The sequence below is a fragment of the Cupriavidus sp. 207A1 genome (assembly GCF_057798955.1).
Map to the genome: position 1 here is coordinate 1 of NZ_JBYOJO010000001.1, position 55,052 is coordinate 55,052.

At 69.4% G+C, this 55,052-nt stretch carries 53 protein-coding genes and 1 rRNA gene (1 of these 54 running past the window's edge); 34 read left to right on the forward strand and 20 right to left on the reverse strand.

All coding sequences use genetic code 11. The annotated features are described in order from the left end of the window. Window positions 1–24: 24 nt before the first annotated feature. Together rrf and AC3FMM_RS00010 are read left to right on the forward strand one after the other, a co-directional pair. Window positions 25–137 (forward strand): 5S ribosomal RNA (gene rrf, locus AC3FMM_RS00005). Window positions 138–264: 127 nt separating this feature from the next. Further along, a complete protein-coding gene (locus tag AC3FMM_RS00010; protein ID WP_116313307.1) occupies window positions 265–552 on the forward strand; it encodes a GIY-YIG nuclease family protein in 288 nt (95 codons plus the stop codon). A gap of 61 nt (window positions 553–613) precedes the next feature. Here the strand turns inward: AC3FMM_RS00010 and AC3FMM_RS00015 are convergent, their stop codons facing one another. Then, window positions 614–1,036, reverse strand: a complete 423-nt coding sequence (locus tag AC3FMM_RS00015) for an organic hydroperoxide resistance protein (RefSeq protein WP_018004795.1) — start codon at window positions 1,034–1,036, stop codon at window positions 614–616. Between the two features lie 48 nt (window positions 1,037–1,084). After that, window positions 1,085–1,561, reverse strand: a complete 477-nt coding sequence (locus AC3FMM_RS00020; RefSeq protein WP_115711930.1) for a MarR family winged helix-turn-helix transcriptional regulator — start codon at window positions 1,559–1,561, stop codon at window positions 1,085–1,087. Window positions 1,562–1,740: 179 nt separating this feature from the next. Here AC3FMM_RS00020 and AC3FMM_RS00025 point away from each other — a divergent pair, with 179 nt between their 5' ends. Together AC3FMM_RS00025 and AC3FMM_RS00030 are read left to right on the forward strand one after the other, a co-directional pair. Next, complete coding sequence (locus AC3FMM_RS00025; RefSeq protein ID WP_488685918.1) at window positions 1,741–3,207, forward strand: DegQ family serine endoprotease; 1,467 nt, start codon at window positions 1,741–1,743, stop codon at window positions 3,205–3,207. A 271-nt stretch (window positions 3,208–3,478) separates the two neighbouring features. Continuing rightward, the gene (locus AC3FMM_RS00030) at window positions 3,479–3,811 is read left to right on the forward strand and encodes a hypothetical protein (RefSeq protein ID WP_018004792.1); all 333 of its coding nucleotides are present in this window, start codon (window positions 3,479–3,481) and stop codon (window positions 3,809–3,811) included. A gap of 227 nt (window positions 3,812–4,038) precedes the next feature. On the opposite strand, the gene AC3FMM_RS00035 is transcribed toward AC3FMM_RS00030, so the two are convergent. Genes AC3FMM_RS00035 through AC3FMM_RS00045 form a run of 3 tightly spaced genes read right to left on the reverse strand, consistent with a single transcriptional unit; the run spans window position 4,039 to window position 7,969 of the window. After that, window positions 4,039–6,009, reverse strand: a complete 1,971-nt coding sequence (locus AC3FMM_RS00035) for a transglutaminase TgpA family protein (RefSeq protein WP_488685919.1) — start codon at window positions 6,007–6,009, stop codon at window positions 4,039–4,041. Then, a complete protein-coding gene (locus tag AC3FMM_RS00040) occupies window positions 6,006–7,037 on the reverse strand; it encodes a DUF58 domain-containing protein (RefSeq protein WP_115711936.1) in 1,032 nt (343 codons plus the stop codon). The genes AC3FMM_RS00035 and AC3FMM_RS00040 overlap by 4 nt, the downstream gene beginning before the upstream one ends. A gap of 5 nt (window positions 7,038–7,042) precedes the next feature. Beyond that, window positions 7,043–7,969, reverse strand: coding sequence for an AAA family ATPase (locus tag AC3FMM_RS00045; protein ID WP_116313310.1), 927 nt, complete (start codon window positions 7,967–7,969; stop codon window positions 7,043–7,045). A gap of 264 nt (window positions 7,970–8,233) precedes the next feature. On the opposite strand from AC3FMM_RS00045, the gene AC3FMM_RS00050 reads away from it, so the two are divergent. After that, the gene (locus tag AC3FMM_RS00050) at window positions 8,234–9,052 is read left to right on the forward strand and encodes a phytanoyl-CoA dioxygenase family protein (protein WP_116313311.1); all 819 of its coding nucleotides are present in this window, start codon (window positions 8,234–8,236) and stop codon (window positions 9,050–9,052) included. A gap of 17 nt (window positions 9,053–9,069) precedes the next feature. Here AC3FMM_RS00050 and AC3FMM_RS00055 read toward each other — a convergent pair whose 3' ends face one another. Together AC3FMM_RS00055 and AC3FMM_RS00060 are read right to left on the reverse strand one after the other, a co-directional pair. Continuing rightward, window positions 9,070–9,909, reverse strand: a complete 840-nt coding sequence (locus AC3FMM_RS00055; protein ID WP_115682188.1) for an IclR family transcriptional regulator — start codon at window positions 9,907–9,909, stop codon at window positions 9,070–9,072. A 125-nt stretch (window positions 9,910–10,034) separates the two neighbouring features. Beyond that, complete coding sequence (locus AC3FMM_RS00060) at window positions 10,035–11,645, reverse strand: MFS transporter (RefSeq protein WP_115711942.1); 1,611 nt, start codon at window positions 11,643–11,645, stop codon at window positions 10,035–10,037. 61 nt (window positions 11,646–11,706) lie between these two features. Between AC3FMM_RS00060 and AC3FMM_RS00065 the strand changes: the two genes are divergently transcribed. Then, window positions 11,707–12,693, forward strand: coding sequence for a LysR family transcriptional regulator (locus AC3FMM_RS00065; protein WP_473704706.1), 987 nt, complete (start codon window positions 11,707–11,709; stop codon window positions 12,691–12,693). 48 nt (window positions 12,694–12,741) lie between these two features. On the opposite strand, the gene AC3FMM_RS00070 is transcribed toward AC3FMM_RS00065, so the two are convergent. Next, a complete protein-coding gene (locus AC3FMM_RS00070) occupies window positions 12,742–13,302 on the reverse strand; it encodes a YggT family protein (protein WP_115711946.1) in 561 nt (186 codons plus the stop codon). A gap of 187 nt (window positions 13,303–13,489) precedes the next feature. Here AC3FMM_RS00070 and AC3FMM_RS00075 point away from each other — a divergent pair, with 187 nt between their 5' ends. Then, entirely contained in the window at window positions 13,490–13,948 is a 459-nt protein-coding gene (locus tag AC3FMM_RS00075; RefSeq protein ID WP_115711948.1) for a MarR family winged helix-turn-helix transcriptional regulator, read from the forward strand. Between the two features lie 131 nt (window positions 13,949–14,079). Beyond that, the gene (locus tag AC3FMM_RS00080; protein WP_326347739.1) at window positions 14,080–14,748 is read left to right on the forward strand and encodes a glycine zipper 2TM domain-containing protein; all 669 of its coding nucleotides are present in this window, start codon (window positions 14,080–14,082) and stop codon (window positions 14,746–14,748) included. 5 nt (window positions 14,749–14,753) lie between these two features. Here the strand turns inward: AC3FMM_RS00080 and AC3FMM_RS00085 are convergent, their stop codons facing one another. The 3 genes from AC3FMM_RS00085 to AC3FMM_RS00095 all read right to left on the reverse strand — a co-directional run bounded on the left by AC3FMM_RS00085 (window position 14,754) and on the right by AC3FMM_RS00095 (window position 17,935). Continuing rightward, window positions 14,754–16,301, reverse strand: coding sequence for an acyl-CoA synthetase (locus tag AC3FMM_RS00085; protein ID WP_488685920.1), 1,548 nt, complete (start codon window positions 16,299–16,301; stop codon window positions 14,754–14,756). A 104-nt stretch (window positions 16,302–16,405) separates the two neighbouring features. Further along, the gene (locus tag AC3FMM_RS00090) at window positions 16,406–17,116 is read right to left on the reverse strand and encodes a dienelactone hydrolase family protein (RefSeq protein ID WP_115711953.1); all 711 of its coding nucleotides are present in this window, start codon (window positions 17,114–17,116) and stop codon (window positions 16,406–16,408) included. Between the two features lie 102 nt (window positions 17,117–17,218). Further along, on the reverse strand, window positions 17,219–17,935 hold the full coding sequence (locus AC3FMM_RS00095; protein ID WP_240987718.1) for a phospholipase D family nuclease: 717 nt from the start codon (window positions 17,933–17,935) through the stop codon (window positions 17,219–17,221). A 231-nt stretch (window positions 17,936–18,166) separates the two neighbouring features. On the opposite strand from AC3FMM_RS00095, the gene AC3FMM_RS00100 reads away from it, so the two are divergent. Continuing rightward, window positions 18,167–18,373: a dodecin gene (locus AC3FMM_RS00100; protein WP_018004776.1), complete on the forward strand. Its 207-nt coding sequence runs from the start codon at window positions 18,167–18,169 to the stop codon at window positions 18,371–18,373. A 13-nt stretch (window positions 18,374–18,386) separates the two neighbouring features. Here AC3FMM_RS00100 and AC3FMM_RS00105 read toward each other — a convergent pair whose 3' ends face one another. The 3 genes from AC3FMM_RS00105 to AC3FMM_RS00115 form a co-directional block, all read right to left on the reverse strand. Beyond that, on the reverse strand, window positions 18,387–18,578 hold the full coding sequence (locus AC3FMM_RS00105; protein WP_488685921.1) for a hypothetical protein: 192 nt from the start codon (window positions 18,576–18,578) through the stop codon (window positions 18,387–18,389). Between the two features lie 144 nt (window positions 18,579–18,722). After that, window positions 18,723–20,390: a ShlB/FhaC/HecB family hemolysin secretion/activation protein gene (locus tag AC3FMM_RS00110; RefSeq protein ID WP_115711957.1), complete on the reverse strand. Its 1,668-nt coding sequence runs from the start codon at window positions 20,388–20,390 to the stop codon at window positions 18,723–18,725. 182 nt (window positions 20,391–20,572) lie between these two features. After that, a complete protein-coding gene (locus tag AC3FMM_RS00115) occupies window positions 20,573–22,138 on the reverse strand; it encodes a collagen-like triple helix repeat-containing protein (RefSeq protein WP_488685922.1) in 1,566 nt (521 codons plus the stop codon). A 691-nt stretch (window positions 22,139–22,829) separates the two neighbouring features. Here AC3FMM_RS00115 and AC3FMM_RS00120 point away from each other — a divergent pair. The 14 genes from AC3FMM_RS00120 (at window position 22,830) to AC3FMM_RS00185 (ending at window position 36,982) form a co-directional block, all read left to right on the forward strand. Further along, on the forward strand, window positions 22,830–24,026 hold the full coding sequence (locus tag AC3FMM_RS00120) for a collagen-like triple helix repeat-containing protein (protein ID WP_488685923.1): 1,197 nt from the start codon (window positions 22,830–22,832) through the stop codon (window positions 24,024–24,026). A 362-nt stretch (window positions 24,027–24,388) separates the two neighbouring features. Beyond that, a complete protein-coding gene (locus AC3FMM_RS00125; protein WP_115682200.1) occupies window positions 24,389–24,568 on the forward strand; it encodes a Flp family type IVb pilin in 180 nt (59 codons plus the stop codon). Between the two features lie 30 nt (window positions 24,569–24,598). Continuing rightward, on the forward strand, window positions 24,599–25,072 hold the full coding sequence (locus tag AC3FMM_RS00130) for an A24 family peptidase (protein WP_115711961.1): 474 nt from the start codon (window positions 24,599–24,601) through the stop codon (window positions 25,070–25,072). 72 nt (window positions 25,073–25,144) lie between these two features. Beyond that, entirely contained in the window at window positions 25,145–25,621 is a 477-nt protein-coding gene (locus AC3FMM_RS00135; protein WP_115711963.1) for a TadE/TadG family type IV pilus assembly protein, read from the forward strand. Window positions 25,622–25,664: 43 nt separating this feature from the next. Further along, the gene (gene cpaB, locus AC3FMM_RS00140; protein ID WP_115711964.1) at window positions 25,665–26,615 is read left to right on the forward strand and encodes a Flp pilus assembly protein CpaB; all 951 of its coding nucleotides are present in this window, start codon (window positions 25,665–25,667) and stop codon (window positions 26,613–26,615) included. A 19-nt stretch (window positions 26,616–26,634) separates the two neighbouring features. Beyond that, on the forward strand, window positions 26,635–28,047 hold the full coding sequence (locus AC3FMM_RS00145; RefSeq protein ID WP_115711966.1) for a type II and III secretion system protein family protein: 1,413 nt from the start codon (window positions 26,635–26,637) through the stop codon (window positions 28,045–28,047). A 47-nt stretch (window positions 28,048–28,094) separates the two neighbouring features. Further along, window positions 28,095–29,354 (forward strand): CpaE/TadZ family protein, encoded by a 1,260-nt coding sequence (locus AC3FMM_RS00150; RefSeq protein WP_488685924.1) that lies wholly within the window; start codon window positions 28,095–28,097, stop codon window positions 29,352–29,354. 1 nt (window position 29,355) lies between these two features. Further along, window positions 29,356–30,672, forward strand: a complete 1,317-nt coding sequence (locus AC3FMM_RS00155) for a TadA family conjugal transfer-associated ATPase (protein WP_115682206.1) — start codon at window positions 29,356–29,358, stop codon at window positions 30,670–30,672. Further along, window positions 30,665–31,591 carry a type II secretion system F family protein gene (locus AC3FMM_RS00160; protein WP_488685925.1) on the forward strand — a complete coding sequence of 309 codons (927 nt, stop codon included), beginning with the start codon at window positions 30,665–30,667 and terminating at the stop codon, window positions 31,589–31,591. Before AC3FMM_RS00155 ends, AC3FMM_RS00160 begins: the two co-directional genes overlap by 8 nt. 22 nt (window positions 31,592–31,613) lie before the next feature. Then, window positions 31,614–32,690, forward strand: a complete 1,077-nt coding sequence (locus AC3FMM_RS00165) for a type II secretion system F family protein (protein ID WP_488685926.1) — start codon at window positions 31,614–31,616, stop codon at window positions 32,688–32,690. Beyond that, window positions 32,687–33,532: a tetratricopeptide repeat protein gene (locus tag AC3FMM_RS00170; RefSeq protein ID WP_115711971.1), complete on the forward strand. Its 846-nt coding sequence runs from the start codon at window positions 32,687–32,689 to the stop codon at window positions 33,530–33,532. Before AC3FMM_RS00165 ends, AC3FMM_RS00170 begins: the two co-directional genes overlap by 4 nt. Next, window positions 33,529–33,894 carry a DUF3613 domain-containing protein gene (locus AC3FMM_RS00175; protein ID WP_488685927.1) on the forward strand — a complete coding sequence of 122 codons (366 nt, stop codon included), beginning with the start codon at window positions 33,529–33,531 and terminating at the stop codon, window positions 33,892–33,894. Before AC3FMM_RS00170 ends, AC3FMM_RS00175 begins: the two co-directional genes overlap by 4 nt. Next, entirely contained in the window at window positions 33,891–35,579 is a 1,689-nt protein-coding gene (locus AC3FMM_RS00180) for a TadG family pilus assembly protein (RefSeq protein WP_488685928.1), read from the forward strand. Before AC3FMM_RS00175 ends, AC3FMM_RS00180 begins: the two co-directional genes overlap by 4 nt. Before the next feature lie 38 nt (window positions 35,580–35,617). Beyond that, window positions 35,618–36,982: a sigma 54-interacting transcriptional regulator gene (locus tag AC3FMM_RS00185; RefSeq protein ID WP_025582903.1), complete on the forward strand. Its 1,365-nt coding sequence runs from the start codon at window positions 35,618–35,620 to the stop codon at window positions 36,980–36,982. A gap of 12 nt (window positions 36,983–36,994) precedes the next feature. On the opposite strand, the gene AC3FMM_RS00190 is transcribed toward AC3FMM_RS00185, so the two are convergent. Then, complete coding sequence (locus AC3FMM_RS00190) at window positions 36,995–37,351, reverse strand: YgiW/YdeI family stress tolerance OB fold protein (RefSeq protein WP_111521495.1); 357 nt, start codon at window positions 37,349–37,351, stop codon at window positions 36,995–36,997. Window positions 37,352–37,486: 135 nt separating this feature from the next. Between AC3FMM_RS00190 and AC3FMM_RS00195 the strand changes: the two genes are divergently transcribed. Together AC3FMM_RS00195 and AC3FMM_RS00200 are read left to right on the forward strand one after the other, a co-directional pair. Continuing rightward, window positions 37,487–38,635, forward strand: coding sequence for an exonuclease SbcCD subunit D (locus AC3FMM_RS00195; protein WP_116313325.1), 1,149 nt, complete (start codon window positions 37,487–37,489; stop codon window positions 38,633–38,635). Next, window positions 38,632–41,694, forward strand: a complete 3,063-nt coding sequence (locus AC3FMM_RS00200; RefSeq protein WP_488685929.1) for an AAA family ATPase — start codon at window positions 38,632–38,634, stop codon at window positions 41,692–41,694. Before AC3FMM_RS00195 ends, AC3FMM_RS00200 begins: the two co-directional genes overlap by 4 nt. 16 nt (window positions 41,695–41,710) lie before the next feature. On the opposite strand, the gene AC3FMM_RS00205 is transcribed toward AC3FMM_RS00200, so the two are convergent. Next, window positions 41,711–41,953: a hypothetical protein gene (locus AC3FMM_RS00205; RefSeq protein WP_116313327.1), complete on the reverse strand. Its 243-nt coding sequence runs from the start codon at window positions 41,951–41,953 to the stop codon at window positions 41,711–41,713. A 525-nt stretch (window positions 41,954–42,478) separates the two neighbouring features. On the opposite strand from AC3FMM_RS00205, the gene AC3FMM_RS00210 reads away from it, so the two are divergent. The 8 genes from AC3FMM_RS00210 to AC3FMM_RS00245 all read left to right on the forward strand — a co-directional run bounded on the left by AC3FMM_RS00210 (window position 42,479) and on the right by AC3FMM_RS00245 (window position 49,270). Continuing rightward, window positions 42,479–43,141, forward strand: coding sequence for a 3-oxoacid CoA-transferase subunit A (locus AC3FMM_RS00210; RefSeq protein WP_092316195.1), 663 nt, complete (start codon window positions 42,479–42,481; stop codon window positions 43,139–43,141). Window positions 43,142–43,163: 22 nt separating this feature from the next. Then, complete coding sequence (locus AC3FMM_RS00215) at window positions 43,164–43,802, forward strand: 3-oxoacid CoA-transferase subunit B (protein WP_115682217.1); 639 nt, start codon at window positions 43,164–43,166, stop codon at window positions 43,800–43,802. Between the two features lie 42 nt (window positions 43,803–43,844). After that, complete coding sequence (gene pcaF / locus AC3FMM_RS00220) at window positions 43,845–45,047, forward strand: 3-oxoadipyl-CoA thiolase (RefSeq protein WP_115682218.1); 1,203 nt, start codon at window positions 43,845–43,847, stop codon at window positions 45,045–45,047. Window positions 45,048–45,239: 192 nt separating this feature from the next. Next, window positions 45,240–45,971: an SDR family NAD(P)-dependent oxidoreductase gene (locus AC3FMM_RS00225; protein WP_326347727.1), complete on the forward strand. Its 732-nt coding sequence runs from the start codon at window positions 45,240–45,242 to the stop codon at window positions 45,969–45,971. A 198-nt stretch (window positions 45,972–46,169) separates the two neighbouring features. Beyond that, window positions 46,170–47,177 carry a Bug family tripartite tricarboxylate transporter substrate binding protein gene (locus tag AC3FMM_RS00230; RefSeq protein WP_116313330.1) on the forward strand — a complete coding sequence of 336 codons (1,008 nt, stop codon included), beginning with the start codon at window positions 46,170–46,172 and terminating at the stop codon, window positions 47,175–47,177. A gap of 267 nt (window positions 47,178–47,444) precedes the next feature. Continuing rightward, window positions 47,445–48,116, forward strand: coding sequence for a CsgG/HfaB family protein (locus AC3FMM_RS00235; protein ID WP_414248477.1), 672 nt, complete (start codon window positions 47,445–47,447; stop codon window positions 48,114–48,116). A gap of 42 nt (window positions 48,117–48,158) precedes the next feature. Next, a complete protein-coding gene (locus AC3FMM_RS00240) occupies window positions 48,159–48,617 on the forward strand; it encodes a DUF4810 domain-containing protein (RefSeq protein ID WP_115711989.1) in 459 nt (152 codons plus the stop codon). Further along, window positions 48,614–49,270, forward strand: a complete 657-nt coding sequence (locus tag AC3FMM_RS00245) for a DUF799 domain-containing protein (protein ID WP_115682221.1) — start codon at window positions 48,614–48,616, stop codon at window positions 49,268–49,270. The genes AC3FMM_RS00240 and AC3FMM_RS00245 overlap by 4 nt, the downstream gene beginning before the upstream one ends. A gap of 36 nt (window positions 49,271–49,306) precedes the next feature. Here AC3FMM_RS00245 and AC3FMM_RS00250 read toward each other — a convergent pair whose 3' ends face one another. Next, on the reverse strand, window positions 49,307–50,353 hold the full coding sequence (locus AC3FMM_RS00250; RefSeq protein WP_488685930.1) for a phytoene/squalene synthase family protein: 1,047 nt from the start codon (window positions 50,351–50,353) through the stop codon (window positions 49,307–49,309). Between the two features lie 296 nt (window positions 50,354–50,649). After that, a complete protein-coding gene (locus AC3FMM_RS00255) occupies window positions 50,650–51,306 on the reverse strand; it encodes a dienelactone hydrolase family protein (RefSeq protein WP_115682227.1) in 657 nt (218 codons plus the stop codon). Between the two features lie 210 nt (window positions 51,307–51,516). On the opposite strand from AC3FMM_RS00255, the gene AC3FMM_RS00260 reads away from it, so the two are divergent. After that, complete coding sequence (locus AC3FMM_RS00260) at window positions 51,517–52,443, forward strand: LysR family transcriptional regulator (protein WP_115711996.1); 927 nt, start codon at window positions 51,517–51,519, stop codon at window positions 52,441–52,443. An 11-nt stretch (window positions 52,444–52,454) separates the two neighbouring features. On the opposite strand, the gene AC3FMM_RS00265 is transcribed toward AC3FMM_RS00260, so the two are convergent. Both AC3FMM_RS00265 and AC3FMM_RS00270 read right to left on the reverse strand, forming a co-directional pair. Then, window positions 52,455–54,038, reverse strand: a complete 1,584-nt coding sequence (locus AC3FMM_RS00265; protein ID WP_488685931.1) for an aldehyde dehydrogenase (NADP(+)) — start codon at window positions 54,036–54,038, stop codon at window positions 52,455–52,457. A gap of 243 nt (window positions 54,039–54,281) precedes the next feature. Then, window positions 54,282–55,052, reverse strand: partial view of a dihydrodipicolinate synthase family protein gene (locus AC3FMM_RS00270; RefSeq protein WP_115712000.1) — the 3' portion only. It continues 162 nt past the right edge of the window; only the last 771 of its 933 coding nucleotides appear in the window; the start codon falls outside the window, past its right edge; its stop codon occupies window positions 54,282–54,284.

Here is a 55,052-nt window from a genome sequence, read left to right on the forward strand (position 1 = left end):
CCGACAGCGCCACAACCCCTCATGCCTGGTGACCATAGCGAGCTGGAACCACCCCTTCCCATCCCGAACAGGACCGTGAAACAGCTCCGCGCCGATGATAGTGCGGATTCCCGTGTGAAAGTAGGTCATCGCCAGGCTCTTATTGTGCAAAACCCCTCGACAGCGTGTGCTGCGAGGGGTTTTGTCTTTGGCGCGGCGGAAAAACGCTGCGCTCGCCGTCGTCGCGAAGCCGTAATACCATTACCGCAGTCCTCCATTTCCATCATGTCTGCTGACTGCGCCTGGTATCTCTATCTGCTCGAATGCACCGGCGATTCGATTTACACCGGCATTACCACGGATGTGGCGCGCCGCTTCGCCGAACACCAGTCCGGAAAAGGCGCCAAATATACGCGCTCGCGCAAGCCCATCCGCGTGCTCGGCCAGTTGCGCTTCGCCACTAAATCTGAGGCGTTGAAGGCGGAAATCGAAATCAAACGCATGAGTTCCGCGCAGAAGCGGTCATTTTGCGCGCAGCTGCCGACCCTCGACGTGGACCAGCAGACAGCGTGAGATCAAGCAAAAAAGGCCCGCATCGCAAGCGCGATGCGGGCCTTTTTCTTCGTGGCTTGCTTCAGACCACGGTCAGCGTGACGTCGATATTGCCGCGCGTTGCGTTCGAGTATGGGCACACCTGGTGCGCCTGCTCGACCAGCTTCTCGGCCGCTTCGCGCTCGAAGCCCGGCAGGGAGATCTTCAGCTCGACCTGGATACCGAAGCCCTGGGGGATCGGGCCAATGCCGACCGCGCCCTGGATCGATGCATCGGCAGGCACGTTGATCTTCTGCTGGCTGGCGACATAGCGCATCGCACCGAGGAAGCAAGCCGAATAGCCGGCTGCAAACAGCTGCTCGGGATTCAGGCCGTTACCCGCGCCACCCATCTCCTTGGGCACGGCGAGCTTGGCGTCGAGCTGGCCGTCGGACGTGGTGGCACGGCCATCGCGGCCGCCGGTGGCAGTGGCATGGGCGGTATATACGACTTTCTCGAGTTTCATCTAAGGCTCCGGTTTGGTTGCCCGCAGGGGCGGTATCAATACCTGCCGTCAGTCCGGCAGGCTGGAATCGGTCCGCGCTTGTTCGAGCGTCGACCGCAGTGCATGCAAGCGCCGCGTCAGCGCCTGGATCTCTTCGACCGGGCATTGCGTGGCACATAACATCTGTTCAGGAATTTTCTCGGCGCGCTGACGCAGTGCCCGGCCGGTGTCGGTCAGGCTGACCAGGACCCGGCGTTCGTCCGCTGCGTCCCGCGTGCGCTCGACCAGCCCCGTTGCGGCGAGCCGCTTCAGCAGTGGCGTCAGCGTGCCCGAATCCAGCGCCAGGCGGTTGCCGAGTTCCGAGACCGACAACGTTTCCGTCTCCCACAAGACCAGCATGACGAGATACTGCGGATAAGTAAGCCCAAGCTCACTTAGCAATGGTTTGTACAGCTTGGTCATCGCCAGCGAGCTCGAATACAGCGCAAAGCATAGTTGGTGATCCAGCAAAAGCCAGTCGGTGACGGGTTCGTTGTCGCGTTCCATACCGATATATTAGACACAATTAGATTGTGTGCAAGATAAATTTTCGGGACATGAGCCGGATGGGAGGGGCACGCTGGATGACGGCCTTGGCCTTAAGTCTGTTTTAAGTCTTGGTCGCTAGCATGACGGTGTTGCGTCGCATCGTGCCGACGCCAGATGCTAAAAGGAAAGGAACACCTATGATGCGCCAGACCATTGCTCGCACCGCCGTTGGTATCGCAGCCCTGGCCGCGCTCGGCGGCGGCTATGCCTATCTGCAGCGAGAAGTCATCCCCCCGGGGTACGCGGCTCCCGCGCCCGTGGTGGCAGCCGCCCAGCCGGCGGATGCCGTGGCCAGGCCGATGGACTTTTCCGGCATCGTCGCCCAGTACGGACCCGCCGTGGTCAATATCAGCGTGACAGCGCGCGCCCAGCGCACGGCGGTGCAGATGCCGCCCGGCATCGATCCGGACGATCCGCTGTTCCAGTTCTTCAAGCGCTTCGGGCCGCAGTTCCAGGGGCCGCAGGGCGGCCCGCAGCAACTGGTGCGCGGGCAGGGCTCCGGCTTTATCGTCAGCCCGGACGGCCTGATCCTGACCAATGCGCACGTCGTCGACGGGGCGCAGGAAGTGACCGTCAAGCTGACCGACCGCCGCGAGTTCAAGGCCAAGGTGCTCGGGACCGATCCGCAGACCGACGTGGCGGTGATCCGCATCGATGCGAAGGATCTGCCGACCGTGCGCCTGGGCGACCCGTCGCAGGTGCGGGTAGGCGAGCCGGTGCTGGCGATCGGCTCGCCTTACGGCTTCGAGAACACGGTGACCGCGGGTATCGTCAGCGCGAAGTCGCGCTCGCTGCCTGACGACACCTACGTGCCGTTCATCCAGACCGACGTGGCCGTCAATCCCGGCAACTCGGGCGGTCCGCTGTTCAACCAGCGCGGCGAGGTGGTCGGCATCAACTCGCAGATCTACAGCCAGACCGGCGGCTACCAGGGCCTCTCGTTCGCGATCCCGATCGACGTGGCGACCAAGGTGCAGCAGCAACTGGTGGCGCACGGCAAGGTCACGCGCGGGCGCCTCGGCATCAGCGTGCAGGAGGTCAACCAGGCGCTGGCGCAGTCGTTCGGCCTGCCCAAGCCGACCGGGGCGCTGGTCAACTCGGTCGAGCCTGACAGTCCCGCCGCGCGCGCGGGACTGAAGCCCGGCGACGTCATCGTGCAGCTGGACAACGACGTGATCGATCATTCGGGCGACCTGCCTGAGCATGTGGCCGACATCAAGCCGGGCACGCAGAGCTCGCTGAAGATCATCCGCAAGGGGCAGCCGTTGACATTGTCGGTGACGGTCGGCACCGCGCGTGACCAGGCGGTGGCGCAAAAAGCGGGCGGCAAGGAGGCCAATGGCCGGCTCGGGCTGGCGGTGCGCCCGTTGTCGCCGGCGGAGAAGCGCGAAAGCGGTATCGAAGGCGGCCTGGTGGTCGAGGACGTGACCGGTCCCGCCGCGCGCGTGGGCATCCAGCCCGGCGACGTGATCCTGTCGCTCAACGGCACGCCGATTGCATCGGTCGATCAACTGCGGGCGCTGGTGGGCAAATCGGGCAAGCAGGTGGCGCTGCTGGTGCAGCGCGATGATGCGCGCATTTTCATTCCGCTCGATCTGGGTTGATCCTTGCGGGCACCGCTGCGTGCCCGCAAGTCGTTAACCAGCAAGGCTTTGACGTCCTCGCGGGCCGTATACCCGCACGTATACCAGCACGTTTACGAGTGGGTATACGTGCGGGTATACGGCCCGCTAAGCCTTACCGGAGGCGGGATTCAGCGCAACGAACTGCTTACAGAAAGCGCGCCAGCAGGTATCATCTCGACTGCGATGCACGAAGCATGCGGCGGCAGCCCCCGCCGGCCCTGGTTCTGCTGAATCGACAAAGAGGAAGTCTATGCAGTTGGATTTCACCCGTGCCCCGATGCCGGGTACCGATAGAGCGCGGCGGCTGACGTCCACGACGTCTGCCACCGGCTCCGCGCCGAAGCCCCGGCGGCGCAAGAAAGAGGTCGCCCCGCACTGGGAGCGCGGCTACCGTTCGCACTTCTACCGCAACGAGCGTGGCGACAAGCTTGGCGAAGTGCGCCTGTCCGAGCGCGGCGAGCTGCCGGTGGTCTACCACTGGGCCGCCGGCAACTACTCCGGCGCGGAAGGCTCGCTGGCCCACGCCCGTGCGCGCGTGGAAGAGACCATCGGTTTCGGCATGCGCCAGCTGTCGCTGTTCTGAGCAGGATCTTCGCCGGTGCCGCGTTCGCCGGCACTGCGACCCGTCCGCGCCCACCCTTCGCGCGCGGCGCCTTCGCTTCTCCCTGATCTTCCCGGTAGTTTCTGTAGTCCCCTGGCGTAGCCTGCGGCCGGCGCAGTTCTGGCAAGCGGCAAGCAGCCGATAGATATCCTCGCCAGCGATCGGTGTGGCCTGTTGCGTGATCGGCGCGCCCAACATGCACGCGCCCGCTACCGACGCAATGCCGCAGAGATCCCGCGGATGCCCGCCCGCATCGACGCCAGAACCTGCGCCTGCGTTTCGGCCGGCAGGTTGCCGTAGCGCAGGCTGACATAGGCGGCGCTGACTGCGGCGATCGCCGCGCGGGCGCGCGGCAGCTGCTCGCTGGCCCGCGCCGCAAAATCCTGCGGGCCTTCGGCCGGCGCGCGCGTGCAGCCATGGCGGGCGAGCACGGCGCAGAAGCGCGCATAGGCCGCGCCGACCGGATCCGCGGGCGCGCGACGCCGCCACAGCGGCACCAGCGCCAGCAGGCACAGCATGCCGAGCACGGCGGCTAGCAGCGGTCCGGCACCGGCACTGGTGCCGAGCGCCTGCAGCAGCCGCTGCTGTCGCGCATGGTCGTACTGCAGCACCCAGCGCTGCCAGGTGTAGACCATGCCCTCATAGGCCCAGCGCAAATCCTTGAGCCATCCCGGTTGCCGCGACGGACGCCAGTCGGCGGCTTCGTTGCCGACCACCGCATCCAGCCCCTGCTCGATGCGGCTGGGCGCGACCGCGCTGGTCGGGTCCACGCGTATCCAGCCGCGGCCATCCAGCCAGACCTCGGCCCACGCATGCGCGTCGGACTGGCGCACCACGTAGTGGTTGGCCATGGGGTTGTACTCGCCGCCCTGGTAGCCCGTGACCACGCGCGCCGGCACGCCGGCGGCGCGCATCAGGAACACGAAGCTGCTGGCGTAGTGCTCGCAGAAGCCGCGCCGGGTGTCGAACACAAAGCTGTCGATCTGTTCGGCTCCCAGCGGCGGCGGGGCGAGCGTATAAGCGAACGGCGCCGCCGCGAACAGCCGCAGCGCGGCCTGCACGCGCGCCGCAGGATCGGCATGGCGCTGTGCCCATTGCGCGCCCAGAGCGCGGGCGCGCGGATTGCCGGCGGGCAGGCTCAGCGCCAGCCGCAGCGTGGCCGGCGGCAGCGCTTCCGCCGGCGGCGACAACGTGGAATGCGTGCGATAGCGGACGCGCTGGTCCACGGCCCGGCGTGCCATGAACTCGCCGTCTGGCGTGATCGCGGCATCCGCGCCGGCGGACAGCGCCTGGCCGCGGTCGAGCACGAACAGCCAGCGTTGCCGGCTGGGTTCCAGCGTGATGCTGATGTCGATGTCGGCCGTGCCGCCGGTACTGGCCGCCGGCGCCAGTTGCTGCCGCCGCAGCCGCGACGGATGCCAGGTGGTGCCGTCGTATTCCCACAGCACCAGCGCGCGCCAGTACAGCGCCGACACGGGCAATGGCGGGCCGGCAATTTCCGCACGCAGGGCGATTTCGGACGAACGGATCAGTTGCCCCACGCTGCCCGGGCGCATGGTGTCGCTGATGCCGGTGGTGCCGCTCTGCACCGATTGCGGCAGCTGCCACAGCGGGTGCTCCAGGCGCGGGAACAGCACGAACAGCGCCAGCGCCCACGGCAGGCCCAGCAGCGCCATGCGGCCCAGCAGCGGCCAGATCGCCAGCCGGCTGCGCGCCTCGGGGTGATGCAGCAACAGCCAGTTGCGCAGGACCCAGGCGCCGATGGCCAGGCTGTACAGCGCCAGCCAGAACGGCTGATCGGACAGGTACAGCGTCAGCAGCAGGTAGAACGACAGCTGCGTGACCAGGGTTGCGTCCGACAGCGCGCGGCATTCCAGCAGCTTGAGGATGACAAAGGCGCCAAGCAACGCCACCGCCAGCTCGCGCCCGATGCCTCCCCCGTCCTGCCACACCAGCGCGCACGCCACCAGCAGCACCAGCATCGCGGTGGTGCCGAGCATCCAGCGCGACGGCAGCGGCGCGCGCCGCCGCCACAGCAGCCAGCGCCACGCCAGCAACAGCACCAGCAGCAGGCTGACCGCCACCGGCAGCGTGCGCGCCTGCGGCGCCAGCACCAGTGCCAGCTGTCCTAGCAGCAGGCCGTGGTCTTCATGCCGCAGCGGCCGGGGCGCGGGTTTCATGCGGGTTCCGCAGCGCGCGCTGTGCCAGGACGCTGCGGCCACAAGGCCAGTGCCTCGAGGCACGCGCGCCGGTGGCTGGCGCCGCGCGCCGGCGGCAGTTCGATGCCGGGCAGGCGCAGGCCGATCTCGACTTCGTCGCCGGCGGCAAGCAGCCATGCGCACAGCCGCGACAGCCGGGCCTCGGCCTCCATGCCGGCGGGCAGCGCGTGCCAGTCCAGCCAGCGCGCCGGCTGCCGCGGCGGATCGCCGGCGCGGCTGAGCCAGCGGCCGGTGCGCGCGCTGTGCTTCCAGGCGATGCGGTGCAGCGGGTCGCCGCTGCGGTAGCGGCGCAGCTGGTCGATGCCGTCTTCGCTGTGCGTGGTGCTGGCGGCAGCGTGCGCGTCGTCGCCATCGTCGGGGCGGTGCGCGGGCGGCGGTGGTGGTGCGTCGGCTTCCGGCGCGGGGTAGACCAGCGTCGACATTTCCAGGTCCGCATGGCTCCAGACATGGAACAGGCCGAACGGAAAGCGGCTGGCGATCGTCACGCGCGGCAGCGCCAGGCGGCCCCGGCGTGACGCCGGCACGTGCAGTGCCAGCATGCCGCTGGCATTGGCATCGAGCGTCAGCGTCGCGGCGGCGACTTCCGGCATGGCGGGCAGGCGCGCTTCGATGCCCACGCGCGCGTCGCCACCGCGGCTGTCGACGCGCACCTGGAAGATCGCGTCCTCCCCGGCATGGACCGCCGCCACCGGCCCCGCGGCGACGGCGAGATCGAGCAGGTTGCGGTAGGCCAGCCACATGCATGACATGCCGATGCCCGCGAGCATGAAGGTCAGCGCAAAACCCAGGCTGATGTTGTAGTTCAGCGAGGTCATCAGCATCGCGGCCAGCACCACCGCAAAGCCGACCCCGCCGCGCGTGGGCAGGATATAGAGATGGCGGCGGTCCAGCAGCACCACGCCGCCAGCGCCACCAGCAGGACGCCGGCTTGCGGCGCGGCGCGGTGCGAGGCGTGGCGTGCCGCCGAGCACGCCCTTGCGCGCCGCCATGGCGCTCAGGGAATCGCCACGCCGGCCAGCAGCGCGGCCAGCTGGCCATCGACGGCGGCGTGGCCGCCGGCGCCGGCCGGCAACAGGCGGTGCGCGGCCACGGCCATGAACACCGCCTGCACGTCTTCGGGCAGCACCAGGTCGCGCTGCGCCAGCAGGGCCCAGGCGCGCGCGCAGGCCAGCAGCGCCAGCCCGGCGCGCGGCGACAGTCCCGCGGCAAAGCCGCCGTGGCTGCGCGTGGCCTGCACCAGCGCCAGCACGTAATCGACCAGCGCCGGGCTGGCGTACACCTGCGCGGCCGCTTCCTGCAGCGCCAGCACCTGGCTGCCATCCATCACCGGCGGCAGTTCCGCCGCGCTGGCGCCGCCCAGGTACAGCACGCGCTCGAAGGCGGGGTCCGGGTAGCCCAGCGACAGCCGCATGGTGAAGCGGTCCAGCTGGGATTCGGGCAGCGCATGGGTGCCGATCTGCTCCAGCGGGTTCTGCGTGGCGATGACGAAAAACGGCGACGGCAGCGGATGCGTGGCGCCGTCATGGGTCACCTGCCGCTCGGCCATTGCCTCGAGCAGCGCGCTCTGGGTCTTGGGCGGCGCGCGGTTGATCTCGTCGGCCAGCACCACCTGCGCGAACACGGGGCCGCGGTGGAAGCGGAATTCGCCGGCGTCGCGGACAAAGACCGAAACCCCGATCAGGTCGGCCGGCAACAGGTCGCTGGTGAACTGCACACGCTGGTAGTGCAGCCCCAGCGTGCGCGCCAGCGCGTGCGCCAGCGTGGTCTTGCCCACACCCGGCACGTCTTCCAGCAGCAGGTGGCCGCGTGCCAGCATGCAGGCCAGCGCCAGCCGCACCTGTTGTGGCTTGCCAAGGACAATGCGGCCCAGCTGGGCCTGGGCCTCGGCCAGCGAAGCGACGATGCGGGGGCGTGCAGTCACGTGGGACCTCGGCGCGGAGCCTGAAAAAATCGCGGTGGATGCAGGAATTATCGGGCAAAGACCAGCGCATTGTAGCGGCGCGCACGGCATGCGCGACCGTCTGCTGCCGTACGCAGGCGGCCGCTGGCCCGGCCCGACGCGCAGGCTGCGGATGCGGCGCCTGCGCCAGATGGCGCCGGTTCTGGCATCATGAGCCTGTCGGGCCACCGCGGCCCCTGTTCCTGTTTCCGCCTCTTCGCGCGGCCGTGCGCCGCGCCTGCTGCAATGACCTCGCTGGATCCCTGCGCCGACCTGCCCGCTTCCACCCTGTCCGCCGACGCCGGCGCGCTGCCGCGCCTGGTGCAGGCCTTCCATGCCAACGGTTTCGTGATCCTGCGCGGCTTTGCCGACGAGCCGGCGTGCGCGGCACTGGAGGCGGTGACGCGCCAGCATCTCGCCGCGGCGGTGCCGCCGGTGGAGTTCGAGGCCGACCTCGGCTATCCGGGCGCCCCGGCCACGCGCGATGCCGCCGGCGGCGGCACGGTCAGGCGCCTGCGCCAGGCCTACGGGCGCGATGCGGTGTTCCGCCGCTGGGCCAGCGATCCCAAGCTGGTGGCGGTGGTGCAGGCCTTGCTCGGCGAGCCTGCGCGCATCACGCTGGCGCATCACAACTGCGTGATGACCAAGCACCCGCACTACGGCAGCCAGACCGGCTGGCACCGCGATACCCGCTACTGGTCGTTTGCGCGGCCGGAACTGGTGACGGTGTGGCTGGCGCTGGGCGACGAGGACGAGCGCAATGGCGTGCTGCGCGTCATCCCGGGTTCGCACCAGGCCAGGCTCGAGCCCGGCCAGCTGGACCCAGCCGAATTCCTGATCGAAGCCCACCCGGCCAGCCAGCCGCTGCTGGATGCCGCGCAGCCGCTGGTGCTGCATCGTGGCGATGTGCTGTGTTTCGACAGCCGGCTGTTCCACGCGGCCGGCCGCAATGCGTCCAACGCGGTCAAGCTGTCGGTGGCGTTCGCGTATTTCGGCGCCAGCAACCGGCCGCTGGATGGCACGCGCTCGGCCGAGTTCGGCAGCGTGGAGTTGCCTGGGGTCTGAGCCGGCGCGGCGCGCGCTCAGGTGCGCAGTCCGACCAGCCCGGAAATCTTCTCGGAAGCTTCTAGCAGCGGCGGCAGGAAGCGCTCCAGCATCTCCTGCGCGCTGGTGCGGTTGGCCTGGCCGCTGATGTTGATGGCGGCGATGGTGTGGCCGGCGCGGTTGCGGATCGGCGCGGCCAGCGATACCAGCCCCTCTTCCAGCTCCTGGTCGTTCAGGGCCCAGCCGCGCTGGCGGATATCGGCGACGATGGCCTTGAGCGCGTCCACGTCGGTCACGGTGCGCCCGGTGCGCGCGCGCAGGTCGGTGGCGCGCAGCACGCTGTCGAGCTCGGGCTCGCTCAGCCCGGCCAAGAGCACCCGTCCCATCGAAGAGCAATACGCCGGCAGGCGGCTGCCGATCGACAGGTTGATGGTCATGATCTTGCGCGCCGGCACGCGCAGCACGTAGACGATCTCGGTGCCGTCCAGCACCGAGATCGAGCAGCTTTCATGGACCTGCTGCGACAGCGTCTCCATGATTGGCTCGGCCAGGTTCCAGAACGGCATCGAGGTCAGGTAGGCGAAGCCCAGGTCCAGGATCTTGGGCGTGAGCCGGAACAGGCGCCCGTCTGCCTGCACATAGCCCAGCCCCACCAGCGTCAGCAGGATGCGGCGCGCGCCGGCGCGTGTCAGGCCGCTGGCCTGGGCGATTTCGGTCAGGGTCTGGGCCGGGTGCTGCGCGTTGAAGGCGCGGATCACCGACAGCCCGCGTGCAAAGGACTGCACATAGCTGTCGCTCGGCTTTTCGGGCGCGGCGGCGCTGTCGGCGGTCGGCGATGCTGGCGGCGGGGTCTGGCGGGAATCGGTGGGACTGGCCATCTGCGTAGCCCGGCGCGGTTCGCCGGATTGGCACGGAAAGGCCGAAAGGGTAGAGGAAATGCCGGCATTGCGCCAGTGCCGGGCCAGGAAGGGCCAGGACGGGCCCGCCGCGGCCAGCCCTGATCTTAGCGGAAGCTGCGCTGCACCAGCACGAACACCGCCCCCGCCACGCACAGCGCGGCAAAGCCATGCAGCAGGTCCATGCCGGCGAGCAGCGTGGCCTGCCGGTCGACTTCCTGCGACAGCTTGGCCAGGCCGGCCGCGGACAGCGCGTCAGGTACCTGCAGCGCCGGGTTGAAGCGGGTGATGTGCTCGACCAGGTGGGTGCGATGCTGCGCCAGGCCGTCCTGCATGAACACGCTCGCCAGCCCGGTGCCCATCGCCGAGGCGATCTGCTTGCACACGTTCTTGAACTGGTAGGCGTGCGAGAAATCCTCGACCGGCACTTCCAGGTAGGTCATCGACGCCACCTGCACCATCAGCAGCACCGGCGTCAGCCCTTCGAGCAGCACCACTGGCACCAGCGCGTAGTCCGGCGCGCCCGGCATCAGCTGGGTCGACAGCAGCATCGCCGCGCACGCGTAGACGATAAAGCCGGCCGCGATCACGCGCCGCTTGCGGAACACCAGCGCCATCCCCAGCGTGATCACGATGGCGCCGATGGCGGAGACCGTGCCGCTGGTCGACAGCAGCATGCAGGTGGTGCGGAAGGTCAGCCCCAGCCCGGTCTGCGTCAGCGTCGGCAGCAGGAACGACCACGCCGACGACAGCAGGTAGTACAGCGTGTAGAAGCCCAGCCCGTACAGGTACTGGCGCCCGGCCAGGCGCGAGAAGTCGATCCATGGGTCCGGATGGCGATACAGCCGCCAGCCGCTGAAGGCAAACAGCGCCACGCCGCACAGCGCGGCCAGCGGCATTTCCAGCGAACTGAAGAAGCGCGTGTAGCGCATTTCCTGCAGCGTATGCAGGAACACCAGCGCGCCCAGCGCTGCGGCGATGGCGGCGGGCCAGTCCAGCGTCGACACCGGCGGGTGCGGATCGCGCGGCGCGCGCGTGGGGTAGGTCAGCACGACCGACAGCAGCACCGGCAGCGCAATGCCGGCCTGGAACAGGAACACCGCGCGCCAGCCGATATCGTCCAGGAAAATGCTGGTCAACCAGGGCGTGATCGCCAGCATCGAGAACGCGCCGCCACCGAAGCGCAGCATCAGCGGGGCGCGCTCGGCCGGCGTCGACACCAGCTGGACCAGGATGCGCGACGCCGCGAACAGGCCGCCCGCGCCCAGTCCCTGCACCGCCTTGCCGCCGATCAGCCCGGCCGGGCTGGCAAATTCCGCGCAGATCAGCGAGCCGGCGATGAACACCAGCAGCGACACCATGGTGAAGCGCTTGTACGTGATGCGGCGCGCGACCTGGTCCAGCACCATGTTCATCAGCACCGCGGTGGCGGCGTAGGCCGAGACCGCGTACAGGTAGTCTTCCGGCGCGGCACCGACGCCGCCCTGGATATGCTGGCTGGCCACGCCCATCATCAGCGTGGAAGAGAAGTCGATGCCGGTCACCAGACCCAGCGTCAGGCCGAACAATGAAAGACGCCAGTGACCCATCTCGGGGTGACTGGCGATCTGCATGCGCGGGCGCTGGAAGGTATCGATGCCGGGGGCGGCGGGGGCGGGGATGGCTGGAACGGCGGGGGCTAGCGCGTCCGATCCAGCCTGGACAGGCGTTTGTTGCATCGCTCAAGCATAATGTAGGCCCAGCGTCGAGAACTACAGGTTGTCAGGGAAACATTGTCCGGTGAACGAAACAATCCAATGGAATGACTGGGAGGCGTTCTGCTGCGTGGTCGAGCAGGGCACGTTCACGGCCGCGGCGGAGCAGCTCGACTGTCCCAAGTCGCGCGTGTCGGCCGCCGTGGCGCGGCTGGAAACCGCCATCGGCGCCAAGTTGCTGGAGCGCACCACGCGGCGCATGCGACTCACCGATGCCGGCAAGGCGGTCTATCGCGACGTCGCGCCGCTGTTTGCGCGGCTGCGCGAGATCCGCCAGGAAACGCTGGCGCGCGAGGAACGCGTGCAGGGCGTGCTGCGCATCGCCACTCCCTATGAATTCGGCGCGCAGCAGCTGGGCGGCGTGATCTGCCGCACGCTGGCGGCACACCCCGCGCTGGATGTGGCAGTGGAAATCACCCAGGGCCTGGTCGATCCGATCCGCGACGGCTTCGACGTGGCCTTTGTCATCGTCGACGCCGACCTGCCAGACTCCGGCACGGTGGCGCGCCGGATCTACCACGTCGAACGCGGCCTGTTCGCCGCGCCGGCGTTGGCGGCCAGCCTGCCGGCGCAACTGCGCCCGGAAGACCTGGCCAATATGCCGACGCTGACCACGCCCGGCGACACCGTCTGGGAATTCACCCGCGACGACCAGACCGTCTCGGTGCCGATCCGCCCGCGCATGCAGACCCACAACGCCGAGCTGCGCCTGCAGGGCGCGCTGGCGGGCCTGGGCATCGCGCGGCTGTCGGTAATCTATTGCGAGGCCGAGGTCGCACAGGGGCGGCTGGTGCGCGTGCTGCCCGACTACCCGCTGCCGCCGCTGCGCGTGTTCGCGCTGCTGCCGGACCGGCGCCTGCAGCCGCGCAAGGTGCGCGCCTTCATGGAGGCGATCGAATCGATGATGGTGTCGGAGCTGCCGCCGGAAGGGGATGCCGAGACGGCGCGGGATGCCGGGCTGGATGCCGCCGCGGGCGGGCCGGCACCGGGAGAGGCCCGCACCGCGGGCTGAGGGCGCAGCGGCTGAAGGCGTTGCGCCGGCCCTGCGCGCCGGATGCCGTCAGTGCAGCCCGATGATGCCAGCGCCGACCCGGGCGAGGACCATCAGCAGAATCTGCGCAATCACGAACAGCACCAGCGGCGAGATATCGAAGCCGCCCAGGCGCGGCACCACGCGCTGGATCGGGCGCAGCACCGGCGCGGTCAGGTGGTCGATGGCCGGCGTGATCGGCGAATGCGGGTTGACCCACGACAGGATCGCCATCAGCAGCGTGACCCACATCACCAGGCTGATGGACCACTTCAGCACATAAAGCACGGCGGTCAGCAGCATGGCGGGCACGAAGCCGGGCAGGTCGATGCCGCTGATCAGCGCGACCAAAGCCAGAAACACCACCGCGGTCAGCCATGCGGCCAGGATCGTGGCCCAGTCGATGCCGCCCACGCCCGGGATGATCCGGCGCAGCGGCCGCACCAGCCAGTCGGTGATCTGGAACACGCCCTGCGAGACCGGATTGCGCGTCGGCAGCCGCGTCAGCTGCATCCAGACGCGCAGCAGCAGCGCCATGCCGAACAGGGTAAAGACGGTATCCAGCAGGAAGAGAGCGATTTCCGAGAACATCGGTGCGTTTTCCGGTGACGGGTGAAGGTGTCTGCAACCGCACAGATTCTGCCATAGCCGGGCGCGCGCACGGCGCAAACCGGGGTCGGCTACCGCTGTGCCGCGCGGCCCCTATAATTGCGAGCGCCCCGCCGCGGGCTTGCGCGGATTGCCGCGCCTTCATTCCCTTTCGCGTTTTTTGCCGCCCATGCCCAGCAAGTCCGCCTCGTCGCCGCAACCCGCCCCGCTTACCCAGGCCGACTTCGAGGCACTGTCCGACTTCCGCTACCAGCTGCGCCGCTTCCTGCGGTTCTCCGAAGACGCGGCGCGCGAGGAGGGGCTGACGGTGCAGCAATACCTGTTGCTGCTGCACATCCGCGGCTGCGCCGACAAGGACTGGGCCTCGATCGGCGAACTGGCCGAGCGCCTGCAGGCCAAGCAGCATGGCGTGGTGGCGCTGGTCAATCGCTGCGAGGCCGCCGGGCTGGTCAAGCGGCGCCTCAATCCCGAAGACCGGCGCGTGGTGCAGGTGCACCTGACCGCCAAGGGAGAACGCTACCTGAACCGGCTCGCCATGCTGCACCGGACCGAACTGGAATCGCTGCGCGGCGCGTTCCGCGTGGCCCGCATCACGCAGTTCAACGACGACGGCGCGGAGCGCGGCTGAGCGTTGCCACGCCGGCACCAGCGGCCGTTACAGGCGGTTACCAATCACAAGCTCCGGTGACACCCGCTGGCCCGCGGCGGCCCTAGACTCGCGCGCATTCCCCAACACGCGCAGCGCGCAGGAGTCCTGACATGTCCATCCCCTTTCGTTCGGTTGTGCTTGCGGTGCTTGGCGCCGGTGCGCTGGCCGGGTGTGCCACGCCGTACGGCTACGACAACGGCTATGGCGCGGGGTATGGCGGGGGGTATGGCGGGGGCTACGGCGGCGGCTATGGCAACACCGGCTACGGCAGCGGCACCACCATCAGCGGTTACCCGCAGCAGGGCTATCCGCAACAGGGTTACCCCCAGCAAGGCTATCCGCAGCAAGGCTATCCGCAGCAGGACTACCCGCAGTCTTCGTATCCGCAGCCGTCGTACCAGGACGGCAGCTATGGCAACGGCTACGGCAACCAGGCCTACGGCGTGCGCTACGGCTGGGTCGAGGGCATCGAGGTGGTGCCGGGCCAGCCGCCGTCGACCAGCGGCGCGGGCGCGGTGGTGGGCGGCATCGTCGGCGGGCTGCTGGGCCACCAGGTGGGCGGCGGCCGCGGCAATACCGTGGCGACCATCGGCGGCGCCGTGGCGGGCGCGGTGGCCGGCAACGAGGTCGAGAAGCGCACCGGCACCAGTGCCCCGGCCTACCGCGTGCGCGTGCGCACCAGCGACAACGGCTACCTGACGCTGACCCAGTCCAACGCCTACCAGATGCGTATCGGCGACCGCGTCAGGATCGAGAACGGCGTTGCCGTGCCGTACTGAGGGCGTCAGTCTGCGCCGAACAGCTGCGCGTAATCCTCGCGCAGCTGGCGCTTGAGCAGTTTGCCGGCGGTATTGCGCGGCAGGTCCGCGACGAACACGATGCGCTTGGGCACCTTGAAGGGTGCCAGTGCCTGGCGCGCATGCGCGACCAGTTCCTCCTCGGTGGCGGCCTCGTGGCCGCGCTTGCGCACCACGCACGCCGTCACCGCCTCGACCCACTTCGGGTGCGGCAGCGCAAACACCGCTGCCTCGGCCACCGCGCCATGGGTGTACAGGCACTCTTCCACTTCGCGGCTCGACACCAGCACGCCGCCCGAGTTGATCACGTCCTTGATCCGGTCCACCACATACAGGTAGCCCTCGGCATCCATGCAGCCGAGGTCGCCGGAATGGAACCAGCCGCCGGCGAAGGCTTCGGCGGTCTGCTCCGGCTTGTCCCAGTAATGCGTCAGCAACTGCGGCGAGCGATGCACGATCTCGCCCAGCTCGCCCGGCGGCACGTCCTGCAGGGTTTCATCGACGATGCGGGTCTCGACGTTCAGTACCGGCCGCCCCGCCGAGGCCGGACGCGCGGCGTGCTCGGCGGGTCCCAGCACCGTGGCCAGCGGCCCGATCTCGCTTTGCCCGTAGCAGTTGTAGAAGCGCAGCGCGGGCAGTTTCTGCTGCAGCTCCAGCAGCACCGGCACCGGCATGATCGAGGCGCCGTAGTAGGCCTTGGTCAGCGCGCCCAGCCGGGCCGGATCGAACTCCGCATGGCGCAGCAGCGCGATCCAGACCGTCGGCGGCGCAAAGAAGCTGGTGATGCGCTCGGCGTGGATGGTGCGCAGGCAATAGCCGGCTTCCGGGCTGTCGGCGATCAGCGTGGTGCCGCCGCACAGCAGCAGCGGCATCAGGAACACATGCATCTGCGCCGAGTGGTACAGCGGCAGCGCGGCCAGCGAATAGTCCGACGCGCGGATATCGCAGGCGGCGATGGTGCTGACGTACTCGGCCAGCAGCGCACGATGCGTCAGCACCGCCCCCTTGGGCGCGGAGGTGGTGCCGGAGGTGTAAAGGATCTGCGCGGGCGTGGTGTCGGCAAGGGCTTCGGACACCGGCACGGCGGGGCCGTCGGCGGCAGCGGCGAGAATATCGGTGCGACCATCGCCGCCATGCAGGGTACCGCGGACCTTGCAGGGCAGCCCGTCGACGCGGTCGGCCAGCGCCGGATCCGCAAAGATCGCGCTGGCGCCCGACTGCGTGACGAGGTACTCGGCCTCGGCGCGCGTCATCGAGAAATTCACCGGCACATGGATCAGGCCGCTGCGCAGGCAGGCCAGCCACAACAGCACATAGGCGTCGGAGTTCTTGCCAAAGGCGGCAACCCGGTCGCCGGGACGCAGGCCCCACTGCGCCAGCGCGCCGGCGATGCGCGCCGTGGCTTCATCGAGCTGGCGGTAGGTCCAGGACCGTTCGCCGAATCGGATCGCGGTCTTGTCCGGACTGCGCCGCACCGCGCGGGCCATGGCGTCGGGGATGGTGTTGCGCAGGGCGCGCTGCTGCTCTGACTGCATGGTGGTCTCCGTTGTTATGGTTGGGGTCCAGCAAGTCTTGAAGCCAGGCGCCGAGGATAAGGGCTGCCGCCTCGCCATGGCAAGCCGGCAGCCCTTTCACGGGACTACAGCGATGCCGACAGGAACACCAGCGCGCGGCCGTGCGCCAGGGCGGCGCTGGGCTGGTGGTAGGAGCCGCGCGCCCAGCAGTTGAAGCCGTGGTCGGCCTGCGGGTAGACGTGGATCTCGGTGGCGGGTTTGCCGGCCATCGCATCGCGCACGGCCTGCACGGCGTCGGACGGGATATGCGCGTCGAGCGCGCCGTAGTGGAACTGCACCGGCACGCGGATGTTGGCGGCTTCCTGCAGCTGGTTCTGGATGCCGCCGCCGTAGTAAGGCACGGCCGCATCCACCAGACCGCGTGCCGCGCTCAGGTACGACAGCAGGCCGCCGAAGCAGTAGCCCACCGCGGCCACCTTGCCGGCGCCGGTATGCTGGCGCAGCACCTGCACCGTGGCCGCGATGTCGTCGAGCGCGGCGGACACGTCCACGGCCTTGCGCAAGGCCATGGCGCGCGCCATGTCGTCGCCCTCGTAGCCCAGCTGCACGCGCGGGGCCTGGCGCCAGAACACGTCCGGCGCCAGCACGGCATAGCCGTCGGCGGCGTACTGGTCGGCCACCGCGCGGATATGCTCGTTCACGCCGAAGATTTCCTGCAGCAGCACGATGCCCGGCGCACCGGGCTGCACGCCCGCCGGCGGCAGGCTCAGGTAGGCATCGAAGCTGCCCGCGGCGGTGTCGACGCGGATCCACTGGCTGTCGGGAATGGCTGTCATGGCGAAGGATTCTCCGGAAAGGACTTGGCAGGGGTTGCCGCAATGTCAGCCCGCCAGTGTGCCACCACGCGCCGCATCGTGCAGGCGGCCGTCGAGCTGCCTTCAGTACGCGCGCGACTGCCGGTAGCGCTTGTGCCAGTTGTCGGTATAGGCCTTGACCACCGCCGCGTCGCCGCGGATCAGCATGCCGTTCTCGGCATTGCGCTCCTGCGCCGACTTGGTGAAGTTGAAGGAGCCGGTGAAGACCGCCTGGTCGTCGAACACCATCACCTTGTTATGGGCGATCGCGGGCTTGTTGTCGATCACCACCGGCACGCCGGCGTGCTTGAGGAAGGTGGCGCTGGTATAGCGCTCGCTCTGCTGGCTCTTGTCCAGGATCACGCGCACGTCGACGCCGCGCCGGTGCGCCTGCGCCACGGCCTCGGCAATCGGCGCGCTGGTGAACGAATAGGCCTGGATCAGCAGGCGCTGGCGGGTGCTGCGGATGGCATTGATCAGCAGCGCCTGGCAACTCGCGCCATCCGGCACGAAGCACAGCGTGTAGCCGCTGCCATCGGCAAAGGGCTTGGCGGGCAGCGGCCTGGCGTCGGGCGGCTGGGCCGGTTGCGCGGGCTTGCCGGCGCGCGAGGGGAAGTGATTGGCGATGGCCTCGTTGAAGGTCTCGCTGATGCTGTCGGCGATGGTCTCGGACACCTGATCGAAGGTCGATGCCGAACGGGCATGGGCCAGCAGCGCGAAGGGACTGAACGAAGTGAAGGCCGACACGGCGGCGGCCAGGCCCAGGCCCAGCGCGGCCCGGCGAATGAAGCGATAAGTCACGGCGGATCTTGGCGTCGGTGAAGGACAGCGTGCGCGCGCCGCGCGCCGCACCTGTCCGGGGCGGGAACGCAGCGTAGCAGGCGCATACGCCACTGGCAAAGCGGGATTGTGTAACAGGATCTGTGGCCGGTGTTGCGGTGTGCATGGCGTCGCGCCGCAGCCTTGGGACTATCCGCGGCCGGCGCCTATGATGGATGCAACCCGTGCGGCCGCGGCCGCCAAGGAGAGGCAATGACCAACCACACCTACAAGCTGGTCGAGATCGTCGGCTCTTCCCCCGACGGCTGCGACCAGGCCATCCAGAGCGCCATCGCCAAGGCCGGCGAGACCATCAAGAACATCGACTGGTTCGAAGTGGTGGAAACGCGCGGCCATATCCAGAATGGCAAGATCGCGCACTACCAGGTCACGTTGAAGGTGGGTTTCCGCGTGACCTGAGCCCTCGCTGTGTTCAGGCCGCGGCAGCGGCCTGCGGCACCATCCTCGCGGCCTCGCAGGCATGCGCGTACAGACGCTGCAGCGCCTGCTGCGGCGCGTCGCGCAGTAACGCGAGCATCTTGTCGATAAAGGGCCCGGTGGCGGTCTGCGGCACCCGCCGGATCCATTGCTGCGCTTCGGTCTCGCGCCCGGCCAGCGCCAGCATGCGCGCATGGATTGACTGGTCAAGCCTGAACCGCGTGACCGTCGGCGATGGCTGACGAAAATGCTGCGACGCGGCCCTCGCGAGAAAAATCGGCCGGCGCTGAACTGCCGCCGGCCGTGCAGGGAACCTTCGAAAAACCGGGATTCAGTCGAACTGGTAGGAATAGATCATGTTGATGCGCGGCGAGCGGCGGCTGGCATTGGTCGGCTTGTCCCCGACCGGCTGCGCCAGCGACAGGTCCAGCGTGTAGTAGCGCCGGTCCGAGAAGCGCGCGCCCAGCGCCACCGACGACAGGCTGCGGTGCGACAGCGACACGCTGTTGGAATACACGCGCGCCACGTCGGCCGACACATAGGGCTGGATCGTGCGCAGGTAGGTCAGGTCCGGCAGAAATAGCCGGCTGATTTCGGCCGACGCGCCCCAGCCCTTGTCGCCCGCGACTTCGCCCGCGGGGTAGCCCAGGCCGAAGAAGCGTCCGCCAAAGCTGATCTGCTCGCCCGAGGCCAGCCGGTCGCCGCTGTACTGGCCGGCGGCGGCCACGGTCAGGCCGAAGCCCGCGGGCAGGTCCTTCGATTGCGACAGCAGCAGCCGCGTGCGGAAGAAGCTCAGGTCGTTGCCGTTGTTCTGGCGGCTCGCGCCGAGCGCATCGAAGCCCTTGTACAGGCCCAGCGTGGCGTTGCGGCTGACGCCTTCGCCGCGTTGCACATAGGTCAGCTCCGCGGTGGCCACGCGCACGTTGGTGCCGAGCGTGACGCGCGTGCCGGTGGCGGTATGGGTATAGCGCTCGAACTGGTCGGCGCCGTAGACGCCGCCGGTCAGTGTCAGCGTATGCGCGTTGGACAGCAGCAGCGGATAGCTCAGGGTGCCGCCGATGCGCTTGGTGTCGTTGACATAGCGCGGGTTGAAGCCGATCGGCGCCAGCGTCGCATTCTGCGGTACGCCGCGGTAGTGCGAGGCATTGAGCCGCGCCACCATCCCTTCGGTGCCGATCGGCTGCGCATAGCTGGCGGCGTAGTATTCCTCGCTGTCGCGGCCCTTCGGGAACAGCGCCGACACCGAGATCTGCTCGCCCAGCGGCGTCAGGCTGTTGGTGGTGGCCGTGGCGATGGCGCGCAGGCCCGGCGACATGTATTCGATGCCGGTGCCGAAGGTGAAGGGCTTGCGCTTGACTTCGAGCACCATCTCGCAGGCGCCGTCGGTGGTGGTGGGCGGCTGCACCGTGGCCGCCACCTGCAGCCCGGGCTGCAGCGCCAGCGCGTTGACGTAGTGCTCGAAGCGGTCCTGGCGCAGCGGGCGGTCCTGCTGCAGCTTCTCGGCGATGGCGCGCAGGCGGCGCTCGGTCGGGCCCGCCTTGCCGGTCACCGTTACCTTGGCGACGTAGCCTTCCACCACCGTGACCAGCACATCGCCGTTGGCAAAGTCCTGCGCCGGCACGAACGCGAACGACAGCGGGTAGCCGCGCGCCTTGTACATCTGCGTCACCGCATTGGCGGCTTCCAGCAGCTGCGCCACCGTGATCTCGCGGTTGGCCAGCGGCTGGAACTGCGCGGCCACCTCCTCGAACGGCAGCGTCTTCGCGCCCTCGATGCGAAAGCGCCGCGGCGTCAGGCGCGCGCTGAGCAGGTCCTGCATGGCGGGCTGCGGCCGCTCTACCTGCACGGTCACGCGGCTGTCGGGCCGGGCCGGCGCAATCTTGGGAAGCGTCTGGGTCGGATCGCCCTGGACCGGGCTGCGCGGATCGGCCTGGACCAGGCCGTGATGGAACGCGCCGACGCCGACCAGCAGCGCGGCAACGCGATGACGTGCACGCATGGCAAAACCCCTGTAAGAAACACTGCGGCTATTGACGTCGCGTGCCACCGGCGTGGGGATTGCCGCTACCCCCGGGCGCCTGCTGGCCGATACTGCCGGTCCAGCGCGTGGCCGCTACGTTGAATCAGGTGAGCACCGCTGCCCGTGATCAAACGATCGCCGGGGCAGCGGCCAAGGCAGGATTACTTCTGTCCGAGCGCGCCGGTCAGGCCGCCGAGCAAGCCGCCGACCAGGCCACCGACGGGGCCGGTGGTCGAGCCCTTGGTGGTGGTGCTGCCCGCGGTAGTGGTGGCGCCGCCGGTCACGGCGGAGACGACATTGGTGACGGGCGCCAGCGGGCTGGTGGTGCCAGTGCCGCCGGTTGCGCCGCCAACGCTGCCGACCACGCCACCGACCACGCCATTCACCACGCCGCTCACCGCGCCGGTGACCGGGGCCAGCGGCGTGCTGGCCGTGGCCGAGGCCAGGCCGCCGGTGACGGTGCTGACCAGGCTGGTGACGGGCGCCAGCGGCGAACCACCGGCTCCGCCAGTGGCGCTGCCCAGGCCGCCCACCGCGCCACTGACCAGCGACGTGACCGGAGCCAGCGGCGTGTTGGCGGTGGCGGTGGCCAGCCCTCCGGTGACGCTGCCGACCAGGCCGGTGACAGGCGCCAGCGGCGAACCCGTGCCGCCGGCGCCTGCCCCGCCTGCCAGCCCCCCGGCCAGCGTGGTAACCGGTGCCAGTACCGGACCCAGCGCGCCCAGCCCGCCGCCGCTGGCGGGGCCGTTGACCGCGCCGCCGAGTGAGGCCACCGTGGTGCCGGTGGCGTTGACCACGCCGCCGACGCCCGCGACCACCGGCGTGTTGGTCTGTTGCAGCTTGGTGCCGGCGGTGGCCAGCGCGCCGCCCACGGTCGCGAGCAGGCTGCTGGTCGGGGCGCCCAGGCCGGTGGCCGCGCCCAGTGCCTGCGTGGTGCTGGTCAGTTGCGAGGTGATCGGCACGATCAGCTTGCTGGTGGTGATGGTCACCTGCTCGACCGCGCCGCTCGACAACACCGAGGTCAGCGTCCCGCCGGTGTTGCCGACGGTATTGCCCAGCGTGCCGACCACCGCGCCCAGCGGCGACGTCAGCGGCGCCAGCGGTGCCAGCTGGCCGGTGCCCAGGCCGCTCACCGCGGTGCCGGCGCTGGTCACCGCCTTGCCCAGTTCGGTCACCACGTTGCCGGTGCTGGCGACGGTGGTGCCGACCGGGTTGGTCGAATTGGGCATGCTGCCCAGCCCGGATTGCAGGCCAGTGGCCAGTGCGCCGACGGCATCGCCGGTCGCGGCCACCACGCCGCCCAGCCCGCTTTGGGTCTGGCCCGGCAGCAGCGGCAGGTTGGCGTTGCCAAGCTGGTTGCCGAGGTCGCCGACGGTGCTGCCCGTATTGCCCAGCACCGTGCCGGCGTTGTCGATCACCGTGGCGGTCGGGGTCAGCGCGGTGGGCGTCTCGCCACCACCGGTATTGCCGCCGGTGTTGCCGCCATTGCCACCGCCCGTGCCGCCGCTGCCGCCGCCGGTGCCGCCCGTGCCTCCGGTACCGCCACCGGCCAGGTCGGTGCCGCCACCGGTTCCGCCGGTGCCTGCATTCGTGCCGCCATTGGTGCTTCCATTGGTTCCTGCGGTATCGCTGGTGCCCATCGAGGTCGAGCCGCTGCCGCTGGCGCAGCCACCCAGGGCCAGCAGGGTTGCCAGGAGTGCCGTTACGGCGAGTTGTTGTTTGCGCATGGTCTGTTCCTTCATTCCCGTCGTTTCAATCGCTCGGCCGCGCAACGCGTTTGTCTGCTGCGTGCGGCGGTGACGGTGATGGCGCAATCGGTATGCCAGCCGTTTGGCGCGCTACCGCACAGACCCCGCCGAAGTCGGGTGTGGTACCCGCGAAGCCTTGCGGCATGCGGCCTGCGCGGTGTCCGCGGGAAGCGCCGCGAGGTCCGCCGGCGCGTTGGCATGGAGAGCGTGGCGCGTTACGCGTTACGTAACGTGTGTCGTGCGCGGGGAACAAGGCAGCATCGGCGAAGCGGGCGCGGCCAGCCGCCGCGGGTCCTGCCACGCCGCCGCTGCGTGTTCCCGCGTGCACGGAACACGTTACGTAGCACGTAACGCGTTTCGCCCTGCCGCGGCACCGTCCGCGCGCGCTTCGCCGCCACGTCGGTCCGCCCTGCAGGCCGCGCCGCGCAAGGCATGCAGGCAGTTCGCCGGTCTGTGCGCCAGTCCACCTTGCCGGGCTGGCACGCGCCTTGCCATTCCCGATCCCGACGCGCCGACGATTTCGCGTTCCACCGTGTTGCCATGACTGATGGGGATGGCGGGCAGGTCGAACAAAGCGGGACAACAACGAGCGCTCGTCGGCATTCCATGCGGCGGTTCACAAGAAAAGACGGCCCGGCAGCGCCGTGGCCAACCAGACAGGAGAAGCACAATGAAGACCAAGCATCCCGCACCGCTTTCCATGACCTCGCTGGCCGCGGCCGGCGTCGCCGCCCTTGCCTTGCTGATGTCGGGCTGCTCGTCGAGCGGCGGCGGCAGCGGCGCCAATCCGCAGCCCAGCGGCGGCGGCGCCGATACGCCGGTCACGCCGCCGCCGCCGGCCGGGGCGCAGACCACGCCGACCGCCAAGGCCACCGAAGGCGCGGGCAACACCGTGGTGTCGGCGGGCAATGCCGTCAGCGAGATCGGCAAGTCGATCCAGGACGCGCCGCTGCCGCTGCTGCCTACTGACGCACGCAAGGGCGCCGGTGGGGTGGTGGTCAATGCGGGCGAAGCGGTCGGCGCGCTCGGCGCCGGCGTGCGCGACGGGCTCGGGCAGATGGGCTCGGTCGACAACCCGGTGGGCGTGACGGTGTCCAGCACCGGCAACGTGGTGCGCGAAGTGGGCGACGCCGCGGTCAGCGGCGGCGCGCTGGTGCAGGGCCTGGGCACCGAGAAGCTGGCGCCGCTGGCACCGCTGACCACGCCGGTGGGCGGCCTGGTCAAGAAGGTTGGCACGGCGATGCAGGGCGGCGGCGACAAGCTGCAGACGGTGCTGTCCGATGGCGCCGTCGCGCAGGTCACCAACTCGCTCAGCAAGGTGATCGTGCCGCTGACCAGCAAGGTCACCGACGGTACCCAGACGCTGGGCGCGACCACGCACCTCGGCGGACCGGCCGACGGTCTGCTCTACAAGGTCGGCAATACGGTCGCCACCGGCGGCAGCATGCTCGGCAATACGCAGGCCCCGGTGGTCGCGCCGCTCGGCGGCGTGGTGACTGAGGCCGGCAAGACCGTTGCCGCGGTCGGCGTGCTGGTCAACGGCAACGGCCAGGCCGGCGGCAACCCGCTGGGCGGCTTGTTGAACAACCTGCCGCTGGCCGGCGCCGGCAACGGCCAGGGCAGCGATGGCAGCCACGGCGGCAATGCGCTCGGCGGCCTGCTCGGCAGCCTGCCGCTGGTCAAGCTCGGCAGCGGCGATGGCGGTGCCGGGGGTGGCGGTGCGCTGGGCCCGGTCGGTGCGCTGCTGGCGCCGGTCACGGGTCTTGTCGGCGGCATCAAGAGCGGTGTCGGCGGCAGCGCCGGCGGCGGCTCGGGCGGTGGCGACAGCAAGCCGCAACTGCCGATCCTGGGCGGACTGCTCCACTGAAATGTATCAACCCGCATAGGTGTTTTCACGGTGCGCTGTCGCTCATCACCCCGTCGCAGCGCATCTTTTTATTCCGCCTGGCCACGCGGCTGAAATGCCGGCATGGCCAGGCTGCGGGCCGGTTTGCACCGGCCCGCCTGTTCTTTAACAAGCTGCGAGCCGGCGCGTTTCAAACGCGTGCTTTAACCCCTTCGGGTCATTACTATCACCCGAGGGAGGGGTATGGTTGAGACATACCATGTCTTATAAAAAAAGCTCAGCAAGCGTGAATAGTCGATAAAAGAGCGGGCCACAGAGCACCGTGATAATCGAACGGGGGAAGCGTGATCGCGGCATCAGATCACTCGGGAGTGTCAGAAATCATGAAACGACTCATTGCACGCTTTATTAAAGATGAGCGCGGGGCGACGGCTATTGAATATGGGCTGATCGTGGGGCTCGTCGCTTTAGCTATTACCGTTGGCGCCGGAAAGCTTGGCACTGAGCTCGACGCGAGCTTTGAACGGCTCTCCGTCAAGGTCAAGGGCTGGTTCACGACATAATGAGAAACCGGCTTCTCTAACGAGACTAGCGTGATTGCCGCGCTCCTCTGCGCGGCGACCCTCTACACAGACTTCGCTTACCGGCGGGTTCCGAACCTCCTGCTGGCGATTGCCGTGCTGGCCCTCGGGCTGGCACTGATCGCCGGACAGGCCGCGGAACCGCCGCTGGCCGCGCGCCTGATCGGCGCCGGGCTGGGTCTTGCTGTCACCTTGCCGGTCTACGCCCTCGGGCGCATGGCCGCGGGCGATGTCAAGTTCCTGACGGTGGCGGGGTTGTTCACCGGTCCGCAGGGGCTGGTGGTGGCATGGGTCGTCGGCAGCCTGCTCGGGCTGGTGCACGCGCTGCTGGCGCTGGCACTGGCGCGCCGCACGCCGGCCGCGGATCACGCTTTGCATTCCCAGGACCAGTCCCTTCCAACGGCGCAGTTTTCGCTGGCGCGCGGCATCCCGTATGCGGCGTACCTGGCCGTGGGCGTGCTGGTCTGGATGGCTGCGGGCCAATAGCCGGAATGGCTTGAGGCCAGCAGGCCGCGCCGCCGGTCGGCGCGGCGGAACACCAAGAGACCGGGGTTTCAGATGTTGCTGCACGCAAGGGTCAACAGGAAGATCAGGCGGCGCTCCCAGGGCGCCGGCAGCGCCGCAATCGAGTTTGCGATCGTGGCGCCGGTGCTGATCACCATCGTGATCGGCATCGTGTACTACGGCGTGATGCTGGCGCTGCAGCAGGTGCTGACGCTGGCCGCCGAGGAAGGCGCGCGCGCCGCGCTGCGCTATCCCGCAGGCGTCGCCGGCACCGGCCTCGCGGCCACCCAGCAGGCACGCGTCAATGCCGCGGCCGCGATGGCGCGCGGCACCTTACCCGCATCCCTCCGTGACCTGATCCCGCCCGCCGGCGTCGCCGCGGCCGTGCCCTGCGCGGCCGGCTCGGCCGACGTCTGCGTACAGGTCACGCTGACCCTGACCACCACCAACATCATGCCCGCGGTGCCGATGGTGCCGCTGCCGGCTTCGCTGTCGGGCTCGGCCATGGTCCAGCTCTCTCCCGATATCTGATGCGCATGACGAATCGCCCCATGCCCGAACCCAGGATTTCCGCATGACCAGCAAGCAGATCCGATTATTGGCCGTCGTGCTGCTGGGCCTGGCCTTGCTGCTCGCACTGCTGGCGTGGCAGGTAGGACGCCAGCCAACTCAGCCCGAGGCATCGGCAGGCGCCAGGCCGCTGCATCCGGTGGTAGTCACCACGCGCCCCGCCGAAGCCGGCAAGCCGCTCGATGCCGAGGCGCTCAAGGTGGAGATGCTGCCGATCGATCCCGCCGGCGCCTACCGCGACGTGGCGCGCGTGACCGGGCAGGTGCCGCTGGTGGCGCTGGGCGCCAACGTGCCGGTGCTGGAAAGCCAGCTGCTGTCCGGCCTGGCTGCGCAGGTGCCGGAGGGCGAGCGCGCGGTGGCGGTGTCGGTCGATGAGGTCGTCGGCGTCGGCAACCAGGTGCAGCCGGGCGACTATGTCGATGTGTTCCTGGTGCTGCGGCGCGACCAGCAGGAAATCCCGGACAGCCAGGCGCGCATGCTGCTGTCGCGCCTGCGCGTGCTGGCCTACGGCGTGGCCTCGGTCAACCGGCCGCAGGCGGCCAAGCCGGAACAGATGATGGCACGCCAGGAAGGCGCCAAGACCGCGGTGCTGTCGGTGCCGCTGGAACAGGTCAGCCGGCTGGCGATGGCGCAGCACTCCGGGCGCCTGATGCTGGCGCTGCGCAATCCGCAAGACCCGGCCATGCCGAGCGACGGCATGTACGCCGAACTCCCGCCCGCATTGGCCGCGCGCGCCGGCATTCCCGCCGACGCACCGCGCGCCGCCACCGACAAGGCCACCGCGGGCGTGCTGCTGTCCGGGCTGGCCGCCACCAACGGCGCGCCGGCTGCGCGCGCACCGGCGGCAGCGCCGGCGCCGCGGCCGCTGCAGGTGGCCGCGCCGCCGGCACCGGCACAAGCCAGGGAACGCGCTGGCGTGGAAGTGATCCGCGCCGGCAAGCGCGAGATCGAATAAGAACGTGGGCGCCCATCGCATGCCAATCCAGAACACACCCGCCCATGCCGTGACGCTGCGCCGCCGGCTGATGCAGCTCACGCTTGCCGCCATCATCGCCACCACGGCATGGTGCGCGCTGGCACCGCGCGCGCAGGCGCAGGACGCCGCCACCGCGCGGCCATTGCACCTGATGGCCGGCGCGCAGAAGGAACTGCGCAGCGCACAGCCGGTGGAGCGCGTCGCCGTGGGCAACCCCGCGGTGGCCGATGCGCTGATCCTGCGCACCCGCGGCGCGCCCAGCGTGCTGCTGGTGGCCAAACAGCCTGGCGTGACCGACGTGATGGTGTGGACGCGCGGCAGCGCCGAGCCGCAGAACTACAGCGTGCAGGTCGATGCCATCGCGCCCGATGCCAACGGCGCGCAGCTGGGCTACTCGGCAGCCGGCGCCACCATCACCGGGCAGTCGCCCGACGCCTATGGCGCCGCGCGCGCCCAAGCCGCGGCGCGAGCGGCCACGGCCGGCAAGACCGACGGCAAGCCCGGCCTGGTGGTGGACCGCTCCACCGTGCCGCTGAGCGGCACCGTGCAGGTCGACGTCAAGGTGGTGGAGATCAGCAAGACCGTGCTCAAGGAAGTCGGCATCAACTTCTTCCGCAACAACTCGGGCTTTGCCTTCGGCACGTTCTCGCCGTCGACGCTGAACAAGTTCACCTTCACGCCGGGCAGCGGCGGCGCGCCCGGCAGCTTCACCGCCGATATCGCATCGCCGATGAGCAATGCCTTCAACCTGGTGGCGGCGTCGCTCACGCACGGCATCTTCGCCAACATCAGCCTGCTGGAGGCCAACGGCCTGGCACGCGTGCTGGCAGAGCCCAGCCTGGTGGCGCTGTCGGGGCAGAGCGCCAGCTTCCTGGCCGGCGGCGAGATCCCGATCCCGGTGCCGCAGGCGCTGGGCACCACCACGATCCAGTTCAAGCCGTTCGGCATCGGGCTGACGGTGTCGCCCACGGTGCTGTCGGCCGACCGCATCGCACTGAAGGTGGCGCCCGAGGCCAGCGACCTCGACCCCTCGCGCGGCATCTCGATCAACGGCGCGGTGGTGCCGGCCATCGTCACGCGCCGCGCCGACACCACGGTCGAGCTGGGCGATGGCGAGAGCTTCGTGATCGGCGGGCTGGTCAGCCGCAACACCGTCAGCAACGTCAACAAGGTGCCGGTGCTGGGCGACCTGCCGGTGATCGGCGTGTTCTTCAAGAACCTGAACTTCCATCAGGAAGACCGCGAGCTGATGATCGTCGTCACGCCGCGCCTGGTGAAGCCGATGGCGAAGAATTCGCCGGCGGCGCAGGCCGTCGGTGCCGACGGCCGCACCAGTGCCAGCCCCAATGTGTGGGGCTGGTACATGTTGGGCGAATACGCGGACCCGACTTTGCCGGGTTTCTCGAAATAGCCGCCGGCCATGCCGGCTGGCATGGCCAACAGCTTTGAGGCGGAGAGATGGACTATTTTCTGTTGCACGCAACGCAGGGCGAAGTCAGGGACTGGCTGGGCAAGGTCATCGGCGCGCTGGGCACGCTGGTGGCCGACGGCGGCGCCCACGAAGGCTTTATCGAGCGCGTCTCCGAGCTGCGCCCGGGCCTGGTGTTCCTGCATTTCTCGGCGGAACTCGCGGCGCCGTCGGCGCGGCTGGCCGAGCAGCTGCAGCGGCTCTTCCCCGGCCTGCCGCTGGTGGCCGTGGGCCAGGCCGGCGAGCCCGGCGTGATGCTGGCCGCGCTGCGCGCGGGCGTAAAGGATTTCATCGACCTGCGCGATGCGCCGGCCGAGGCCGAGGCCGTGGTCAAGCGCCTGGCCGTGCCGAGCGAGCAGGTGCGCCCGGCCGAGGCCGCGCGCCAGGGCAAGATCGTGGCGCTGCTGGGCGCGCGCGCCGGCGTGGGCGTGACCAGCCTGGCGGTCAACCTGGCGGCGGCGGCGCGCCGCCACCTGCCGCGCCATGCCAAGACCGATGCCCGCGCCGAAGTGCTGCTGACCGACCTGGGCCTGCCGGCGCGCGACGGTGCGCTCTACCTGAACCTGAGTCCGGGTTTCCATTTCGTCGAGGCGGTGCGCAACCTGCGCCGCTTCGACCAGGTCTTCGTGCAGACCGCGCTGACGCGCCACGCCAACGGCGTGTGCGTGCTGCCGCTGCCGGCCGCGCTGAGCGAGCTGCGTGACATCTCGTACGCCGATGCGATCGGCCTGCTCGAGCGCCTGCGCGCGTTCTTCGACCTGCAGATCGTCGACCTGGGCGGCTTCGGCAATGCCGAGTTCACCGCGCAGATCGTCAAGGCCGCCGACAGCGTGGTGCTGGTGGCGGACCAGAGCGTCGGTGCGATCGTGTCGGCGGCGGAGCTGGTGCATGAACTGCGCGCGCGCGAAGTGGAGCGCGACGACCTGCACCTGCTGGTGTCGCGCTTCGATGCGCGCCTGGGCGTCGATGCCGCGCAGATCGCGCGGCGCGTGGGCGTGGAGTCGGTGGCGACGCTGCCGGACAGCCGCGAGGCGCTGGTGCTGGCGATGAACCGCGGCGCGGTGCTGGCCGATGACGATCCCCACTGTCCCTATGTGCGCGCGCTGGCCGAGCTGCTGGCTCGGCTGGGCTATCGCACTGCCGCCGCCCGGGACACCACGCTGCTGGCGCGGCTCAAGGACAAACTGCCCGGGGCGCTGCGCGCAGCGCTGGTAGCGCGCGGCGCGCGCTCGGCACGCACTGGAAGCTGACATGACCCAAGCGATCGAATTCTCGGACAACACCCCCGCGCCGTTCCCGGTGTCGCAGGAGTTCCACAACATCAAGGAAGCCGCGCACGAGCACCTGCTGACGCGCATCGAAGAGCTGGGTGCCGAGTTCGGCCGCTGGTCGCGCACCGCGATCCAGCGCTTCGTCGACCTGGAGCTGGAGAGCTTTACGCGGCTGCGGCGCATCCCCATCAATGAGGCCGAGCTGCGCCAGATCGCCGAGGCGCTGACCAAGGAGCTGGCCGGCTTTGGCCCGATCGAGGACCTGCTCAACGATCCCGCGGTCGAAGACATCCTGGTCAATGGCCACCTGGACGTGTACGTGTCGCGCCATGGCGTGCTCGAGCGCATCCCGGTGCGCTTTGCCGACAGCGGGCACCTGCTGCGCATCGTGCGCCGCATCCTGGCGCCGATCGGCCGGCGCCTGGACGAATCCAACCCGATGGTCGACGCGCGCCTGCCCGACGGCGGCCGCATCAACGTGGTGATCCCGCCGCTGGCGCTGGAAGGGCCGGTGGTGTCGATCCGCAAGTTCCGCAAGGACCCGATGACGCCGGCCGACCTGCAGGCGCTGGGCACCATGAGCCCCGAGATCTGCGACCTGCTGCAGGCCGCGGTGCAGGCGCGCTGCAATATCCTGGTGAGCGGCGGCACCAGTTCCGGCAAGACCTCGCTGCTCAATGCGCTGGCCACCTTCGTGCCGCCCACCGAACGCGTCATCACCATCGAGGATACCGCCGAGCTGGCGCTGAACCATCCGCATGTGGTGCGGCTGGAAAGCCGGCCCGGCGGCTTCGAGGGCACCGGCGTGGTGTCGATCCGCGACCTGCTGCGCAACAGCCTGCGCATGCGCCCGGACCGCATCATCGTGGGCGAAGTGCGCGGCGGCGAGGTGCTGGAGATGCTGCAGGCCATGAGCACCGGCCACGACGGCTCGATGGGCACCATCCACGCCAGCAGCCCGCGCGAATGCCTGTACCGGCTGGAGATGCTGGCCGGCTTCGCCGGCTTCCAGGGCAGCGAGATGAGCCTGCGGCGCCAGATCGCCAATGCCATCGACTTCATCGTGCAGATCGCGCGGCTGTCCAACGGCAAGCGCCGCATCGTGTCGATCACCGAGGTCACCGGCCTGGGCGACAACATCATCTCGACCCAGGAGCTGTACCGGCATGAGCCGTTCGTGAACCCCGACGGCACCGAGACCGACCGCTGGCTCTCGCTGGGCCTGTTGCCGCACTCGCCCAAGCTCGCACGCATGCGCGGCCCGGGCTTCATGCTGGACGACCGCTTCGATGTCTAGCGCCACGCTGCTGCTCGCCGCGCTCGCGCTGGTCATCACCGGCCTGGGGCTGCTGCTGCTCGCCGGTGCGCAGTCACGCGCGCGCCGCGAACAGCAACAGGCCTTCCTGCAGGCGCAGACCGAGCAGGTGCGGATGCGCTACACGCAGGCGCCAGATCCGTCGCTGCAGCTGCCGGCGCGCGACCTGCGCCGCCGCTGGGACGACTTCCTGCGGCGTGCCGACCTGGCGCCGACCCGCCGCACCGCGCTGCTGTGGCTGTCTCCGCTGGTGCTGTGCACGCTGGCCGGCGCGGTTGCGGGGCTATGGCTGGGCGCGGTGTCGGCGCTGGTCGTGGCGCTCGCGGTGACGGCGTGCGCGGCGTGGCACCGCGTGCGCCGGCTGCACAAGAAGCTGCTGTCGCAGCTGCCCGGTTTCCTGGATGGCGTGGTGCGGCTGATGACCATCGGCAGCAGCGTGCCGGCCGCGTTCCAGAACTCCATCGCCAATACCGAGGCGCCGCTGCGCCAGTGCCTGGTGCAGGCGGTGCACCTGCAGCGCGCCGGCAAGGAGCTGGACCAGGCGGTGCTGCAGGTGGGGCGCGCCTACAAGGTCGAGGAACTGGTGCTGGTGGCTTCGGTGCTGCGCCTGTCGGTGCGCTACGGCGGCCGCGCCGACGTGGTGATGGAGCGCACCGCCACCTTCATGCGCGACCGCGAGCAGGCGCAGCGCGAGCTGATGGCACTGTCGGCCGAGACCCGGCTGTCGGCCTGGGTGCTGGGCCTGTTGCCGCTGGTGGTGGCCGGCGGCCTGTTCACGCTGAACGCGGGCTACATCCTGATGATGTGGAAAGACCCCACCGGCAAGACCATGCTGCTGTCGGCCGCGGCGCTGGAAGTTGCCGGCGCGCTGATGCTGTACCGCCTGGCCAAGTCGATCTGAAGGCAACGATGACATCGCCCCCATGGACCGCCTGACGCTGATCTCGCTGAGCCTGCTGGCCGCCGCATGCGGCCTCGGCGTACTGGCCTTGCCGTTGCTGCGCGACTGGCGCCAGCGCCGGCTGTCGGCCCGCACCATCGACGCCGCGCTGGCGCGCCAGCGCGCAATGGAAGGCGCGCAGAACGCACAGACCGCCCAGGCCGCGCCCGCTACCGCACCGCGTGCGCAGGGCGTGCCCGGCGCCCCGGGTACCGCGGGCGCGCGCGCGGCGGCCCATGCTGCGACCCCTGCGGCAGCGTCCGGCGTCGCCACCGCGCTCGGCGCCCAGCTGGGTGCGCGCGTGGGCGAGCGCTTCGATGCCCACTGGCTGGAATCGCGCCTCGGTCGCGCGGTGGTGACGCCGGAGGACCAGCAGTTGCTGGAGCAATGCGGCTGGTATGGCCTGCAGGCGCGCGTGCTGTTCGGCGTGCTGCGGCTGGGCCTGCCGCTGGCCTTGTCGGTGCTGGCGATGCTGTGGCATCTCGGCGCCAGTGCCTTCATGGTGGTGGCATGGGGCTTCGGCACCTTCGCCGTGGCCTACCTGGCGCCCAAGTGGTACCTGCGCCGGCGCGCCGCCGAGCGCCTGCGCATGGTCGACGACGAGCTGCCGGTGCTGATCGACATGCTGCGGCTGCTGCAGGGCGTGGGTTTGTCGATCGACCAGAGCCTGCAGGTGATCGTGGCCGAGTTCGGCAGCATGCTGCGCGTGCTGGGGCCGGAGCTGGCGCGCGCCAACCAGCAGTTCGCGTCGGGCCGCTCGCGCGAGCAGACCCTGCTGCGCATCGGCCGGCTGTTCGACAGCGAAGACCTGAAGAGCCTGATCACGCTGCTGACGCAGGTCGACAAGCATGGCGGCGCGGTGCAGGAGCCGCTGCGCCAGTTCGGGCTGCGCATGCAGGAGGCGCGCAAGTCGCGCATGAAGGACGAGATCGGCCGCCTCACGGTCAAGATGACCGCGGTGATGGTGGTCAGCCTGTTGCCGGTGCTGCTGATCCTGACCGCGGGCCCTGGCTTTCTCGGGGTGATCCGCATGCTGGCAAACATGGGAGGAACGCGATGATGGGTTTCATGGCGCGCCCGGCCGCGGCGGCGTGTGTGCTGGTGGCCGCGCTGTCCGGCTGCGCCGCCGGCAACAACGGCGCCACGGCCATGCACGAGCAAGCCGAGGCCCAGGTGGAACTGGCCAGGCTGCGCGACAAGACCGCGCGCGCGGAGTACAGCGAACAGGCGGTCTACCTGGGCCTGATCCGCAAGATGCAGCAGGACGGGCTCTACTTTGCCTCGCTCGCGCATATCGAGGTCTATGTGCAGCGCTTCGGCGCCGGCCCGGAGATCCAGGTGATGCGCGCCGATGCGCTGCGCGAAACCGGACAGGACCAGGCTGCCATCGAGGCGTACCAGCAGTTGGCCGCCACCGCCAAGGGGGCGGAGGCCGCGCACGCGCATCACGGGCTCGGACTGCTGGCGGGGCGGCAGGACGACTTTGCGCGCGCAGTGACGGAGTTGCGCGCCGCCGCCGCGCTGGATCCGGTCAACGCGCGCATTGCCAGCGACCTGGGCTATGCGCTGATGCGCGCCGGCGCGCTGCAGGAAGCACGCGTGCCGGTGATGCAGGCGCTGGAGCTGGATGCGCGCAATCCGCGCGTGATCAGCAATGCGGTGGTCTGGCTGATGGCCGATGGCAAGCGCGCCCAGGCCAACGCCATGATGCAGAAGGCCGCGTTGCCCGAGCCCACCCGCGGCGCGATCCGCAAGGAAGCCGACCGCATCGCGCGCGCCGCCGCCGCGCGCGACCGCGCGTCGGCACGCCAGGCGCAGCCCAAGCCGACATCCGCGCCCGCCGCCGTGGCGGTCGTGGCCAAGCCAATCGCCATCGCCGCGCAAGCCGGCGCTACACCATGACAGCCAATCTTCTCGTTGCCATCCAAAAGCGCGCCGCATGCGTGGCGCTCGGCCTGGGGGCGCTGGCCCCGCTGGCGCACGCGCAGGGCGATGCCGCGATGACCGAAGCGGCCGCCGCCGGCATGCCGCCGGCGCGGTCCGCGCAGCGCGAGATCGGCGCCGACACGCGCACGATCCTGGCGATCCAGCGCGAGGGCACGCAGGCCGGGCCGATGTTGCCGATGCACGGCGAACAGGCCGCGCTGGGCTATGAGCGCTACCTGAACAGCTTCCGCTTCGCGCTGCCCGAGTTCTACACCGGCCAGGCCAACGCCAGCACCACGCGCGCCGGCTCGGCCGGGCAGATGCTGGGCGGAAAATGAGCCTGCGCCAGCCGCCGGTGCCCCGCACCCGCCGCGCCGCACGTGGCGCCGTCAGCGTGATGGCGGCGGTGCTGATCGCCACCGTCGCTATCGCCGCGCTGGTGTCGATCGACGTCGGCCATGTGTTCATGCGCCAGCGGCAGCTGCAGAACATGGTGGACCTGGCGGCGATGTCGGCGGCGCAGCAGCTCAAGCGGGCGGACAGCGCGGCCAATCTCAACGCCGCGGTGCTGGGAACGGTCAGCAATATCGGCGCGAAGAACGGCTATCCGTCGGGCATTGCCATGGGCTGCGCGCAGGCTGCCGGGGGTGGCGCGGATGCAATGACAGCCTGTGTCGGCGTATGGGATCCGGCAACCGCCGGCCCGCGGCATTTCAGCGCCGTGTACAACGCCGCCACGGTCTCGCCCAATGCCGTGCGCGTGCAGGCCACGCAGACGGTGCCGATCCTGTTCGTGTTCAGCGGCGGCAGCGGCAGGCAGCTGTTCGCGGAATCGATTGCGAGCGGCAGCCCGCCGGTGGCGGCGTTTTCACTGGGCACGGGTTTGCTGGACGTCTCGACCGCCAACAGCATGCTGAGCGTGCTGCTGGGCAATGCGGTGAACCTGTCGTTGGCGGATTGGCAGGGACTGGTCAATACCACGGTGACGCTGGACCAGCTGCGGCTAGAGGCGGACGTCGGCACCGTGGAACAACTGCTGAATGCGTCGCTGAACCTGCGCGATTTCTATGCGCTGGTGCTCGGCGCGGCCGGGCGCGACACGCTGCTTACCACCATGCTGGGCAGCCCGCCTACCACGCTGGGCGCGAGCGGAGCGGCCGCGTCGGTGTCGCTGGCCAGGCTGCTCGACCTGGGCCTGATGGCACCCGCGGCATCGTCGGCGGTGGAAGTTGGCCTGAATGTCGCGCAGTTGCTGCTCGCCGGCGCGCAGGTCGCGCGCGGCGACACCGCGGTCGCGCTGCCGTTGAACATTCCGAAGCTACCGTTTGGCCTGGGCGGCATCAGCGCCAACCTGCGCGTGATCGAGCCGCCGGTCACGGCGGCCGGTCCGGCGCAGCAGCTGTCCAGCAAGCCCGACACCTGGCAGACCAGCGCCACCTCCTCGCAGCTCAGGCTGACGCTGGCGCTCCAGATCAAGGCCGACATCCTGAAGCCGATTCTGGACGCCAGCCTGAACGTGCCGCTCTACCTCGATGTCGCCGCTGCCACGGCCGACCTCACCCGGCTGCAATGCGCGGCCAATCCCGCGGACCGTCGGGCCACGATGCAAGTGAAGAGCGGCCTGGCCACGGCGTGCCTGACCGACGGCTGCACGGGCGGCGAGGTGGTGCTCGGCAAGGCCGAAGTACTTGGGGTCGGCCTCGCAGACGTGGTCGCCGCCGACGTACCGCGCTACGGCAACACGGTTGGCCAGGAAATTACCCTGGCGCCCGGTGGCCATGCGCAAGCGGGTATGGCAGATCCGTTCGGCGGCTTGTTCTCGCAGGTGCTGTCGCTGAAGGTGCGGACCAAATTGCTGGGATTCATCGGTGTGCCCCTGGATCTGGGCCCGCTGCTGGCGCCGCTGGGGGCCACGCTCGACGCGCTGGTCCCGCCGCTGCTCAACAGCCTGGGCATCCAGCTTGGCAACAGCGACCTCTGGGTCCACAGCATCGATTGCAACAACGCTGAACTGGTGTACTGAGCCATGATCGCGCCAAACCGCCTGATGGCAGAAACAGAATGAAGACAGACCGCTGGGCTTACGAAAACCTTGAAGTCTACGTGTGGGAAGGCAAGTACGAGATTGCCGACCGCGTCACGCGTTTCCTGGCGCCGCTGGGCGTGGACGTGATTCGCGCCGGCGCGCTCGAGGCCTTGCCGGCCGAGCCGCGCCTGAAGCCGTGCATCGCGGTGATCAGCGTGTCGGTGATCGGCGCCGCGCGCTTTTCGCTGGACTGGGAGGCCGCGCATGGCATGCCGGTGATCTGGGTGGCGGGGCCGGGGCGCGAGACCGATCCCGGTCGCTTCCCGCCGGAGTACGCGCATATCCTGGCCGATGACTTTACCGGCGCCGACCTGCGCAGCCAGATCGGCAAGCTGCTGCCGCAGCTGCTCGCCACCGAGGCCACCGGCGAGCGCGAGGCCGACCTGGTGGCCGGCTCGCCGGCGATGCGCCAGCTGCTGCAGCACGTGGAGACCTTTGCCGACTTCGGCAGCAACGTGATGCTGTACGGCGAAACCGGCGCGGGCAAGGAGCGCATCGCGCGCCTGTTCCATGAGCGCAACAGCACCTACGGCAAGGGCCCGTTCGTCGCGGTCAACTGCGGCGCGATTCCCGACGGGCTGTTCGAGTCGCAGTTCTTCGGCCACGCCAAGGGCGCGTTTACCGGGGCATCGTTCGCGCATCGCGGCTACTTCGAGCAGGCCAACGGCGGCACGCTGTTTCTCGACGAGATCGGCGACCTCCCACTGTTCCAGCAGGTCAAGCTGCTGCGCGTGCTGGAAGAGAACGTGATCACCCGGCTGGGCTCGACGCTGGCGGTCAAGCTGGACTTCCGGCTGGTGGCCGCGACCAACAAGGACCTGCGCGACGCCGTGCGGCAGGGGCGCTTCCGCGCCGACCTGTTCTTCCGCCTGGCGGTGATCGAAATGCGCATCCCCAGCCTGGAAGAGCGCGGCCCGGCCGACAAGGTGGCGCTGCTGCAGTCGTTCCTGCGCCATATGCTGGGCGCCTCCGGCTATGACGCCTTGCCGCCGATGCCGGACTGGCTCAAGGGCGCGGTCGGCACCGCCTACTTCACCGGCAACGTGCGCGAACTGCGCAACCTGGCCGAGCGCGTCGGCATCACGGTGCAGCAGACCGGCCATTGGGACGAAGAGCGCATCCGGCCACTGTTCCGCGCGCTGCATCCGGGCGCGTTCGATGGCGGCGAGCGCGCCGACCTGCGCGGCGACATGGAAGAACGCCGCCGCATCCTGGCCGCGCTCGACGCCAACGGCTGGCGGCGGCAGGACACGGCGGCCAGCCTGGGCATCAGCCGGAAGGTGCTTTGGGAAAAAATGCGCAAGTACCAGATCGCCGACAGCGAGGCCGAGCCGGTCTGAGCGTTGCCTGCATCAGGGCAGGCGGATCTCCTTCACGTCGAAGTGCGATTCGCCGATCAGTTCCTTGTCGTATTCGCCGACCAGTTCCACCGTGGTCTGCGCATCCACCGGCTTCTGCGCGGGCCAGGTCCTGGCCTTGATCTTCACCTTGATCTGGCCGGTGCCGTCCGAGAACAGATAGCGCTCGTCGCCGACGCTGCTGACGATCTTGCCGCGCAGCACGGCCTGCTGGTCGTCCTTGCCGTCGGCCTGCAGCGCCTTGACGGTCATCACGGGCACCGTGGAGGGCCCGGTGTACTGGGCGCTGGCGCCAGCTGCGCCCAGGCCCAGCGCCAGTGCGAGGGTGGTGGTGGTCAGGATGCGTTTCATGTGCGTTCTCCGTTGAGAGGGATCGAGGGGCGACTGCGGCCATGATGCGCGAGTCCGCCTGAACCTGTGCTGAACAGGTGGCGGCCTGCGACGCATTATGATGCGGGTTTCGCCGATTCTTCAACGGACCCCGGATTGCGTTTCCTTCACACCGCCGACTGGCATCTCGGCCGCCTCTTCCATGCGCGCAGCCTGCTGGAAGACCAGGCCTATCTCCTCGACCAGTTTGTCGAACTGGTCCGCAACGAGCGCCCGGATGCGGTGCTGATTGCCGGCGACGTCTATGACCGCGCCGTGCCGCCGCCCGAGGCGGTGGCCTTGCTCGACGACGTGCTCGGCCGCATCGTGGTCGATGCCGGCGTGCCGGTAGTGATGATCGCGGGCAACCACGACAGCGCGCAGCGGCTGGAATTCGGCGCGCGCCTGATGCGCGCGCAGGGGCTGCACGTGGCTGGCCGCACGCTGCCCGAGGCCAGTTGCGTGAGCCTGCATGATGCGCACGGCGAAGTCCGCGTCTATGCGCTGCCGTATGCCGAACCCGCCGTGGTGCGCGATGCGACCGGCACCGACATGCCGTCGCACGAAGCCGCCTTGCGCGCGCAGCTCGATGCCATCCGCGCGGTGCATCCGCCGGGCGTGCGCGCGGTGGTGGTGGGCCATGCCTTCGTGGTGGGCGGCGCGGCCAGCGAATCGGAACGGCCGCTGTCGGTGGGCGGCAGCGGTGCCGTGGCGGCGGAACTGTTCGCCGGCTTCGACCTGGTCGCGCTGGGCCACCTGCACCGGCCGCAGACGCTGGGCGGCGGACGCATCCACTATGCAGGCTCGCTGCTGAAATACTCGCTGTCGGAATGCGCGCACCAGAAGTCGGTATCGCGCATCGAACTGGACGCGGACGGGACCGTCGCCATCACGCCGCTGACGCTGCAGCCGCTGCGCGACGTGCGCGTGCTCGAGGGCGAGCTGGCACAGTTGCTGACCGCCGGCACCGACGATCCGCGGCGCGATGACTACATCCATGCGCGCCTGACCGACACCGGCGCGCTGCTGGACCCGATGGCGCGGTTGCGCCAGGTCTATCCCAACGCGCTTGCGATCGAGCGCACCGTGCTGGCGCGCACCGGCATGGCGTCGGAGGCGGGCCGCAAGCTGCGCCAGTTGGGCACCGGCGAGCTGTTCGCCAGTTTCTTCCGCGAGGTGGCCGATGCCGAGCTGGACCCGGACCAGCGTGCCGCGCTCGACCAGGTGCTGGCGGGTATCGCCGCGTCGGAACGGGAGTCGGCATGAGACCGCTGCATCTGACGCTGCAGGCGTTCGGCCCCTTTGCCGCGACCGAGGAGATCGATTTCACGCGGCTGGGCGAGCAGGCCTTCGTGCTGATCCATGGCCCCACCGGTGCGGGCAAGACCACGCTGCTCGATGCCATCTGCTTTGCGCTGTACGGCGACACCTCCGGCGGCGAGCGCAGCGCGCAAGCCATGCGCAGCGCCAATGCGGCAGCGGGCTTGCGCACCGAGGTGACGCTGACCTTCAGCCTGGGCGCGCAGCGCTGGCGCGTGGTGCGCTCGCCCGTGCAGGAGCGGCCCAAACAGCGCGGCGAGGGCTGGGTCACCGAGCCGGCCAGGGCGCAGCTGGACCTGCACGACGGCAATGGCTGGGTCAGCAAGGCCAGCCAGCCTGGCAAGGTCAGCGATGCCGTGCGCGACCTGCTGGGTTTCGACAGCGCGCAGTTCCGCCAGGTCATCGTGCTGCCGCAGGGGCGCTTCCGCGAATTGCTGACCGCCAGTTCGCAGGCGCGGCAGGCCATCCTTGAGCGGCTGTTCCGCACCGAGCTGTACCGCCGCGTGGAAGAGCTGCTGAAGACCGAAGCCGCCGGCATCCGGCGCGACGCCGAGCGCATCACGATCCAGCGCGACGAAGCCTTGCGGCAGGCCGGCGCGGAATCGGCACAGGCGTTGGCGGACAGCATCGCGGCCATGCAGGCCGAGCTGCAGGCGCTGCAAGGCCAGGAGCAAGGCGCACGCGCCGCGCAAGCCGCCGCGCAGGCCGCGCTCGCGGCCGGCGAGCAGGTGTCGGCGCGCCTGCAGGAGCGCCAGCAGGCGCAGGCCGCCCATACCGCGCTGCTGGCGCGGCAGCCCGCCATCGATGAACAGCGTGGCCGCTTGCAGGCGGCGCAGCGTGCCGCGCGTGTGATGCCGGCGGTGGCGGCCGCACAGGCCGCGCAGCGCGATCACGCTGCCGGCGCCGCGGCATTGGCGCAGGCGACCGAGCAAGCGGCCCGCGCCGGGCAACGGGCCACACAGGCCGCCGCGGCCTTGCAGGCGCAAGTGCAGCAGGCCGAAGTCCGCCAGGCCGCGCAGCGCCGCGTTACGCAGCTGGACGCGATGCTGCCGCGCGCGCAGCGGCTGGGGGCGTTGCAGCGCGCCTTGCTCGAGGCCGAAGCCAGGCAGGTCACTGCTACCACCGCACGCGATCGCGCCTTGGGGCAAGTCGAGACATGCCGCGCCGCCGCCGTGACCGCTGAATCGGCATTGGGACAGGCGCAGCTTGCCGCGGCGCAGGCACAGGCGAGCGCCTTGCAGCTGGCCGCGCTGCAGGAGCGCGCGCGGCAATTCGAACGGTACCGGCAGGCGGCGCGTTCGCTGGACGCCGCGAAGGCGCAGGCCGTCGGGCATGCGCAGGCCGAACAGCAGGCGCTGCATCAGCGCGACCGCTGCCGCACCGCGCTGGCCGAAGCTGAAGCCGCGTGGCGCGCCGGCCAGGCCGCGCGCCTGGCGCAGACACTGGCGTCAGGCGATGCCTGCCCGGTGTGCGGCAGCACCGCGCATCCCGAGCCGGCACGGCGCGTAGCGCAGCCGCTGTCCGACCTGGCGCTGGAGGCCGCGCGCCAGGCACTGCTGGAAGCGGAATCCGATGCGGTGCGCTGCGCCGGCCAGCACCAGGCCGCGCAACTGGCGATCGCACAGGCACGCGAGCGGCTGGAAGAACTGGCCGCGGCACTGGGCGATGCCAGCGCGGCAGCGGCCGCCAGCGTCAACGCTGACATCGAAGCGCAGCAAGCGGCGCTGGCGCAGCAGCGGCAGGCTTCGGCAAGCCTGGCGCAACGCGAAGCCGCGATCGCGACGTCGCGCGCGGCGCGCGACAGCGCCGAAGCCGTGCACCGCGATGCCGTGGTTGCTGCCGATGCCGCCGCTCACGCATTGGCGCATTGCCGCGGCGAGTGGCAGGCGGAGAGCGCGCAGATTCCTGAAGATTCGCGCGATCCGGTGGCCCTGGGCGAGGCACTGCGCCAGGCGCAGGCGGCGCTTGCTGGACTGGAGCAGGCGCTGGCCGCGGCGCAGGCGGCAGAGCGCCAGGCTGCCGCGGAAGATGCCGGTGCGCAGGCCGCGCTGGTGTCGGCACGGCAGGCGCACGCGCAGATCACTGAACGGCTGGCCAACGCCGAAGCGGCATTGGCGCAGGCGCTCGCGCAGCACGGCTTTGCCGATGCCCGCGCGCACGCCGACGCCTGCCTGGACGACGACGCGATGCAAGCGCTGGACGCCACGCTGCGCACGTTCGATAGCCAGCTGGCGGCCGCCGCCGACCGGCGCGAGCGCGCGGAAGCTGCCGCGCAAGCGCTCGATGCGCCCGACCTGGACGGCCTGCGCGCGGCACTCGGCGCTGCGGCGGCGACGGTGGAGGACCTGGTGCGGCAGCAGGCTGAACGCGGCCGTTCCCGCGACGCGCTGCTGCAATGCCAGCAGCGGCTGCAGCAGCTGGACCAGGCAGGCCGCGACATCGAAGCCCGCTTTGCCGTGCTGGGCCGGCTGGCCGAAGTGGCCAACGGCAACAACCCGCGCCGCATGACGTTCCAGCGCTTCGTGCTGGCCACGCTGCTCGACGAGGTGCTGGAGGCCGCCTCCACGCGCTTGCTGGCGATGAGCCGCGGCCGCTATGTGCTGCAGCGCGTGCGCGAGCAGGCCGACCAGCGCAGCGCGGGCGGGCTCGATATCGAAGTGTTCGACCACGATACCGGCGCGGCGCGCCCGGCCAATACGCTGTCAGGGGGCGAAGGCTTTCTGGCGTCGTTGTCGCTGGCGCTGGGCCTGGCCGACGTGGTGCAGTCGCGCGCGGGCGGCATCCAGCTCGACACGCTTTTCGTCGACGAAGGCTTCGGCACGCTCGATCCAGAAAGCCTCGACTTTGCCCTGCGCACGCTGCTCGATTTGCAGCAGGCCGGGCGCCTGGTCGGGATCATTTCGCACGTGACGGAGTTGCGCGAGCGCATCGACGTGCGGCTGGAGGTGCGGCCCGGCACGGGCGGCAGCCGCGTGCTGCTGACCGGTGTGCCGGTGGCGGCCTAGACGGGGAAGGGCAGGATCAGGCGACGACGGCCTGGCGGCAGCGAATCGCCATCACCTGTGCTTCAAAGGCGCGGGCGGCCGCACGGGCCAGGCGCGCGCGGCACGATAGCAACGGCGTGGCGGCGCCGGTTGTGACGGGCGCCATCGTGGCTGGCATCGGGTGACGATCCATTGCCCAGGCATTGCGGGTGACATGCAGGATGCGCGCGAGCGCTGCTGCATGGGGCGTGGAAGAAAACGGGATGTTGGCGGTGGCCATGATGACGGGCTCCTCGTTCTTGTGTGTTGCCAGGCGAGGCCGGCTCAGCCGGGTGGTCCGGAGGCTGCTGTGCGGCGCTGCCTTGTTCTGCTTCAACGATAGGCCCGGCTGGCGTTGCGCCCTATCCCGTGCGAGCCGATTGTGATGTCGGCTCAGTCCTACATAGAGGGTGTCTGGATCACCTTGCGCGCTGATCGCACAAACTGGTTGGCCGACCGCCCGGTCGGCTTGACCGTCGCCGAGGGCCAGGTGTAACCTGTTCATTCTGCGAATTCGAGTTCGTATATCGAACATCTCGGTTTGTCCCGGATTTATCCCCGGTCTATCCGTAGGTTCGAGCGACGAGTGCCTGGTCCACTTCGACCGATGCAGAGCACGCGCAGACTGCTGGACTCGTTCACCGGGCGGCCACGCCGCCCGCCGCAACGAACATCCTTCCGGCAGGATTACCGGAGACCGTCTTTCATGCGCCGCGGCTTGCGGCCCGCTCCGGTAGCCTGGCGGATCTTCCGACCTGGAACGCAAGTGATCAACAAGCTATACGACTCGGTGGAAGCGGCGGTTGCCGGCATCCACGACGGCGCCACCATCCTGACCGGCGGCTTCGGCCTGGCAGGCATGCCCGCGGAACTGATCGACGCGCTGATCGCGCAAGGCGCGCGCGACCTCACCATCGTCAACAACAACGCCGGCAACGGCGACACCGGGCTGGCCGCGCTGCTCAAGACCAAGCGCGTGCGCAAGATCATCTGCTCGTTCCCGCGCCAGGCGGATTCCTACGTGTTCGATTCGCTCTACCACGCCGGCGAGATCGAGCTGGAGCTGGTGCCGCAGGGCAACCTGGCCGAGCGCATCCGCGCCGCCGGGGCCGGCATCGGCGGCTTCTTCACCCGCACCGCCTACGGCACGCCGCTGGCCGAAGGCAAGGAAACGCGCATCATCGACGGCCAGGGCTATGTGTTCGAAACCCCGATCCACGCCGACTTCGCACTGATCAAGGCCGATACCGCCGACCGCTGGGGCAACCTGACCTACCGCAAGACCGCGCGCAACTTCGGCCCGATCATGGCGATGGCCGCCAAATGCGCCATCGTGCAGGTCAGCCGCGTGGTCGAGCTGGGCGAGATGGACCCCGAGCACATCGTCACGCCGGGCCTGTTCGTCAAGCGTGTCGTCAAGGTCGCCTGAGCGCGAATACAGGAGAAACAGCATGCAACGCCTGACCCGCGATCAGATGGCCGCCCGCGTGGCCAAAGACATTCCCGACGGTGCCGTGGTCAATCTCGGCATCGGCCTGCCTACCCTGGTCGGCAACCACCTGCCGGCGGACAAGGAAATCCTGCTGCACAGCGAGAACGGCCTGCTCGGCATGGGCCCCGCGCCCGCCGCCGGTGAAGAGGACGGCGACCTGATCAACGCCGGCAAGCAGCCGGTGACGATCAAGCCGGGCGGCTCGTACTTCCACCACGCCGATTCGTTCGCGATGATGCGCGGCGGCCATCTCGACTTCTGCGTGCTGGGCGCGTTCCAGGTGTCGCAGCAGGGCGACCTGGCCAACTGGCACACCGGCGCACCGGGCGCCATCCCCGCCGTGGGCGGCGCGATGGACCTGGCGATCGGCGCCAAGCAGGTGTTCGTGATGATGGAGCACCTGACCAAGCAGGGCGAAAGCAAGATCGTGCCGCAATGCACCTATCCGCTGACCGGCATCGGCTGCGTGACGCGCATCTACACTGACCTTGCCACCATCGACGTGACCCCCGACGGGCTGGTCGCGCGCGACCTGGTGGAAGGCCTGGGCTTTGACGAACTGCAGCGCCTGACCGGCGTGCCCCTGAAGCAGGCCTGAGCGCCCGCATCGATATCCATCACAAAGAGAGAGAGACGCACCATGACCGAAGCCTTTATCTGCGACGCCATCCGCACCCCCATCGGCCGCTACGGCGGCAGCCTGTCCGCGGTGCGCGCGGACGACCTCGGCGCGGTGCCGCTGAAGGCGCTGATGGCCCGCAACGCCAACGTCGACTGGAAGGCCATCGACGACGTGATCTACGGCAATGCCAACCAGGCCGGCGAAGACAACCGCAACGTGGCGCGCATGTCGTCGCTGCTGGCGGGCCTGCCGCAGGACGTGCCGGGTGCCACCATCAACCGCCTGTGCGGGTCCGGCATGGACGCCACCGGCACCGCCGCGCGCGCGATCAAGGCGGGCGAGGCCAACCTGATGATCGCCGGCGGCGTGGAAAGCATGAGCCGCGCCCCGTTCGTGATGGGCAAGGCCACCAGCGCGTTCTCGCGCGATGCGCAGATCTTCGACACCACCATCGGCTGGCGCTTCATCAACCCGGCCATGCGCGCCGCCTACGGCGTGGACTCGATGCCCGAGACCGCCGAGAACGTCGCCACCGACTACAAGATCAGCCGCGAAGACCAGGACCTGATGGCGCTGCGCAGCCAGGAAAAGGCCTCGCGCGCGCAGGCCGACGGCACGCTGGCCCAGGAAATCACCGCGGTCACGATCCCGCAGAAGAAGGGCGATGCCATCGTGGTCGAACGCGACGAACACCCGCGCGCCACCAGCATGGAAGCGCTGGCCAAGCTGCGCGGCGTGGTCCGTCCTGACGGCACGGTGACCGCCGGCAATGCCTCGGGCGTGAACGACGGCGCCTGCGCGATCCTGCTGGCGAGCGAAGCCGGCATCAAGCAACACGGCCTGACCCCGCGTGCGCGCATCGTCGGCATGGCCACCGCCGGCGTGGCGCCGCGCGTGATGGGCATCGGTCCGGCACCGGCCACGCAGAAGCTGATGAAGCAACTGGGCATGACGCTGGACCAGATCGACGTGATCGAACTGAACGAAGCGTTTGCCGCGCAAGGCCTGGCCGTGCTGCGTGAACTGGGCATCGCCGACGACGACCAGCGCGTCAACCCCAACGGCGGCGCGATCGCGCTGGGCCACCCGCTCGGCATGAGCGGCGCGCGCCTGGTCACCACCGCGATGTACCAGCTGCACCGCACCGGCGGCCGCTTCGCGCTGTGCACGATGTGCATCGGCGTGGGCCAGGGTATCGCGATGGTGATCGAGCGCGTTTAAGCGCGGCGGTCAGTTCTACCGCTTGTTGGCTCCCTCTCCCGCTGGCGGGAGAGGGTTGGGGTGAGGGTGGGCGCATCGACGAAGTCAGTCGCGCTGGTATGCAAAGTCCTGCCCTCACCCCCGGCCCCTCTCCCGCATGCGGGAGAGGGGAGCAAGACCGCAGTCCGCAGTCGTTTTGAAAGTGAGTCAAAGATGTCCCTCCCCGTAGCCACCCTCGTCACCGGCGGCAGTTCCGGCATCGGCCGCGCCATCTGTGAAATGCTGCTGGCCGATGGCGTGACCCAGGTGGTCAATGTCGATTACGCCGCGCCGGCGTGGTCGCATCCCAACCTGACCTTCTTCCAGGCCGACCTGACCGATGCCGAGGCGACCCGCGCCGTGGCGGAGCAGGTCACGTCGCGCTTTGCCGTCACGCGCCTGGTGAACAATGCCGGCGCCACCCGCCCCGGCACCGCCGACAGCGCCACCGTTGCCGACCTGGACTACGTCACCGGCCTGCACCTGCAAGCCCCGCTGCTGCTGTTGCAAGCCTGCCTGCCCGCGATGCGTGCCGCGGGTTTCGGCCGCATCGTCAACATGGCCTCGCGCGCCGCGCTGGGCAAGCCGGAGCGCGTGGTGTACTCGGCCACCAAGGCCGGCCTGATCGGCATGACCCGCACGCTGGCGATGGAGCTGGGCGGCGACGGCATTACCGTCAACGCCGTGGCCCCGGGACCGATCGCCACCGAGCTGTTCCGCAAGAGCAATCCCGACGGCGCGGAGCAAACCAGGCGCATCCTTGCCAGCATCACCGTCAAGCGCATGGGCACCCCGGAAGACGTGGCACGCGCCGCGCTGTTCTTCCTGTCGCCCGACAACGGCTTCGTCACCGGCCAGGTGATGTACGTGTGCGGCGGCACCACGCTGGGCGTTGCGCCGGTGTAAGGACCGGCGCGCCTGCGCGACTCAAGCATTCAACAAGAAGAGACGTTAACCAAGCGTCACGCATGGCGGCCCATAAGCGGGCCGCCCACCGGCAGCGCGCGTGTGCGCGCTCCGTTCGGGAACGGCAATCACGCCATTCAGCACAACCTCCCGCGGTACCGATCACCGCCGGAATGACATAGCACCGGAGCATTACCGATGAGACAAGATTCCCAGACCTCCACCACGCGCCGCCGCCTGCTTGCCGCCGGCGTGGCACTGGCCACCACCCTCGCCGGCTTTGCCGGCGCGGCCCATGCACAGGGCGGCTATCCGACCAAGCCGATCACGCTGATCGTGCCGTTCTCGGCCGGCGGCACCACCGACATCCTGGCCCGCATCGTCGGCCTGCAGCTGGGCAAGGCCCTCGGCCAGCCGGTGGTGATCGACAACCGTCCGGGCGCGGGCGGCAACATCGGCGCGTCGCTGGCCGCCAAGGCCCCGGGCGACGGCTACACGCTGTTCATGGGCACCATCGGCACGCACGCCATCAACCAGTCGCTGTACTCCAAGCTGCCGTACGACCCGGTCAAGGACTTCGCGCCGATCAGCCGCGTGGCGATGGTGCCGAACCTGGTGGTCGCCAACCCCAAGGTGCCGGTCAACAACATCAAGGAACTGATCGCCTACGTCAAGGCCAACCCGGACAAGCTGTCGTACGGCTCGTCGGGCAGCGGCTCGTCGATGCACCTGTCGGGCGAACTGTTCAACTCGATGACCGGCCTGCATATCCAGCACATCCCGTACAAGGGCAGCGCCCCCGCCGTGAACGACCTGCTGGGCAACCAGATCGGCCTGATGTTCGACAACATGCCGTCGTCGTACCCGCACGTGAAGGCGGGCAAGCTGCGCGCGCTGGCGGTGACCTCGGCCAAGCGCTCGCCGGCGCTGCCCAACGTGCCGACCGTGGCCGAATCGGGCGTGCCCGGCTATGAAGCCACCTCGTGGTTTGCGCTATACGCCACCGGCGGCACGCCGCAGGCCATCGTCGACCGCCTCAACGCCGAAGTGGTGAAGATCCTGGCCATGCCGGACGTGAAGAAGCAGATGGCCGACCAGGGCGCCGAGCCCAACCCGGAAAAGCCGGCCCAGCTGGCCGCGTTCATGAAGTCGGAAACGGCCAAGTGGGCGAAGGTGGTGAAGGCTTCGGGGGCGACGGTGGATTGAGCATCCGCCTGGCGCTTGCTGTCCGCAGCATCGAACCGGCCCGTTGGGCCGGTTTTTTTTTGCTTCGTCACTGCGCGTGGCTAAGGATTTGCCAAAGCCTGCCGTAAGACAGAACAGCGATCCGTGCGCCCCGCCGCGCCAGCCTGTTGATCCAGGTTGACTTACCCTCGCAGGACTCGGTGTAGCATGGCGCGCCGCGGGCCGCCATGGCGTTCCCGGACCATGGCATCCGCTCAATCACAACAGGGAGAAAACCAAGTGAAGATCATGAAATCGTGCGGCCTGCTCGGCGCGGCCGCCGCCGCGCTGCTGCTGGCAGGCTGCGCCACCGAGACCTCGACCGCCTTGCCGGTGCAGAAGGTGGAAAGCGCCAGCCGGCCCTATAACGGCGTGCGCACGCCAATTGCCGTCGGCAAGTTCGACAACCGCTCCAACTACATGCGCGGCGTGTTCTCGGACGGCATCGACCGCCTGAGCGGGCAGGCCAAGACCAGCCTGGTGACCCATCTGCAGCAGACCAACCGCTTCAATGTGCTGGAGCGCGAGAACCTGGAAGAGATCAGGCGCGAGGCAGCGATCAAGAACCAGGCGCAACGCCTCAAGGGCGCCGACTATGTGGTGACCGGCGATATCACCGAGTTCGGGCGCAAGGAAGTCGGCGACGTGCAGCTGTTCGGCATCCTCGGCCGCGGCCGCGAACAGGTGGCCTATGCCAAGGTCAACCTTAACATCGTCAACATCAGTACCTCGGAAGTCGTATATGCCACGCAAGGCGCGGGCGAATACAAGCTGTCGAACCGCGAGGTGATCGGGTTTGGCGGCACGGCAAGCTATGACTCGACGCTCAACGGCAAGGTCATGGACCTGGCCATGCGCGAGGCCGTGAACAACCTGGTCAGCGCCATCGAGAGCGGCGCCTGGAAGCCGGCGCAGCAGTAAGCGCCCGGTCGCGGCGCTGAATCCAACGCAACGAGAACAACAATGATGAACACGGTCATGCTGCATCGCGCAGCATTATTGTCGGCCGCCGGCAGCCTCCTGCTTGCCGGCTGCGCGGCGCCCAAGCCCATGTACCAGTGGGAGGGCTACCAGACGCAGGTCTACGAATATTTCAAGGGCGAATCCAGGGAAGCGCAGATCACGGCCCTGGAAAGCGGGCTGCAGAAGATCCAGGCGCAGAGCGGGTCGGTGCCGCCGGGCTATCACGCCCAGCTTGGCTTGCTGTACCTGAACATCGGCAAGGGCGACCAGATGATCAAGGAATTCCAGACCGAGAAGACGCTGTTTCCGGAATCGGCGCCTTATATGGATTTCCTGCTCCGGAACGTGAAGAGCGACACCCGCACCGAGATCAAGACCGGCGCCGCCGCCGGCAAGGATAGTGGCATCGCCACCGCCACCGCCACCGCCACTGCCACCACCGCAAGGAATCCCCAATGATGCGCCGGCTCCTCACCTATGTCGCTGGCGTGGCCATGGCCATGCTGTTCGCCGGCTGTGCCGTGCCGACCAAGCAGGTGGATTACGCCGCCTTCAAGGCCAGCCGGCCGCGCTCGATCGTGGTCTTGCCGCCGCAGAACACGTCGCCCGACATCAAGGCCACCTATGCCATGCTGTCGCAAGCCACCTTCCCGCTGGCGGAATCGGGCTACTACGTGCTGCCCGTGGCCGTGGTCGACGAAACCTTCCGGCAGAACGGCCTGACCGTGCCGGACGACATCCATGCCGTGCCGTTGGCCAAGCTGCACGAGATCTTCGGCGCGGACGCGGCGCTGTACGTCACCGTGACCGAGTATGGCTCGCGCTACCAGATCCTCAGCAGCGTGACCCGGGTCGCGGCCAACGCCAAGCTGGTCGACCTGAGGAACGGCGACGTCCTGTGGTCCGGCACCGCGGTGGCTGCCACCGACAGCTCCAGCAGCGGCGGCGGGCTGATCGGCATGCTGATCAGTGCGGCCATCACGCAGGCGATGAACCACACCATGGACGCCAGCTATACCGTGGCGGGCAGCACCAGCTACCGGCTGCTGGCGGCGGGACAGCCCGGCGGCCTGCTGTATGGGCCGCGCTCGCCGAAGTACCAGTCCGACTAAGGTCGTCCCGCCGGGGTGGCACCGGCGGTGCCCGCCTCAGCGGATGATGGCGGAGATATCGCGCTTCTGGCGTGCAAACCAGAAGCGCAACAGCCGGTTCGACAGCACCGCCGGCAACGAGCCCGCCAGGATCCGGTAAACCCCGCTACGGGGCAGCCGCGACGCCCTGGCGGGATCGAGCCAGTCGTCATTGCGCACCAGGCGCTTCAGCGTCTCCATGCCGATCAGCACCGGCCACAGGCAGGCCAGCCGCAGCCTGACGAAGCGCGCCGGGATGGCCAGCGTATAGGCTAGCGCTTGCTCGAAGTGTGCCAGCGTGATGCGGACCAGCTCTAACATCAGCGGGCGCGCGAGCGCGGAGGCGTCCGGGCGCAGCAGGTCCTGCGCTTGCAGACCGTGCCGCTCCAGCATCGTCTCCGGCAAATAGCAGCGGCCGATGCGCAGATCCTTGCCGCAGTCGCGCAGCACATTGGTCATCTGCAGGGCTTTGCCAAAGCGAATCCCACGGCGCAGCATGGTCCCGGTGTCGCCGATCGCGCCGGGCATGTGGGCGGCGGCCATGCGGGTCCAGAACTCGCCCACGCAGCCGGCGACCAGGTAGGTATAGCGGTCCAGCGCTTCCACTTCGCGCAGCGCGACGATGCGCCCGGCGCGTTCATCAGGGAACGTGCGCAGGTCGAATTCCATCCCTTCGGTCAGCGTCGACACGATCTGCCGTACCGCGCTGCGGTCTGCCGGCTCCAGTTGCGCCAGCACCGCCAGCGCGTGTTCAAGCGACGCGAGCAGGACGCGTTCGTCGGACTGCTCCTGGCGGCTTGCCACTTCCGCCGCGAAGTCGGGCGTCGACGCCACCCCGGCATTCACGCCGTTGACCTGCTCGCGCAGCGACAGCAGCAATGCCAGCCGCCTTTCCGGCGCGATCAGCGCGGTATCCGCAATGGTGTCCGCGGCGCGTGCAAGCAGATAGGCCAGCCCCACCGGATCCCGCATGCGCGCGGGCAGCACGCGCAGCGTCAGGTAGAACGAACGCGACACGCCTTTGAGCAGCGGACCGAGGAGGAATGCCCGGCTGGTGTCGCGCATCGGTGGTGACCTGTTCCTTGAGAAATTGGCGTGGATGCGCCCGCTCGGCAAGCCCGCGGGCCGGCACATTGTACCTGCGGCGTCGCTCGCGCCTTGTCACCAAGGGGAAAGTCCGGGGCATGCAAGGAAAAGCGGAACGTTGCACCGGGACAGATGATTTCATCGTCGCGAAGGACGAGCGCCGGCGATCCGTCATGGCTGATGGAGAACGGGTGACAACGTGGTGCGCTGTCTCCTGCAGGTCGGTCAATCCGCGGACGCTTCGGCGTTCGGCTTATTGCAGGCCAGCACGTGGCTCAGGACGATGCCTTGCACAGATAGCGCTCGAACCATTGCGCCGCCAGGCGGGCCACCGACTGCAGCGCGCCGGGCTCTTCGAACAGATGGGAAGCGCCGGGCACGATCACCAGCTTCTTCGGACATGACAGCTGGGCGAAGGCGGACTCGTTCCGTTCCAGCACGCTGACATCGAGCCCGCCGACGATCAGCATGGTCGGTGTCGGCAGGGTGGCAAGGGCGTCGGCGCCTGCCAGGTCGACCCTGCCGCCGCGAGAGACGATGGCGCCGATCGGGGTCGGCGACATGCTGGCGGCGCGAATCGATGCGGCGGCGCCGATGCTGGCGCCGAAGTAGCCCAGCTGAGCTGGCATGCCGGCCTGCTGCGTGACCCAGCTGGTGGCATGGGCAAGCCGCTCGGCCAGCAACGCGACGTCGAAGCGGATCGCCTGCACCTGGTCTTCGTCGGGCAGCAGCAGGTCCATCAGCAAGGTTCCCATGCCGCAGCGATTGAGTTCGGCTGCCACGTAGCGATTGCGCGGGCTATGGCGCGAACTGCCGGTGCCGTGCGCGAACAGCACCAGTGCCGTGGCGCCCGGGGGCAGCGCGAGCACGCCTTGCAAGATCACGCCGGCGGCCGGGATCGTCACCTCGGTGGTGTTGGCATCGCCATGCATAACGCTGGCCTCCCCTGGGATGTATCGGATGCGGCCCCGAAGCACCGTAGGTGACAACCGGCCGCCTCGCATTCCACTATAGGGCGGGCATGGCAGCGGGGCCAGCCACCGGTGGCGCAATCTCCGCAGGTTGACCATCCCGGGCAAAGCGATAAGAATTTGCGCTCACGGGCGCGAGCCTGTCCTTGCCTCCGCGCCTTCACCGCTCCCATGATCCCACCCGTCAGCACCCTGCACGGCCGCCTCAAGATGCAGCACCTGCGCCTGCTGCTTGCCGTGGAAGAGCGCGGCTCGCTGCGCCAGGCCGCGGAAGCGCTGACGCTGACGCAGCCCGCGGTCAGCAAGATGCTGCAGGACATGGAAGACCTGCTCGGCGTGCCGCTGTTCGAGCGCCATGCGCGCGGGCTGCGGCCGACGCGCTTCGGGCTGGCGGCGACGCGTTATGCGCGGCTGGTGTTCGCGGATATGGGCGGCTTGCGCGACGAGCTGGTGGCGCTGGAATCCGGCAAGATCGGCCGCGTGCGCGTTGGCGCGGTGATGGCGCCGACGCCGGGGCTGCTTGCCGACGTGATCCGGCAACTGAACCGCGATCATCCGCGGCTGGAGGTGGCGGTGCATGTGGAAACCAGCGACGTGCTGATGCCGCAGCTCGAGCGCGACCAGCTCGACGTTGTGCTGGGCCGGGTGCCGGATGGCTGGGACAGCAGCGGGCTGGAGTTCGAGCAGCTGGGCGACGAGGGGCTGGCGATCGTGGTCGGGCCGCAGCACCCGCTGGCGCGGCGGCGCAAGCTGACGTTCGCGGAGCTGACCCGCTACCCGTGGATCATGCAGCCGCGCCCCAGCCCGATGCGCGCGCTGATCGACCGCTCGTTCGAGGATGCCGGCGTGCCGGCGCCGCCGTCGACCATCGAGACCGCGGCGGTGCTGATGACTACCTCGTTGCTGGCGGACAGCGAGCTGATCGCGGTGTTGCCGGAGTCGGTGGCGGCCTACTACGGCCGGCTGGGCGCGCTGGCGGTGTTGCCCTTGCCGCTGCCGCGCAAGCTGGGGCCGTATGGCATCGTCACGCGGCGCGGCCGCCCGCCGACCGCATCGATGAGCCTGCTGATCGATGCATTGCGGGCGCTGTCGCGCTAGCGCGCTGGTGTTTAGTCGGCGCTGCCAGGCAGCTTGCCGTCGACGCGCCAGTGCTGCCGCTGCGGGCTGTCCGGGCGCAGCGACGCGGGCAGCAGCCCGGCCGGCATGTCCTGGTAGCTGACCGGGCGCACGAAGCGCGCGATCGCCAGGCTGCCCACCGAGGTGCTGCGGCCGTCGGAGGTCGCCGGCCACGGGCCGCCGTGCACCATCGCATGGCCGACTTCCACGCCGGTGCCGAAACCGTTGACCAGGATGCGCCCCGCCAGCCGTTCCAGCGCGGGCAGGAACGCGCGGGCGGCGTCATGGTCGGCGTCGTCCAGATGCAGCGCGGCGGTCAGCTGGCCTTCCAGTGCGTCGATGACGCCCCGCATTTCGGCAAGGTCACGGCAGCGCACCACCAGCGCGGCGGCGCCGAAGACTTCGTGGCGCAGCGCCGGGTCGGCGAGGAAGGCGGCGGCGTCGGTGGCGAACAGTGCGGCCTGCCCCTGCGTGGCAGATCCTGCCGCGCCGCGCGCGACGGTCTGCACCTGGGCGTGTCCGGCCAGCGACGCGACGCCGGCGCAATAGGCGCGATGGATGCCGGGGGTCAGCATGGTCGCCGCGGGCAGTGTGGCCAGCCGTGCCGAGGCAGCCTGCAGGAAGCGGTCGAGGTCGTCCCCTGCAACGGCCAGCACCAGGCCGGGATTGGTGCAGAACTGCCCCGCGCCCAGCGTCAGCGAATCGGCGAAGGCGGTGCCGATGGCTTCGGCGCGGCTGGCCAGCGCATGCGGAAACAGCAGCACCGGGTTGACGCTGCTCATCTCGGCAAACACCGGGATGGGCTCCGGCCGCGCTGCAGCCAGCGCCATCAGCGCCATGCCGCCCGCGCGCGAGCCGGTGAAGCCCACCGCCTTGATGCGCGGATCGCGCACCAGCCCCTGGCCGATTTCCAGCCCTGCGTCGAACAGCAGCGAGAACGTCCCTTCGGGCAGGTCCATGCCGGCCACGGCCTGTTGGATGGCGCGGCCGACCAGCTCGGAGGTGCCGGGATGCGCCGGATGCGCCTTGACGATGACGGGACAGCCCGCGGCCAGCGCCGATGCGGTATCGCCGCCGGCGACCGAGAATGCCAGCGGAAAGTTGCTGGCGCCGAATACCGCCACCGGTCCCAGCGGGATCTGGCGCAGGCGCAGGTCCGGGCGCGGCAGCGGCTTGCGTTCGGGCTGGGCCGGATCCACGCGGAGTTCCAGGAAATCGCCCTGGCGCAGCAGGCTGGCGAACAGCCGCAGCTGGCCCACGGTGCGGCCGCGCTCGCCTTCGATGCGGGCTCGCGGCAGGCCGGATTCGGCGACGCAGCGGTCGACCAGCGCATCGCCCAGCGCCAGGATATTGGCGGCGATGGCTTCAAGGAAATCGGCGCGGCGCTCGGGGGCGGTTTCGCGGTAGGTGTCGAACGCCTGCCAGGCGAGGGCGCAGGCGTGGTCGAGCTGCTGGAGTGTGGCGCCGCCGAAGGCGGGCTCCAGTCGGGTGCCGGTGGCGGCGTCGATGGCGTGGAGGGTGCCGTGGGTGCCGCGGGGGGATTCGCGGCCGATCAAGAGGTTGCCGGTGAGGGTCATGGTGGGATTTGTGAAAGATGGAGCGGACTTCGTATCTGCGACAGTCGGAGGCATCGTCAGGGATAGCGCTTCGTGTATGCGCCGGCCCTCACCCCCGCCCCTCTCCCGCAAGGCGGGAGAGGGGAGCAAACCGCGGGCGTGGCAAATGCGTTCTGGGTGCTCCCTCTCCCGCTCGCGGGAGAGGGCTGGGGTGAGGGTCAGCGCTGCTCGATGCGAGGCGCCAGCACATCAAGGCCAAGAGTCTCACCGCCCCCACCGCAACACCATCGGATCCAGCCGCCGCGCGATCCGCATCAGCCCTTCGCGCGTGGCCGGGTGCATCGGCTGCAGCGGGTGGCGCACCGCGTCCGACGCGATCACGCCGCCTTCCTGCATCAGCACCTTGCTGGTGGCCAGCCAGCCCTGGCGGTTTTCGTAGTTGATCAGCGGCAGCCATTGCTGGTAGCGCTGCGCGGCCAGTTCGGCGTCGCCGGCCTGCCAGGCATCGAGGATCTGGCGGATGCCGTCGGGAAAGCCCGCGCCGGTCATGGCGCCGGTGGCGCCAGCTTCCAGGTCGGCCATCAGCGTGATGGCCTCTTCGCCGTCCCACGGGCCGACGATGGCGTCGCCGCCCAGTTCGATCAGCTCGCGCAGCTTGGCCGCGGCCTGCGGCACCTCGATCTTGAAGTACGACACATTGCCGATCTCGCGCGCCATGCGCGCCAGGAACGGCGCGCTCAGGGTGGTGCCGCTGACCGGCGCGTCCTGGATCATGATGGGGATGTCGATCGCGTCCGAGACCGTGGCAAAGAACTCATGGATGCTGCGCTCGGGCATGCGGATGGTGGCGCCGTGGTAGGGCGGCATCACCATCACCATGGCGGCGCCGGCGTCCTGCGCCGCGCGACTGCGCTCGGCGCACAGGCGCGAGCTGAAATGCGTGGTGGTGACGATCACCGGCACGCGCCCGTCCACGTGCTCCAGCACGGTCTTCATCAGCACGTTGCGCTCGTCGTCGCTGAGCACGAACTGCTC

Coding starts and splice junctions, on each gene's coding strand:
- AC3FMM_RS00010 (WP_116313307.1), top strand. CDS start 265: ATGTCTGCTGACTGCGCCTGGTATCTCTATCTGCTCGAATGCACCGGC.
- AC3FMM_RS00015 (WP_018004795.1), bottom strand. CDS start 1,036: ATGAAACTCGAGAAAGTCGTATATACCGCCCATGCCACTGCCACCGGC.
- AC3FMM_RS00020 (WP_115711930.1), bottom strand. CDS start 1,561: ATGGAACGCGACAACGAACCCGTCACCGACTGGCTTTTGCTGGATCAC.
- AC3FMM_RS00025 (WP_488685918.1), top strand. CDS start 1,741: ATGATGCGCCAGACCATTGCTCGCACCGCCGTTGGTATCGCAGCCCTG.
- AC3FMM_RS00030 (WP_018004792.1), top strand. CDS start 3,479: ATGCAGTTGGATTTCACCCGTGCCCCGATGCCGGGTACCGATAGAGCG.
- AC3FMM_RS00035 (WP_488685919.1), bottom strand. CDS start 6,009: ATGAAACCCGCGCCCCGGCCGCTGCGGCATGAAGACCACGGCCTGCTG.
- AC3FMM_RS00040 (WP_115711936.1), bottom strand. CDS start 7,037: ATGGCGGCGCGCAAGGGCGTGCTCGGCGGCACGCCACGCCTCGCACCG.
- AC3FMM_RS00050 (WP_116313311.1), top strand. CDS start 8,234: ATGACCTCGCTGGATCCCTGCGCCGACCTGCCCGCTTCCACCCTGTCC.
- AC3FMM_RS00055 (WP_115682188.1), bottom strand. CDS start 9,909: ATGGCCAGTCCCACCGATTCCCGCCAGACCCCGCCGCCAGCATCGCCG.
- AC3FMM_RS00060 (WP_115711942.1), bottom strand. CDS start 11,645: ATGCAACAAACGCCTGTCCAGGCTGGATCGGACGCGCTAGCCCCCGCC.
- AC3FMM_RS00070 (WP_115711946.1), bottom strand. CDS start 13,302: ATGTTCTCGGAAATCGCTCTCTTCCTGCTGGATACCGTCTTTACCCTG.
- AC3FMM_RS00075 (WP_115711948.1), top strand. CDS start 13,490: ATGCCCAGCAAGTCCGCCTCGTCGCCGCAACCCGCCCCGCTTACCCAG.
- AC3FMM_RS00080 (WP_326347739.1), top strand. CDS start 14,080: ATGTCCATCCCCTTTCGTTCGGTTGTGCTTGCGGTGCTTGGCGCCGGT.
- AC3FMM_RS00085 (WP_488685920.1), bottom strand. CDS start 16,301: ATGCAGTCAGAGCAGCAGCGCGCCCTGCGCAACACCATCCCCGACGCC.
- AC3FMM_RS00090 (WP_115711953.1), bottom strand. CDS start 17,116: ATGACAGCCATTCCCGACAGCCAGTGGATCCGCGTCGACACCGCCGCG.
- AC3FMM_RS00100 (WP_018004776.1), top strand. CDS start 18,167: ATGACCAACCACACCTACAAGCTGGTCGAGATCGTCGGCTCTTCCCCC.
- AC3FMM_RS00105 (WP_488685921.1), bottom strand. CDS start 18,578: ATGCTGGCGCTGGCCGGGCGCGAGACCGAAGCGCAGCAATGGATCCGG.
- AC3FMM_RS00110 (WP_115711957.1), bottom strand. CDS start 20,390: ATGCGTGCACGTCATCGCGTTGCCGCGCTGCTGGTCGGCGTCGGCGCG.
- AC3FMM_RS00115 (WP_488685922.1), bottom strand. CDS start 22,138: ATGCGCAAACAACAACTCGCCGTAACGGCACTCCTGGCAACCCTGCTG.
- AC3FMM_RS00120 (WP_488685923.1), top strand. CDS start 22,830: ATGAAGACCAAGCATCCCGCACCGCTTTCCATGACCTCGCTGGCCGCG.
- AC3FMM_RS00125 (WP_115682200.1), top strand. CDS start 24,389: ATGAAACGACTCATTGCACGCTTTATTAAAGATGAGCGCGGGGCGACG.
- AC3FMM_RS00135 (WP_115711963.1), top strand. CDS start 25,145: ATGTTGCTGCACGCAAGGGTCAACAGGAAGATCAGGCGGCGCTCCCAG.
- cpaB (WP_115711964.1), top strand. CDS start 25,665: ATGACCAGCAAGCAGATCCGATTATTGGCCGTCGTGCTGCTGGGCCTG.
- AC3FMM_RS00145 (WP_115711966.1), top strand. CDS start 26,635: ATGCCAATCCAGAACACACCCGCCCATGCCGTGACGCTGCGCCGCCGG.
- AC3FMM_RS00150 (WP_488685924.1), top strand. CDS start 28,095: ATGGACTATTTTCTGTTGCACGCAACGCAGGGCGAAGTCAGGGACTGG.
- AC3FMM_RS00155 (WP_115682206.1), top strand. CDS start 29,356: ATGACCCAAGCGATCGAATTCTCGGACAACACCCCCGCGCCGTTCCCG.
- AC3FMM_RS00160 (WP_488685925.1), top strand. CDS start 30,665: ATGTCTAGCGCCACGCTGCTGCTCGCCGCGCTCGCGCTGGTCATCACC.
- AC3FMM_RS00165 (WP_488685926.1), top strand. CDS start 31,614: ATGGACCGCCTGACGCTGATCTCGCTGAGCCTGCTGGCCGCCGCATGC.
- AC3FMM_RS00170 (WP_115711971.1), top strand. CDS start 32,687: ATGATGGGTTTCATGGCGCGCCCGGCCGCGGCGGCGTGTGTGCTGGTG.
- AC3FMM_RS00175 (WP_488685927.1), top strand. CDS start 33,529: ATGACAGCCAATCTTCTCGTTGCCATCCAAAAGCGCGCCGCATGCGTG.
- AC3FMM_RS00180 (WP_488685928.1), top strand. CDS start 33,891: ATGAGCCTGCGCCAGCCGCCGGTGCCCCGCACCCGCCGCGCCGCACGT.
- AC3FMM_RS00185 (WP_025582903.1), top strand. CDS start 35,618: ATGAAGACAGACCGCTGGGCTTACGAAAACCTTGAAGTCTACGTGTGG.
- AC3FMM_RS00190 (WP_111521495.1), bottom strand. CDS start 37,351: ATGAAACGCATCCTGACCACCACCACCCTCGCACTGGCGCTGGGCCTG.
- AC3FMM_RS00200 (WP_488685929.1), top strand. CDS start 38,632: ATGAGACCGCTGCATCTGACGCTGCAGGCGTTCGGCCCCTTTGCCGCG.
- AC3FMM_RS00205 (WP_116313327.1), bottom strand. CDS start 41,953: ATGGCCACCGCCAACATCCCGTTTTCTTCCACGCCCCATGCAGCAGCG.
- AC3FMM_RS00215 (WP_115682217.1), top strand. CDS start 43,164: ATGCAACGCCTGACCCGCGATCAGATGGCCGCCCGCGTGGCCAAAGAC.
- pcaF (WP_115682218.1), top strand. CDS start 43,845: ATGACCGAAGCCTTTATCTGCGACGCCATCCGCACCCCCATCGGCCGC.
- AC3FMM_RS00225 (WP_326347727.1), top strand. CDS start 45,240: ATGTCCCTCCCCGTAGCCACCCTCGTCACCGGCGGCAGTTCCGGCATC.
- AC3FMM_RS00230 (WP_116313330.1), top strand. CDS start 46,170: ATGAGACAAGATTCCCAGACCTCCACCACGCGCCGCCGCCTGCTTGCC.
- AC3FMM_RS00235 (WP_414248477.1), top strand. CDS start 47,445: ATGAAATCGTGCGGCCTGCTCGGCGCGGCCGCCGCCGCGCTGCTGCTG.
- AC3FMM_RS00240 (WP_115711989.1), top strand. CDS start 48,159: ATGATGAACACGGTCATGCTGCATCGCGCAGCATTATTGTCGGCCGCC.
- AC3FMM_RS00245 (WP_115682221.1), top strand. CDS start 48,614: ATGATGCGCCGGCTCCTCACCTATGTCGCTGGCGTGGCCATGGCCATG.
- AC3FMM_RS00250 (WP_488685930.1), bottom strand. CDS start 50,353: ATGCGCGACACCAGCCGGGCATTCCTCCTCGGTCCGCTGCTCAAAGGC.
- AC3FMM_RS00255 (WP_115682227.1), bottom strand. CDS start 51,306: ATGCATGGCGATGCCAACACCACCGAGGTGACGATCCCGGCCGCCGGC.
- AC3FMM_RS00260 (WP_115711996.1), top strand. CDS start 51,517: ATGATCCCACCCGTCAGCACCCTGCACGGCCGCCTCAAGATGCAGCAC.
- AC3FMM_RS00265 (WP_488685931.1), bottom strand. CDS start 54,038: ATGACCCTCACCGGCAACCTCTTGATCGGCCGCGAATCCCCCCGCGGC.